Origin of the sequence: Aureimonas sp. D3, assembly GCF_001463805.1 — a bacterium.
Classification (GTDB): Bacteria; Pseudomonadota; Alphaproteobacteria; order Rhizobiales; family Rhizobiaceae; genus Aureimonas; species Aureimonas ureilytica_A.
In genome coordinates this window covers 1-48,859 of the sequence record NZ_BBWM01000022.1, presented here as the reverse complement: position 1 = coordinate 48,859, position 48,859 = coordinate 1, and the positions used below count along the sequence as shown (strand labels likewise).

The following is a 48,859-nucleotide window of genomic DNA, read 5'->3' as shown; positions in this document are numbered from 1 at the left end:
CGCCCGCGCTGATCCTGCTGGACGAGCCCTCCGAGGGCATCCAGCCCAATATCGTGCAGGACATCGCCCGGATCATGGTGGAGCTGAACCGCACGACCGGTGTCACCGTGGTCTTCGTGGAGCAGAATATCGACATGATCCGCGCCATGGCGAGCCGCGCCTATGTGATGGACAAGGGCCGCATCACAAACGAGATCGCGCCGGACGCGCTGGAGGACCGCGACGCGGTTCGCCGCTACCTCGCCGTCTGAGCGCATCACCCCACCCATAGAACACCAAGCAGGAGGAGGCTCTGACATGAGCTGGTTTCAGGATTCCGTCATGGCCCGCCGGGGCGTCGCCAAGGGCGAGGCGCTGAGCGAACACGCCATCACCGAAGAGCGCCAAGGCAAGTATCACTATGTCTACGGCGCCTTCGTGGAGCCGGTGCTGACCGTCGATCCCGGCGCGGTGGTCTCGGCCGAAACGCATGACGCGTTCGAGGGCGCGATCCAGACCGAACGGGACATGCCCAGCGAGAAGCTGAACTTTCCCTATCTCAACCCGCAGAACGGCCCGATCTACGTGAACGGCGCGGAAAAGGGGGATTGCCTCGCGGTTTATATCAAGAGCATCGTGCCCCGCGGGCCGCAGCCGCGCGGCACCACGGTTCTGATGCCCGAGTTCGGCGGCCTCGTGCCGACCGCCGACACCGCGCTCCTCACCGAGCCGCTGCCCGAGCGTGTCAAGAAGCTGCATGTGGACGCCGAGACGGGCGTCAAATGGAACGACCGGATCACGCTGCCCTACGAGCCCTTCATCGGCACGATCGGCACCGCGCCCGAGATCGAGGCCATCTCCTCGCTGGTGCCCGATTACTACGGCGGCAACATGGACCTACCGGACGTCGCGCCGGGCGCGGTGGTCTATCTGCCGGTCAACACCAAGGGCGCCTATCTCTATCTCGGTGATTGCCACGCCGCGCAGGGCGATGGCGAGCTGTGCGGCGTCGCCGTCGAGCACCCGACCGTTACCACCGTCCAGATCGATCTCATCAAGGGCTGGACGATCAAGACGCCGCGCCTCGAAAACGAGAGCTTCTACATGACGGTCGGCTCGTCCCGCCCGATGGAGGACGCCGCGCGCGGGGCCTATCGCGAGCTGATCCGCTGGCTCGCCAAGGATTTCGGCTTCGAGGAACTCGACGCTTATATGCTGCTCACCCAGTGCGGGCGCATCCGCCTCGGCAATATGGTCGATCCCAAATACACGGTCGGCGCGTCCATCCTGAAATCGATCGCCGGCACGCCGCGCTGATCCCGGGCCGGCCGCCCCGCCATGGGCGCGGCCGGCCTTCTCCCGCCTTTTTCGCTTCCTTTCGCCCGGAGCTTCTCGATGCCCGCCCCGTTCAAGGCCGCCGCCGTTCAGTTCGAGCCTCTTATGTTCGAAAAGGAGCGCAATATCGCGGGGCTTCTCGCCCTTGTCGGTGAGGCCGCCGAGGGTGGCGCGCGGCTGATCGTGACGCCCGAAATGGGAACGACCGGCTATTGCTGGCATGAGCGGGCCGAGGTCGCGCCCTTTGTCGAGCCGATCCCCGGCCCGACCACGGAGCGCTTCGCGGCCCTCGCGCGCGAGAAGAAATGCTTCATCGTGGTCGGGATGCCGGAGGTCGATCCCGCGACCGATCTCTACTACAACTCGGCCGTGCTGATCGGCCCCGAAGGCGTCGTCGGTACGCATCGCAAGACGCATCCCTATATTTCCGAGCCCAAATGGGCGGTCTCGGGCGATCTCGGGCATGAGGTGTTCGAGACGGAGATCGGGCGCATCGCGCTTCTGATCTGCATGGACATCCATTTCATCGAGACGGCGCGCCTGGCCGGCCTCAAGGGGGCCGATGTCATCTGCCACGTGTCGAACTGGCTCGCCGAGCGCACGCCCGCGCCCTACTGGATCAACCGCGCCTTCGAGAACGGCTGCTATCTGATCGAGGCAAACCGCTGGGGGCTGGAGCGGGGCGTCCAGTTCTCGGGCGGCTCCTGCATCATCGCGCCGGACGCTTCGATCCTCGCCGTCTTGGATGGCGGCGACGGCATCGCCACCGCTGAAATCGACCCCGCGATCGCCCGCGCGCGCACCGTCTGGGGTGAGCCGATCCTCAGGCAGCGCCGCCCCGAGCTGTACCGGGAGTTGATGACCAACACCTTCGCCTGGAACCCCGGCGACTTCTTCCGCCTCTACGGCCACCAGCCCTTGCCCGAGGGGCGGCAGGCCAAGGTGGCGGCGGCGCAGATGCATCCGGGCGACGACCCCCGCAGCAATCTGCGCGAGATCGGCGAGATCGCGCGCGCGGCGGCGGGGGAGGGGGCCGAACTCGTCGTCTTCCCCGAACTCGCGCTGACCGGCCTCACGCGCCCGAGCGAGACGGCGCTTGAAGCCGGCAGCCCGATCTTCACCGATCTCCAGAGCCTTGCCACTGAACTGAAGCTCCATCTCGTCGTGGGCTTTGCCGAGCGGGACGGGGCGCTCTGCTTCAACAGCGCGATCCTCGTCGGGCCGGAGGGCGCGCTTGGTGCGTATCGCAAGATCCACCTGACCGAGGCCGAGAAGAGCTGGGCCGAGCCGGGCGAGGCTTGGGCCCTGTTCGACCTGCCCTTCGGACGGCTGGGCCTCCTGATCGGGCACGACATGAGCTTTCCGGAAGCCGGCCGCGTTCTGGCGCTGAAGGGCTGCGACCTCATCGCCTGCCCCGCCGCGATCCGCGACCGGTTCCACGCCGGCCACGAGGGCACCAGCGTGGCGCAGCCCGCGCCCATCCCGACCGGGCCGGACCCCCTGCACTGGCACCAGTACCGGGTGCGCGCGGGCGAGAACAATTGCTGGCTGGCCTTCGCCAATGTCCACGCGCCTCTCGACGGTTATCCCGGCCATTCCGGCGTGTTCGGCCCCGACACGTTCCTGTTTCCCCGGCAGGAAACCGTGGTCCAGGGCAACGGGAGCTATGCGCTCATGACCGTGGACACCGGCAGTCTGGGCGGGCCTTATCCCACCCATGTGGTGCGCCGGAAGGATCTGGTGCTGATGCGCCAGCCCCATCACTACCGCGAGCTGATCGCCCCGCGCGCGAACTGATCGCAGAGGCGGGCGTCCCACGATGGTCCGGTATTGCCGATAGCCAAGCTGGCCGAAACGGGATCCGCGGCCGAATGGTCTCCTCGCAGCAGAGCAGGCGCGACAGCTCGCCGCTCGGTGTCCCATGTCCCGATCTCCAATCGGACTGCCCCGCCATCTTGCCGGCGAAGCGATGAGCCCGGCATAGCCGTCCCGTCGTACCCGCAACCGATCGCCGGCCGCGACACCAGAGGCATACGGGAGCCGACCGGCATCGTCCGCACGTTCGCCGCCCTCGCCGGTGGTGGGGACGGGCAGGATTGCCCACGCGGCCATCGTGGCATCGCCGAACGTCAGCCGCGACCAAGGCGCGCCTTTGAACAGATGGCCGCAACGTTGATCACGAGCGGACGTGCGACTCCAGCGAGGAGACCGTGCCGCCGCGCTGATGGCGATGCCTCATCGAGGCGCGGATGGCGAGGCCACCTGGGACATCGACAACCAGGGCTGGCTGTTTTCTCCGCAACCTCGTCGCGGGCAACACCGTGAACAAGGCCGTCTTGTTCAGCCTTCCAGGCCGGCCTATCACCGTGCACGCGCTCGACGATCAGTCGCCACGCCACGGTCCGTCCATGGCGAGCGCGATCCGAACGAGCGTCGATGCAACGCCCGCGAGCCGATCCGCGCCTGCATCGACGCGGCCGAAACCGCCCCCCGCGATCGCGGGCATAGGCAGCGCCGACCGTGGCAACTAGCACTCTCTCTTGGGCGCAGCGGGCGAGCCGATACTTGGCAATCCGTTTCTCGACAGGCGCCCGGTCGGAATGGCGGAACGTCCATCCCGACACACTCCATGTCATCGACCTGCGGGCGCGGGCCTCCTTTCAGCCGAGCCCGGCGATCAAGGCCCATGACAAGGGCGGCTGCCGATCCGTCCGCGCTCTCGCCCCAGCACTCGACGCCTTATGGAGCAAGCCGACAACCCGCCATTCGACCTGAGAGCGTCGAGCCCAGCCGGGTGGCGGGTTTATAAGTGTTCGCCCGTCGCCGTCTCGCCAAGGATGGCTGCGCAGCCTTACTCTTCCGGCGCTTGAAATGCGGGCGAAGCTCTTGAAGCAGGGCCTCGCACCCTGGATGATCCCCCTATGGCGCCGCCGCGTCGGAGTGACGACCATGAGTTCTCTTCCCCCCGATCCTCGCCTCGATCTTGGCCGCTACAGCCACATTGTGGTGGGCGCGGGCTCGGCGGGCTGCACGCTCGCCAACCGCCTGAGCGCCGACCCGAAGAACAGCGTTCTGCTTCTGGAAGCCGGCGGCTCGGATCGCTACCACTGGGTCCATATCCCGGTCGGCTACCTCTATTGCATGGGCAATCCGCGCACGGACTGGGGCTATGCCACCGAGGCGGAGGCGGGGCTGAACGGGCGACGCCTCGCCTATCCGCGTGGCAAGGTCATGGGCGGCTGCTCGTCCATCAACGGCATGATCTATATGCGCGGACAGGCCGCCGATTACGACCGCTGGCGTCAGCTCGGCAATGCGGGCTGGGGTTGGGACGATGTGCTGCCGCTGTTTCTGAAATCCGAGAACCATCATGCGCTCAGCGGCCCGTTTCACAGCCAGTCCGGCGAGCTGCGCGTGGAAAAGCAGCGCCTGTCCTGGCCGATCCTCGACGCGATCCGCGAGGCGGCGGAGGAGATGGGCGTGCCGCCCATCGAGGATTTCAACAGGGGCGATAATTTCGGCTCCTCCTATTTCGAGGTGACGCAGAAAGCCGGATTCCGCTTCAACGCCGTGCGCGCTTTTCTCGCCCCGATCCGGCATCGCAAGAACCTGCGCATCCTGACCAAAGCTCAGGCCGAGCGCATCCGCATCGAGGAAGGCCGCGCCACCGGCCTGGATCTCAGGCTCGATGGGCGACCGGCGAGCGCGCAGGGCGAGGTCTTGCTGGCGGCGGGCGCGATCGGCACCCCGCAGCTTCTCCAGCTATCCGGCATCGGCCCCGCCGAGCTGCTACGCCGTCACGGGATCGCGGTTGTGCTCGACCGCCCCACGGTCGGCGAGAACCTGCAGGACCACCTGCAAATCCGCACGGCCTTTCGCATCGAGGGCGCGCGCACGCTCAACGAATGGCAGGCGACCCTGTTGGGCAAGGCGCAGATCGGGCTGCAATATGCGCTGAGGCGTTCCGGGCCGATGGCCATGGCCCCGAGCCAGCTCGGCATCTTCATGAAGTCCGATCCGCGCTTCGAGACCGCCAATATCGAGTTCCATGTGCAGCCGCTTTCGCTCGACAGGTTCGGGCAGCCGCTCGACGCCTTTCCCGCGATCACCGTGTCGGTCTGCAATCTGCGCCCGGAGTCGCGCGGCAGCGTGCGCATTACTTCGCCCGATCCCTTCGCCCTGCCCGCGATCGCGCCGAACTATCTCTCCACCGATGGCGACCGCGAAGTGGCAAGCGCCTCGATCCGCACCGCGCGCCGTCTCATGGCGACAAGGCGGCTGGAGCGCCACCGCCCGCAGGAGTTCAAGCCCGGCGTGCATCTTCAGAGCGACGAGGATCTGGCGCGCGCCGCCGGTGATATCGCAACCACGATCTTTCATCCGGTCGGCACGGCACGCATGGGGGCGGACCCGGACGCGGTGGTCGATCCGCAGCTTCGCCTGCGCGGCATCGCGGGCCTGCGCGTGGCCGATTGCTCGATCATGCCCACCATCGTCTCCGGCAACACCCACGCTCCGGCGGTGATGATCGCGGAAAAAGCCGCCGAGATGATCTTGGCGGATCGTTGAACGTGGCGTCTCGCTGAGGAACAGGGGGAGGGGGCTGAGCCGCGTTGGCCCTGCCTCGTCCGCCACGCCGTTCGCGCGCGCCCCTCCCTTTCGAGCTACACGGCTGGGAAGGGCCAACAGTAGGCATCAACCCGTCCATCCCTGATCGAGTCTCCACCCGGTGACATGCCGCGCCGTCCATCCCCTTGCGGTCGCGTCGAGAAGGGACGACACGCCACGCCGGATATGGATTGACAACCACAAAGTTATCGGTAACATCACGTCATGATGATTGGGAGGTTGTCATGAGTGAGCTTCGGTTCGAGGGAGTCGCCAAGCGTTTCGGCGGGACGCAGGCGCTGAAGGGCGTCAGCTTTTCCGTGCGGTCCGGCGAGGTCGTGGCGCTGCTCGGCGAGAACGGCGCGGGCAAGTCCACCATCATCAAGATCTTGGGGGGCATCCACAAGGCCGATGCCGGGCGCATCGCCATCGACGGAACGCCCTATGCCCACGAGAGCGAGGGGGCGGCGGGCGCTCGGCGCGCCGTCGCCTTCGTGCATCAGGATCTCGGCCTGATCGAATGGATGACCATCGCCGAGAACGTCGCCATGGCCAATGGCTATCCCAGGCGCGGCGGGGGCAAGCGCGGGCTGGTGGATTGGGCGGGCGTGCGGACGCAAGCCGTCGAGGCGCTGGCGCGGCTCGGCTGCGACTTCGACCCGGACACGCGCGTGTCCTCCCTGTCGCGCACCGAAAAGTCTCTGGTCGCGATTGCGCGCGCGCTCGCCACGGACTGCGAATTTCTCGTCCTCGACGAGCCGACGGCCAGCCTTCCCGCCGACGAGGTGGAGAAGCTGATGGGGGCGGTGCGCCGGCTCTCCGCCGGGGGCGTCGGCGTGATCTATGTCTCGCACCGGCTGGACGAAATCTTCCGCGTGGCCGACCGGGCCGTGGTGCTGCGCGACGGCGCGCTGGCGGGGGAGGGGCGCATCGCCGACCTGACGTCCGCCGATCTCATCGCGCAGATCGTCGGCACCGGCTCGCTCAAGCTCTACGAGAAACTGCCCGCGCTGGCGGAAGCGAAGGCCCGCGTGACGGTGCGGGGCCTCGCGACAGCGGGCGCGGGGCCGGTCAGTTTCGATATCCGCCAAGGCGAAATCCTCGGGTTGGTGGGCCTGCGCGGCGCGGGGCAGGAGGCGGTGGGGCGCGCGCTGTTCGGGGTGCAGGCGCATTCGGGCGCGGTCACGATCGATGGCGCGGCGCCCGACCTCTCCTCCATGCGCGCCGCGCTTGAAAGCGGCATCGGCCTCGTGGCGCGGGACCGTGCGGAAGAATCCGTCGCGGCCGCCCTGTCGGTGCGCGAGAACGCCTTCCTCAATCCCGGCGCGTTCGGCCGCAAGCTCTTCTCCTTCCGTTCGCCGGCGAGCGAGAGCCAGGCCGCGCGCGAGCTGGGCCGCCGCATCGGCCTTCGCCCCAACGACCCGGATCTCGCCATCGAGGGCCTGTCGGGCGGCAACCAGCAGAAGGTCATCGTCGGCCGCTGGCTGGAAACCGGCCGCCGGCTCCTGATCCTCGAAGACCCGACGGCGGGCGTCGATGTCGGGGCCAAGGCCGAAATCTATCGCCTCGTGGAAGCGGCGGTCGCCGCCGGTCTCGCCGTGCTCGTGGTCTCCACCGATTTCGAGGAAGTGGCGACGCTGTGCCACCGCGCGCTCGTCTTCAATCGCGGCGCGATCATCGCGGAGCTGAGTGGCGAGGCGGTGACGACCGAGCGCGTCATCGCCGCCGCGAGCGCTTCGGAAGCCGCCTGACCTTCCGGCCGCCGGCTCGGCTGGCGGCGCTCATCCGGTTCGAGCCCGTTCCGACATGGAAAGGGCGAAGGCCGGACCGACCCGGCCGCCTCCTCCATGCCCGCCGGCGCGCCCGCAGAGCGCGAGCGCATCGTGCGATCTCACATTCCCTCGCCGGCCCCGCCGGCCGCGAGGTCCCAACAGCCTTGGCGCACGCGGGAGACCCGTCATGAATTCCATCAAATCCAACGCGCTCGAGCCGACGCGCGCCGAAATGCGCGGCCTTCCGCCCGGTCAGGCGGCGATGCGCCTTCTGCCGGTCTATGGCCTACCGATCCTGACGCTGGCGCTAATCCTCCTGTTTGCGATCCTCCTGCCGCGCACCTTCCCGACCCTCCTGAACCTGCGCTCCATCGTCTCGGACAAGTCGATCATCGCGCTCCTCGCGCTCGCCGCCATGATCCCGATGACGGCGGGCAAGATCGACCTGACGGTCGGCTACGGCATCGTGCTCTGGCATATCCTGGCGATCTCGCTGCAAACGGCCTTCGGCATTCCCTGGCCGGTCGCGGTGCTGATCGTCCTGGCGCTCGGGGCGCTGGTCGGCCTGCTGAACGGGCTTCTGGTCGAGGTCGCGCAGATCGACAGTTTCATCGCGACGCTCGGCATGGGCACGGTGCTCTACGCATTGGCGCTCTGGTACACGGGCGGTCGGCAGGTCGTGGCTCCGCTTCCCGAAGGCTTCCTGGCGCTGAACGGCACGATGATCTTCGGCCTGCCCATCGGCGGCTTCTATGTGCTGGGCCTTGCCGTCTTCCTTTGGCTGGTTCTCGAATACACGCCGGTCGGCCGCTATCTCTATGCCATCGGCGCCAACCCCAAGGCCGCCGCGCTGAACGGCATTCCCGTGCGCCGCTTCACCATGGCCACCTTCGTCGCCTCCGGCTTCCTGACGGCGCTGACGGGCGTGCTGCTGGCCTCCAAGCTGCGCATCGGGCAGGCGAGCGTCGGGCTCGAATATCTCCTGCCGGCCCTCGTCGGCGCGTTTCTCGGCTCCACCACGATCAAGCCCGGCCGGGTCAATGTCTGGGGCACGGTGGTGGGCGTGATCGTGCTCGCGGTCGGCATTTCAGGCATCCAGCAGTTCGGCGGCTCCTTCTATGTCGAGCCCCTGTTCAACGGCATGACGCTGCTCGTCGCCATCGGCATCGCCGCCTACGCCCAGCGCCGGCGCGGCGCGAAGTAACAAAACCGGCCCGCCGGGAGGAAACGGACGGGCCACGACAAGACATCCTCGGGAGGAAATCAACATGAAGACGCTTCTCTCCGCGCTGCTCCTCGGCGGTGCCCTCATGATCGTGGCCGCGCCCGCCGCCCGCGCCGATGCGATGGCGGACGCCAAGGCGACGGTGGACAAATACGCCTCCAAGGTCACGAAATGGGACGGGCCGACATCAGGCCCGAAGATCGCCAAGGACAAGACCATCGTGGTTCTGGCCGGCGACATGAAGAACGGCGGCATTCTCGGCGTCGTCTCGGGCATCGAGGAAGCGGCCAAGGCCGCCGGCTGGACGGTCCGCACGATCGACGGCGCAGGCTCGATCTCCGGCCGCACGGCGGCGGTGGGACAGGGCATCGCGCTGAACCCGGACGGGATCGTCGTCGCCGGCTTCGACGCGGTGGAGCAGCAGGCGGGGCTGGAGCAGGCCAAGAACGCCAAGATCCCGATCGTCGCCTGGCACACCGCGCCGGAAGTTGGCCCCGTGCCGGCGGCAGGCGTCTTCGCCAATGTGACGACCGACCCGATGCAGGTGGCGAAAGCGGCCGCCGATTGGGCCTATGTCGATGCCAAGGGCAAGCCCGGCGTCGTGATCTTCACCGACTCGACCTATGCCGTCGCCATCGCCAAGGCTGACGCGATGAAGGCCGAGATCCAGAAGCTCGGCGGCACGGTGGTCGAATATGTCGATACGCCCATCGCCGAGACGTCCACCCGGATGCCGCAGCTCACCACCTCGCTGCTCCAGCGCCATGGCGATGCCTGGACGCATTCGCTCGCCATCAACGATCTCTATTTCGACTTCATGGGCCCTTCGCTGGCGGCGGCGGGCATCGCGGGCGACGGCAAGCCGGTGAATGTCGCGGCGGGCGACGGTTCGGAATCGGCCTATCAGCGCATCCGCTCCGGCCAGTATCAAGCCGTCACGGTCGCCGAGCCCCTGAAGCTTCAGGGCTGGCAGCTGGTGGACGAGCTGAACCGCGCCTTCGCGGGCCAGCCCTGGTCCTCCTACGTCTCGCCGCTCCACATCGTCACCAAGGCCAATATCGAGTTCGACGGCGGCCCGAGCAACGCCTTCGACCCCGAGAACGGCTATCGTGACGCCTACAAGACCATCTGGGGCGTGAAGTAAGCGGCATAGTCGCCATGCCCGCCCCGCCGCGCGCCTCCTTCGCGGCGGGGCTCCCTTCCCGATCAATCCGACGAGACCCCAGCCATGTTCATCCGTTGCGCCTTTTTCCGTGGCCGCGCCAAGGCGGGCCACGAGGCCGAATTCACCGCCTATGTGCGCGAGAAGCTCGTGCCGCTCTGGACGCGCTTTCCGGGCGCGGAGGAGGTGCGGGTCCTCCGGCAGGAAGAGGCCGATGTCACCGACCCGCATTTCGAGATGGTGCTCCAGGTCCGCTATCCCTCGCGCGAGGCGATCGAGACGGCGCTCGCCTCCGACGTGCGCTACGAGTCCCGCGAGGTGACCAAGGGCTTGCTGGAACTCTACGAGGGCGACATCTTCCACACCGTCTTCCGCGCCGACGATTACGCCCTGCCGACAGACTGAGCCTGAGATGAGCGAGACCTATATCGTCCACGACGACCGCTTCCGCGCCCTCTTCATCGGCCATGCCAAGCTGGAGAAACTCTGGACGGGCGGGCGCTGGGTGGAAGGGCCGGTGCATGTCCCCTCGGCCAAATCCGTGCTCTGGTCGGACATTCCGAACGACCGGGTGATGCGCTTCGATGAGTGCGACGGTTCGGTCTCGGTCTTCGAAAGTCCCTGCGGCTATCACAATGGCCACACGCTGGACTCGCAAGGCCGCGTCGTCGCCTGCGAGCACGGCGGGCGGCGCGTGTCGCGGCTGGATCATGACGGCGTGTGGCGCAATCTCGTCTCGCATTGGGAGGGCAAGCGCCTCAACTCGCCCAACGATGTGGTGGTGAAGCGCGACGGCACGGTCTGGTTCTCGGACCCGACCTATGGCATCGACTTCCACTACGAGGGCCACCGCGCCCCGTCCGAGATCGGCGCGTCCAACGTCTATCGGCTGGACCCCGCGACGGGCGAACTGACGGCTGTCATCACCGACATGCTGAAGCCCAATGGGCTCTGCTTCTCGCCCGATGAATCGATCCTCTATGTCTCGGACACGGGCAAGACCCACGATCCCGCCTGCGAGCCGGTGATCCGCGCCTATCCCATGGTGGACGGGCGCACGGTGGGGGAGGGGCGTCTGTTCGCGCGCTCGCCGAACGGCTTCTTCGACGGGTTCCGCACTGACACATCAGGCAATATCTGGGCCTCGAATGCCGATGCCGTCTGCGTCTATGCGCCCGATGGCACGCATATCGGCTCGATCCCGGTGGAGGAGATGGTGTCCAATCTCTGCTTCGGCGGGCCGAAAAAGAATCGCCTCTATATCACCGCGCAGACTTCGCTCTATGCGATCTATGTCAACGCGCATGGGGACGGCTGGCGGGATTAAGCCGCCACCCAGGCAAACAACCCTTTCCAAATCCATTCAGTTTTGTTACCGATAACAGTGACGATGCGGCCCGTAACGGTCGCACGGAGGAGACCGAACCCATGCGCGCCGCCGTGATCCACGCCGCCAAGGACCTGCGCCTCGACGAGCGCCCCGAGCCCGATCTCGCGCCGGGCGACGTTCTGGTACGCTTCGGCGCGGGCGGCATCTGCGGGTCGGACCTGTCCTACTGGGGCAAGGGCCGCGTCGGCGACTTCGCGCTGCGCGAGCCCCTGGTGCTCGGCCATGAGGTGGCGGGCGAGATCGAGGCGCTGGGCGAGGGCGTGTCGGGTCTGGCCATCGGCCAGCGCGTCGCGGTCAACCCGAGCCGTCCCTGCCTTCACTGCGACTATTGCCGCGCAGGCCGCTCCAATCTCTGCCGCAACATGCGCTTTTTCGGCTCGGCGGCGATGTTTCCGCATGTGCAGGGTGGCTTTGCCGAGCGCTTCACCTGCCGGGCCGATCAGGCCGTGCCGGTGCCCCCGGACATGCCGCTCGCCAAGGCCGCGCTCGCCGAGCCGCTGTCGGTCGCAATCCACGGCCTCACCCGCGCGGGCGATCTCCTCGGCAAGCGCGTTCTCATCACCGGCGCGGGGCCGATCGGCATGTTGTTGACGCTCGCCGTGCGCCATGCCGGCGCGAGCTTCGTCGCGGTCACCGACCTCGTGGACGAGCCGCTGGCCTTGGCGCGGCAGGCTGGCGCGGACGAGACGATCAATGTCGCGACCTCGCCGGAGCGCCTCGCCGCCTTCGAGGCCAACAAGGGCTTCTTCGATGTCGGCTTCGAGGCGACCGGCGCGCCGCCCGCGCTCGGCTCGCTGGTGCGCGCGATCCGTCCGGGCGGGCGCATCGTCCAGCTCGGCATGATGCCGCCGGGCGAGGTGGGCGTGCCCGTCAACATGCTGATGGCGCAGGAGATCGACCTCGTGGGCGCCTTCCGCTTCTGCGAGGAGTTCCACACCGCCGTCGATTGGCTGGCCAATGACCGGATCGACGTGAAGCCGGTGATGTCGGCCGAGATGCCGATGAGCGACCTGTCCCGAGCCTTCGAGATGGCGGCCGATCGCAAGCGCGCGATCAAGGTCCACCTGCATTTCTGAGATGAGCATCCATACGCGCAGCGCCCTGTTCGAAGGCACGATCCGCCCCGGCTGCGAGGAGGCCTTCTACGACCTCGTCATGGCCGAGCTGATGCCGGTCTGGCAGGCCATGCCCAACGCCTTGGCCGTGCGCGTGTTGCGCACCGAGCGGCGCGAGGACGGCGCGCCCGCGCTCGTGCTGGTGCAGGAGATCGACTATCCGTCGGCTGAGGCCGTGGCGGAGGCGGAAGCCTCGCCCGTGCGGGCACGCGGCGCGCCGGTGATGGAAAAGCTGATGACGCTGTTCGACGGCACGCTGCGTCATGTGGTCTACCGGCGTCTCGCCTGAGAGACCGCAAACCATGCCGAGCCACGCTCGAACGCGCGGATCGACCGAGCGAAAGAAGATGACCATGGCCCGACACAAGAAGGCCGGCCCAGAGGCCGAGGTCCAGACCCCGAACCGATCCCCGCCGCTTGAGACGGAAGCGCGGCGAGGGGCGTCCGATGCCGGCGAGGCCACGGGCGAGGCCAAGGCCGGCCATCGCCGCGCCCCGGCCGCGCCCGGTGCGAAAGCGCGGCGGAGCGACGCGCAAGGGTCCGCCTCCGGCTCCAAGCCGACGATGCGGGATGTCTCCAAGCTCGCGGGCGTTTCCACCATGACGGTGAGCCGGGTGCTGGCCGATCCGTCCATCGTCGCGCCGGAAACCCGCGAGCGCGTCATGCGCGCGGTGGACCAGCTCGGCTATGTGCCCGATCTCGTCGCCGGCTCGCTCTCCTCGCGGCGCACCAATTTCGTCGGCCTGATCCTGCCGACGCTCACCAATTCCAACTTCGCCGACACGGCGCAGGGGCTCGCGGAAGCCTTGGGGCAGAGCTACCAGCTCCTGATCGGCTACACGCTCTATCAGGCGGGCGAAGAGGAGCGGCTGGTGCGCTCGCTTCTGGCGCGCCGCCCGCAGGGGATCGTCGTCGCCGGCACGCTGCACACGGCCTCGACGCGGCGGATGCTGACCAATGCCGGCATTCCCGTGGTGGAAATCTGGGACGCGCCCTCGGCTCCGCTCGACCGCGCGGTCGGCTTCTCCAATTTCGAGGCGGGCCGCGCCGCCGCGCGCCATCTCCTGTCGCTGGGGCTCCGCCATATCGCGGCCATCGGCTCGGAGGCGGAAGGCGATATGCGCGACGCGCGCGGCGAGGCGCGCCTCCAGGGCTTTGCGGCCGTGCTGCGGGAAGAGGGCATCGAGACCGGCCTGATCCTGCGCCACGGCTCCGCCCCGGTCTCCTACGCGCACGGCGCGGCGGCGATGAAGCTCCTGCTGCGCGATAAGCCTGACGTCGAGGGCGTCTTCGCGGTGTCGGACGGTTCGGCCTTTGGCGCGCTGATGGAGTGCCGCCGCCAGGGCATCGACGTGCCCGGCCGCATCAGCCTCATGGGCTTCGGCGATTTCGAGCTGGGGCGCGAATGCGAGCCGGCGATTTCCACGATCCGGGTGGATGCCAAGGGCATCGGCAAGGAGACCGGCCAGCTCCTGCGCGATCTCTTCGAGGGGCGGGGCGCGGACCGGCCGCCCTCCATCGATCTCGGCATCGAGGTCGTGCCGCGCGGCACCACCGCCGCGCCGCGCCAGCGTTCGAACCCCACAATCTGAGAGAGACCATCATGAGCCAAACGCGGATCGGCATCGTCGGAGTGGGCGTGATGGGCAGCGCCATCGCGGGCCGCTTCCTCCAAACGGGGCACAGTGTCACCTTGCGCGACCGCGACGCGGAGAAGACCGCGCCGCTGGCCGCCAAGGGCGCGACTGTCGCTGACAGCGCGGAGGCGCTGATGGGGGCCTGCGATGTCGTGATCCTCAGCCTCAACACGGCCGAGATCGTGGAAGCGGTCGTGTTCGGCGCGGACGGGCTCGCCGCCCATGCGCGGGGCGGCGTGCTCCTGATCGACATGTCCTCCACCGATCCCAAGGCCACCGCCGCGATGGCTCAGCGCCTGCGCGCCGAGACCGGCATGGGCTGGGTGGACGCGCCCCTGTCGGGCGGCGCGCCGGCGGCCATAGAGGGCCGGCTGACGCTGATGATGGGCGGGGAGGCCGAAGAGGTGGAGCGCGCGCAGCAAGTTCTCTCGTCGGTCGCCGCCAACATGACCCATATGGGGCCATCAGGCGCGGGGCAGACGACCAAGCTCATCAATCAGGTGCTCTGCGCCTGCAATTTCATGGCCGTAGCCGAAGCCACGCGCTTGGCCTTGGATGCCGGCGTCGATGCGGAGCGCATCCCCGCGGCGCTCGCGGGCGGGCGTGCCGACAGCCGCATCCTGCAGGAGTTCATGGGCAAGATGGCGCGCTTCGACCTGACGCCGACGGGGCGGATCGACAATATGCTGAAGGATCTCGAAGCCACGCAGCGCTTCTCCATGGGCCTGCGCACGCCGATGCCGCTCACCAACCTCATCGCCGATCTGCACCGCATGATGGTGGCCGCCGGCATCGGCGGTGAGGACAGCGCGGCCTATATGAAACTCTTCGATTTCGGAAAGGCGCCCTGATGGCACAGGTCTCTCAACCGCGCGGCGTCGCGATCGTCACGGGCGCGGGCAGCGGCATCGGGCGCGCCTCCGCGCTGGCCCTCGCGGCGGATGGCTGGCGCGTCGTCCTGGCCGGGCGGCGGCGCGAGGCGCTGGAGGAAACGGCCGCACTGGCGGGCGGGGCGCAGACGCTGGTGGTGCCGACCGACGTGACCGTGGAAGGCGATGTCGCCGCCCTGTTCGACGGGGCGGTCGAGACGTTCGGCCGCGTCGATTTCCTCTTCAACAATGCCGGCACCAACACATCCGCCGTGCCGATGGACGAATTGCCCGTGGCGGAATGGACGCGCGTTGTCTCGGCCAATCTGACCGGCGTGTTTCTGTGCATGCGCGAGGCCTTCCGCGTCATGAAGCGGCAGGAGCCGGGGGGCGGGCGCATCGTCAACAACGGCTCGATTTCCTCGCAGGTACCCCGGCCCCATTCCGCGCCCTACACGGCCACCAAGCATGGCGTGAGCGGCCTCACCAAGTCGGGCTCGCTCGACGGGCGCGCGCATAACATTGCGGTCGGCCAGATCGACATCGGCAATGTCGCCTCCGACATGACGAGCCGCATGGGGGGAGGCGTGCTCCAGGCCCATGGCGGCATCGCGCCCGAGCCGGTCATGGCGATGGACAATGTCGCGCGCAGCATCGTCCTCATGGCCTCGCTGCCGCCGGACGCCAACGTCTTCCAGATGACGGTGATGGCGTCCGACATGCCCTTCGTCGGGCGCGGCTGATGTTTCGAGCGGCTGATGTTTCGAAGCGAAACAGAGGGGAGCTTCGCTCCGAGGGGGCGCACCACCGATCTCTTCGGCGCGCACACGGTCCCCCGGCTCGACCGCGAGGGCGTCTGCCATCACGGCTGGCCGCAGGCCTGAATCACTGCAGAACGATCACGCTCGCGTGAGTCCGCTTGCGGTGTTATCGGTATCATGTACATTGAATCGGCATGGGAAGGGGGAATCATGTCCCTGAAGCTTTTCGATCTCTCCGGCCGCACGGCCCTCGTCACGGGCTCGGGCCAGGGCATCGGCTATTCGCTGGCCGAGGGGCTCGGTCGCGCCGGGGCGCGCGTCGTGCTGAACGGGCGCGACGGCGCGAAGCTCGATGCGGCGGCCGAGCGCCTGCGCGCCGAGGGCATCGCGGTCGACACGAGCGCCTTCGATGTGACCGACCACGCCGCCGTTAAGGCCGGGGTCGATCGCATCGAGACCGAGATCGGGCCGATCGACATTCTCGTCAACAATGCCGGCATCCAGCGCCGCGCCCCGCTGGAAGACTATCCGGCCGAAACCTGGTCCGAGATCATGCGGGCCAATGTGGACTCGGTCTTCTTCGTCGGACAGGCAGTCGCCAAGCACATGATCGCCCGCAGGCGGGGGCGCATCATCAACATCGCCAGCCTTCAGGCGCAGGCCGCGCGCTATTCCATCGCGCCCTACACCGCCACCAAGGGCGCGGTGCTCAACCTCACCAAGGGCATGTGCACCGACTGGGCGCGCCACGGGCTCCAGATCAACGCGATCGGCCCCGGCTATTTCGAAACGCCGCTGAACCAGGCGCTGGTGGACGATCCGAAGTTCACCGAATGGCTCAAGATCCGCACGCCGACGGGCCGCTGGGGCAAGGTGGAGGAGTTGCAGGGCGCCTGCATCTTCCTCGCTTCCGACGCCGCGACCTTCGTCAACGGGCAGATCGTCTATGTCGATGGCGGGGTGCTCGCCACGCTCTAAGAGACTATTCCGAACGTTCGCCGGGTCGGATCGGCGGTGCTTTTCGTCCGTGCTTTCATTGCCAATCCTCGCCGATGCCGCCGGCATCGACTGCGTTTGGCGCCTTGGCACGAACCGAAAATCCCGCGCCGATCCTCCGCCGGGAACTTCCGAAACAGTCTCTGACATCATGCGCCGGGCCGCTGGGAGGCCGCCCGGTCGCATTCGATCCTTTCTCGAAATGCCATGGGAGGCATGGGTATGACCAACACGACACGACGCGCCGTGATGAAGGCCGCTTTCCTCGGATCGCTCGCCGTGGCCACTCTGACGGCGGCGATGCCGGGTTCGGCCGAGGCCGTGACGCTCGCCGACATTCAGGGGCGCGGCACGGTGAAGATCGGCGTTCTGACCGGCGCTCCGCCCATGGGCATGATCGACGAACGCGGCAATCCGAGCGGCTATGATGTCGATGTCGCCAACCAGATCGGCCAATATCTCGGAATGCCGGTGGAGCTGGTGCCGCTGACGCCGCCCGCGCGCATTCCCGCGCTCCAGACGGGGCAGGTGGACTTCCTCGTCGCGACCCTCGCTCCAACAGGCGAGCGTGCGAAATCCGTGATGTTCACCTCGCCCTATTCGGCCTTCAACATGGTGATCGTGTCCGGCCCGAACGAGAAGTTCGAAAGCCTCGACCAGTTGAAGGGCAAGCGCGTCGCGGTCAATCGCGGCTCCTCGCAGGAAACGGCGCTGCGCCGCGCCAATGTGGAAGGGCTGGAGATCGTCGTCTTCGAGGACGATTCCACCTCCGCCCAGGCCCTCGTCGCGGGGCAGGTGGACGCGACGGCGCTGCCCTCCACGGTCGCTCAAGGGCTTCTGCGGCAGGCTCCGCAGGCGGGCTTGCAGATCGGCTTCACCTTCTTCCGCCAAGGCAATTCCATGGCGGTGCAGCCGGGCGATTTCGAGCTGCTGCAATATCTCAACACCTCGATCTACCTGCTGAAGGTCTCGGGCGAACTCGACAAGATCGCCGTGAAATGGACCGGCGACCCGCTGCCGCCCACGCTCCCGGCTTTCTGAGAGATTGTTTTGGAAGTTCCCGGCGGAGGATCGGCGACAAGATTTCCGGTTCGAGCCAAGGCGCTAAACGCAGTCGATGCCGGCGGCATCGGCGAGGATGGCAACGAAGGCACGGACGAAAAGCGCCGGCGAGCCGACCCGGAGAACTTTCGAAACAGTCTCTAGAGCGAGCCCGGCGCCGGCTTGGGTCAAGCCGGCGTCCCCTGTCCTTCGCGCGGGGTTTGTCCCATGAATTACACGTTCCAGTTCGGCGTGCTGGCGCAATATCAGAGCCAGCTTCTGGCGGGCCTGTGGCTCACCGTCCAGATTTCCGCCTTTGCCATTCTCTGCGGCACGGCCTTCGGCATTCTCTTCGCCTCGCTGCGCTCGGTCGCCGGGCGGCCCGTTCGCATCCTCATCGACGCCTATGTCGAACTGATCCGCAACACGCCCTTTCTGGTGCAGCTCTTCATCATCTATTTCGGCCTTCCCGCCGGGGGCGTGCGCGTCAGCGCCATCACGGCGGCGCTGATCGGGGTGACGATCAATCTCGCGGCCTATTCCACCGAGATCATCCGCGCCGGGATCGAGGCCGTCCATAAGAGCCAGATCGAGGCGGGCGAGGCGCTGGGCTTCACGCAATTTCAGATCTTCCGTTATGTCATCCTCATCCCCGCGCTTCAGAAGGTCTATCCGGCCCTCTCGTCGCAATTCGTGCTGATGATGCTGGCGACCTCGATCTGTTCGGCCATCTCGGTGAACGAGCTGACGGCGGCGGCCTCCTTCGTCCAGTCGCAGAGCTATCGCTCCTTCGAAGTCTATCTGGCGGTGACCGCGCTCTATCTCGTGCTCGCCCTCATCCTGCGCGGCATCCTCGCCCTTGTCGGGCTCTGGCTCTTCGGTCGGCGCACGGCGCGGCGCGCGCTCAAGCCCGTGGGGGAGGCATCGGCATGATCTTCCGCTCCTTCGGTCCGTCCGAATTCCTGTTTCTAATCGAATCCCTCCAGTGGACGCTGATCCTGACGGCTCTCGCGCTCGCCGGCGGCGGTCTCGTCGGCTTCTTCCTGGCGCTCGCCAGAGCCTCGACGCTGCGCTGGCTGCGCTTTCTGGCGGGGCTCTATATCCAGGTCATTCAGGGCATTCCCGTTCTGATGATCCTGTTCCTGTCCTTCTACGGGCTGGCGCTGCTCGGCTTCCGCCTGCCGCCACTGATCGCCGCCGGTATTTCGATGACGGTCTATGCCTCGGCCTATCTCGCTGAAATCTGGCGTGGCTCGATCCAGTCCGTCGCCAAGCAGCAATGGGAAGCCTCCGAGTCGCTCGCCATGACGCGGGTCCAGCAATATCGCTACGTGATCCTGCCGCAGGCCGTGCGCCTGTCCCTGCCCTCCACGGTGGGTTTTGCCGTGCAGGTGGTCAAGAACACCTCGATCGCCTCGCTGATCGGCTTTGTGGAACTCGCCCGCGCCGGCCAGCTCGTCAACAACGCGACCTTCCAGCCCTTCCGGGTCTTTCTGGTGGTCGCCGCGCTTTACTTCATCGTCTGTTATCCGCTGTCGCTCCTGTCCCGGCGGCTGGAAAGGAGGTTCCATGCCTGAGGTCGCCATTCGGGACGTGCGCAAGAGCTTCGGCGCGGTGGAGGTGCTCAAAGGCATCAATCTGGAGGTCGGGCGCGGCGAGGTCACGGCGCTGATCGGGCGCTCGGGCTCGGGCAAGTCCACCCTGCTTCGCTGCGTCAACGGGCTGGAAAAGATCAATGCCGGCTCCATCGAGATCGCCGGGCACAAGGTCGGCACCGACAAGGCGGCCTTGCGCGCCCTGCGCCGCGACGTCGGTATCGTCTTCCAGAGCTACAATCTCTTTCCGCACTTGAGCGTCGGCCAGAACATCATGCTGGCTCCGCGCATTGTGAAGGACGTGGCGAAGGGCGAAAGCCGCGCCACCGCCGAGGAGGTGCTGGCGCTTGTCGGCCTGTCCGAGAAGTTCGACGCCTACCCGGACGAGCTTTCGGGCGGTCAGCAGCAGCGCGTCGCCATCGCGCGTTCGCTCGCCATGCGGCCCAAGGTCATGCTCTTCGACGAAGTGACCTCGGCGCTCGACCCCGAGCTGACGGGCGAGGTGCTCGCCGTCATGGAGCAGCTGGCGCGCGGGGGCATGACCATGCTCCTCGTCACGCATGAAATGGGCTTTGCCCGGCGCGTCGCCAACACGACCGTCTTCATGCACCAGGGCCGCATCCACGAGGCCGGCCCCTCGCGCGAGCTTTTCGAGAACCCAAAGACCCCGGAACTGGCGCAGTTCGTGCGCTCCGACGTGAAGTGAGCCCTTCCATGACCGCCAACATCCTGCAACTCTGCCCGCTCATGCCCGCGCTGGAAAAGGCATTGGCCGAGCGCTTCACCGTCCACCGCTTCTTCGAGGCCGGTGATCCCGACGCGTTCTTGGGCGAGCACGCCGAGCGCCTGCGCGGTGTCGTCACGGGCGGGCATATCGGCATTCCGGCCGAGCTTGCCGCTCGGCTCCCGGCGCTCGAAATCGTCGCGATCAACGGCGTCGGCTTCGACAAGGTGGACCTCACCGAGGCTAAGCGGCGCGGGGTGCGCGTGTCCAACACGCCCGATGTTCTGACCGAGGACGTCGCCGACCTCGCCATCGGCATGATCGTCTCGGCGCTCCGCCAGATCCCGCGCGGGCACGAGCATGTGCGCGCGGGGCGCTGGCCCTCGGGCGATCTACCGCTCGGCTCCAAGGTCTCGCGCCGCAGATACGGCATATTCGGCTTCGGTCGGATCGGTCAGGCCATCGCGCGCCGGCTGGAGGGCTTCGACGCCGAGATCGCCTATGCCAGCCGCAGCGCGGTGGACACGCCCTATCCCCGCTTCGGCAGCGTGGCGGACCTCGCAGAGTGGGCCGACGTGCTCGTCGTCGCCGCCTCCGCCTCGCCCGAGACGCGCAATATGATCGACGCGCAGGTGTTGGACGCGCTCGGCCCCAAGGGCGTCCTCGTCAACGTCGCGCGCGGCTCGCTGGTGGACGAGCCCGCGCTCTTGGACGCGCTGGAGCAGGGGCGTATCGCCGGCGCGGCGCTCGATGTCTTCGCCGACGAGCCGCGCGTGCCCGAGCGCTTCTTCACGCTGCCGAACGTTGTGCTCACCCCCCACATGGCAAGCGCCACGCACGAGACCCGCCAGGCCATGGCCGATCTCGTGCTCGCCAATCTCGACGCGCATTTCGCGGGGCGCGAACTGCCGACCGCGCTCGTCTGACGCTGGTAACGCCGGGGGCAGGCGACCGGTCCGCCCTAACGGACCAATTGTCTGTTGCCTCGGCAAACCGGCCCCGAGCCTGTGAGACGCTGAACCAAAAACTCTGGGACGCTCCCCGAACGGGAGATGATACTCTTCGCGCAACGTGCGAGGGAACGACATGATCAATCCTGGAATGGGCTCCCATCATTTCTTCGATGAAAAGTATATCAAGACATCGCAAAGAGCGGGTTTCAAGAAATACCGGGTCGTGACGGTTCCCAAGGGAACGCTTCTCTTCAAAATGACCGCCGGTGTGGCGGCGGCCGGCGACGATGGCGGGGTGACGCCCTGGTGGTCGGCCGTGAAGCCGTTTCTGGACGACAAGGAGGGCGCGCTCGGCCGGTTTCAGCAGGCCAAGAGCCGCAAAATGGATATGTCGGCCATGGTGCGGCTCATGTCCTGCGTCTGCCTCGACTGGAACGATCTCGACAATTACGTGCAGGTCGAACTTCTGGACGACGCGCGCGTCTTCTGGGCACGTTCGCGCCCATGCCGAAATTCAGCCAGACGATCTACACGCCGGGTTGGGGCGACGACAAGAACACATTCACCGGTTCGAACGTGCTCGCGCGCGTCAAGAAGATGAACCAGAAGGAAGCGCTGGCCGGCTTCAAGGTGCCCGATATGCTGGGCGAAGGCGAGGCCTGGCAGATGTTCATTCCGAACCTGCGCGAACAGCACATCAAGCGGTCCTCCGTCCTGTCCGGGCACGACATGGGCGTTCTGGCGCAGGCGCTGGGTCTGGTGGATCGCCCTGCCTGATCCGCGACCGATTGGCGCCTGATCCGCGCGGGCGCGGATCAGTCCTCGCGCTTTCGGCTCGTACTCGCCTGATGACGCCACTCGCGAGCGCTGCATCCGTAGGCGGCGCGGAACGCGCTGCTGAACGTGTCGCTCCGGGTGAAGCCGACACTATAGGCGATCTCGGCGATCAGGCGTCGGTCGTGAGGGTCCTGTAAGGCGGCGGCCGCCTTTCGCAGGCGCAGAGCCATCAAGGCCGCCGCGATCCCGTTCGTGTCCTTGAAGGCGCGATACAAGGTGGCGCGGGAAACGCGCGCCAGCGTCGCGATCCGCTCCACATCGAGATCGGGGTCGCGGTAGCGTTGTTCGAGAATCCAGCGGATCTCCGTCCGGAGTCGCCGCTTGGCGGCATCCTCGGACAGGGTGCAGATCTCCGACTGACCCAGACACGACAGGAACGTTCCGGTCAGCCGCTCACCAATGGCGAGGCCAGCCTCGTCATCCATCGCCCCGAGATGGTCGAGATCGTGGAGCACCTGACGCACCAGCGGTTCGGCGTCGCGGCCCGTCAGCACGAGGCCGTGCAGCGTCTCGACGCGCGGCACCAGACTCTCGATCGTCGCGCGGCGGAAGCTCAAGCTGATGACGCGGGCATTGGTGAAGGACTGGCTGAAGGGAAGGCTCATATCGCCGATCAGGACGCTTCTCGCCGCGCCCCGGAAAGGCGAAACGGCCGTTTCGCCGTGGAAGCGCCCTTCGAGGACGAGCGCCAGGGTCACCACGTCGAACCCATCGCCCTGAATCATCGGGTCGGTGCGCTCGTAGTTCTGGCCCGCCATGCGCGTGTCCGTGAACTCAAGTAGTCCGAGATGGAACGTCCGCGAATGAGAGTAGAAGTCGCCGGCTGGTCGGTCGGTTCGTAGAATATGGGCGTAGCTCGGCCAGGGCCGTTCCCGCCAGGCCTCGTAGCGTTCCTTGGGCCTGACGCTGTTGGTCGTAAAATCGATGGAACGCATCAAGGCCGATCGAGAAACAGGGTTGAAGACTTGCGATCCGCCAGATGGGGGCCGCGAATCGTACATATCAATAGATCTCGATCAATCCGAAGACTGATCTTGGATCAAGCGCCACGCGTCGTTATTTTCACGCGGAGGTAAAAGACCGACGGCTTCCAAATGATCCGGGCTTGTCTGCGTTCCCCAGCGTAGAAAATCTAAAACGGCCGTTTGGGAAGGTGCAGGCTTTCTTGGCTGGCTAACGGTCTTGCCAAACGCATCTGTGCCCGCTCTGAAAACACGTCAAATTGGGGAGGAGCCAGAGGACGACGCACCGGGCCGCCGTGGGGCCCGCCCGTCGTCAGGGTCTCTCTACGTCCCTTGCCGCCGCTGCGACGGCAGCGCCCACCAAGGCACCCAAGGCTGTGTGTGGTGCTCGTGATGGTATCCGAAATGGAAGCAGGAGAAGAGCGAGGCGAGATAGCCGAACTCGTTGGACCGCGCATTGTGCCGGTCCACGAAGCCGCTTTCTTCATGCCGATGCGGGCGAAAGGTGCCGAAGTAGAAAAGCTGGAGCGAGGAGAGAAGCGACGGCATTCCGTAGAACAGCACGACATTCGTGACCGGCGCGCCCAGCACGAGAATGTAGATCGTGACGACGGTGCTGACGAAGAGGATCGAGCGCCGCCCGAAATAGCGCGCGAAGAAGGTTCGGAACCAGGGCCAGAAGCGCTCCGGCTCATCGACGCAGAAATCCGGGTCGTCGGCGGTGCCGGGCGCGTCGTGATGGGCCATATGCGCGCCGCGGATCTTGGACCAGGCAAAGCCCGCATAGATCGTCAGGATGAAGGCGCCGATCGCTGCGTTAAGCCGGGGCCAGCCCGGAACGAGCGAACCATGCATGGCGTCATGCGCGACGATGAAGAGCCCGACCGTCAACCAGCATTGCAGGGCGATGATGAGGGGAACCAGCGGCGCCGTCCGCCAGCCGAGGTCGAAAAAGAACACGGCGGCGATATGAATCGACATCCACGAGACGAAGACGCAGGCCGCAAGGCCAAGGCCGATCACGCCCTGAAACGGGCGCAGCACCGGGCGCGAGGATTCGCTCGGGCGTCGCACCGATCGCTCGGCAGCAGCGGGGATGTGAAGATCGGTCATGAGTTGGAACTTAACAGGATCACGCGCCCGGGAAACCCGTGTGCGTCGTTATGCCAAGGCATGCAGGAACACGCGGTCATCGCCCTTCGGCTGGATGCCGTCGGTCTCGACGATGGCGCCGGGGACATAGCACACGATCTCCTTCACGCTCCGCGCTCTCAGCGCCTTAGTCTGCTGGCGCGCCGCGATAGAAACGGACTGCCGCGTCTCGACCAAGGAAGCGCTTGTCTCGGATGATGGCCAAGGAGAATGTTGCGACGGAGCGGGACCCTCCGCCTCGTTGCTGCCGCTCGCGCCCGTCACGTTGTCGAGGAAGACGGACCCGTCGGGGGCCGAGTGGATCGAGTTGGAGGAACTCGAATTGTGATCGCGTCGCTCTCCAATGCGTTAGACCAGAACCGGTGAAAATGCGCATCAGCGTGCCATGCCGCGTCAGTGGCACACGGCGCGCGCGGCGATGGGCGTTAGCGCACGAGATCGGCCCCCAAGGACAATGCAGGCAGGAGGCCTGCAAAGTGCGCATCAGCGCATCGGACAGGGATCGGGGTGCGTTGCTGGAGCTCGAGCAGCCCGTTTGGGTGATGCTGGCTTGAACGACGAGCCGGCATTGAAGCGCAGGGGCTCGCACGCGGAAATGCCCCGCGCCTGAATGGCTTCCACGATGTGGTCGCTTCCGGCCAGCTTGTGGCGCACGTCGTTCGCGGCTTGAAAGACCAGCATGGGCTTGGTGATCCGGTCCACAGTATGAATTGAGGTGCCCTCGACCATGCGCTTGCCTCCCTCCTGCGTCCTCGGATTTCAATAGCAGCAATACATAAACTCGGCAAAGCCGGCCCAGCAGGGCGGGACCGTTTCAAGCAGCGTCTGGAGGTTGGCGATACCAACCACAGGCACAGCGCAAAAGAAAACATCGGGCGTGACGGTCTCTCCCACGAAAGCCGAATAGCCTCATAGGATTCGCCGAAGATCGCGACGCCTTCTGCCCGACGCGGGCCTCGTTCTGGAATCACAGCTCACTTTGGCTGCTGGAATGGGCTGCACGGGCCGTCTTCACACCCAGCATTCGCTGCGCCGTGTGCCGTCGCCGTTCTTTCTTGGCCACGCGCCGACGCTTTTGAGGGCTCGTAACGTCCGTCCTGATCGTCAAACCATTTGGGAAAACCTTGGTTGTGTCAGCCCGTCAGCGCGGCCGTATCCGAGGTCGAGGTCATGCGCATGCTTCGGAAGGGACGATGGTCGGCAGCCTCGTCGCAGGGTCGAAGGCTCGAGACATCAGACGTCCGTCTCGCGCGTTCATCGCCTGGAAATCGGAACGGAACAGAATCTTCGCCGTCCGATCGGCTATTGGCAACAGGCTCCCGTCACCAACTCGTGCCAGAGGCTTTCCGCGAAGCCGCGCAGGACGATCAGCTCGAAACGCTCCGGCGCGAGGCAGGTGAGGTGGATGCCGATATGGCCGAAGAGCGTCGCGGCCGAGGTGCCCGGCGTGAAGGCCGTCTCGTGGAGATCGACCCCCGTTCCCCGCGCCAGAGCGCTGCGCGCGCGCCGCCCATCCAGCGACAGGCGCACGCGCCCATGGCTCTGGTCGCTCAGCGCCAACGAGGCGCCGGGCTGAGTGGTCAGCCGCGCCCATTCGCCGGGGCGCAGCGGCTCGGAGCCGAGCACGAACCATTGGCCGGGCGCATAAGGGCGCACCGCATGAGGGCTGCCGTCCCCCAGCGCCGTGAGGAGAGGATCGAGCGAGGCCGCGTCCGCGCCGGGACGGGCGAGCGCGTGGATCAGCCGGCCCTGCGGCAGCGCGGCGAGCGTCAGGCTCCCGTCCGGCGCGCGTTGCGGCGGATAGGGAAGGGCGGGCGAGAGGGTCAGCGCCTCAGGCATGGAGCCTCCTGTTTTCGGGATCGACGAAGCACGGGGCGCAGAGGCGGGCGGGCGTGACCTCGCCCGCGAGCCCGTTCCAGACCAGCACTTCCTCGCCATGCCGCTCCGCGCCGCCCGCCACCAGCGCGAGGCCGATCGTGGAGCCGACATGCGGCGAGAAGCAGGAGGAGGTGACGTAGCCCTGATCGTTTTCGAGCGTGGCGTCCGCGCCCTTGTTCAGGATATGCGAGCCCGTCTTGAAGCTCGTGGCGGGGTCGAGCGGCTGAACGCCGACCAGCGCCGGGCGGCCGGGCGCGGTGAGGCCCTCGCGCTCCAGCATGTGCTTGCCGACGAAATCGCTCTTGGTGCGCGAGACCATGCGCCCCATGCCGAGATCGGCTGCTGTCACCGTGCCATTGATCTCCGCATGGGTGACATGGCCCTTTTCGATGCGCAGCACGCCGAGCGCTTCCGCGCCATAGGGGCAGATGCCGTGAGGCGCGCCCGCCGCCATCAGCGCGTCGGCCACCGCCTCGCCATAGCCGGCGGGCACGGCGATCTCATAGGCGAGCTCGCCCGAGAAGGAGATGCGGAAGAGCCGGCCTTCCAACCGCCCGCCGAAGAGCGTGACGGCCCGCGCGGCCATGAAGGGCACGGCCTCATCGGACAGATCGCCATCCACGACCTCCGACAGGATGTCCCGCGCGCGCGGGCCGGCCAGCGCCATCTGCGCCCATTGGTCGGTGGAGGAAGCCAGCCGCACGTCCAGTTCGGGCCAGACGGTCTGGGCGTAGAATTCGAGATGGGCGAGCACGCCGGCGGCGAGCGCCGTGGTGGTGGTCATGACGAAATGATCCTCCGCGAGCCGGCTCGTCGTGCCGTCGTCGTAGATCATCCCGTCCTCGCGCAGCATGACGCCGTAGCGCGCGCGCCCGACGGGCAGCTTGGCGAAGCCGTTGCAATAGATACGGTCGAGGAAGGCGGCGGCGTCCGCGCCGCAGATCTCGATCTTGCCGAGCGTCGAGACGTCGCAGAGCCCCGCCGCCTCGCGCACGGTGCGCGCCTCGCGGTCGACGCTCTCGCGCCAATGCGTCTCGCCCGCGCGGGGGAACCAGGCCGAGCGATACCAGAGCCCGGTTTCCACGAAGCGCGCGCCGTTCCGCTCGGCCCAGCCATGAAGCGGCGAGCGGCGCACGGGCTGGAAGTCGCGCCCCTTGGCCGCGCCCGTCAGCGCGCCGAAGGAGACGGGCGTGTAGAAGGGGCGGAAGGTCGTGGTGCCGACCTCGGCGGGCGAGAGGCCCCGCGCCTCGGCCAGAATGCCGATGACGTTGACATTGGAGAGCTTGCCCTGATCGGTCGCCATGCCGTTGGTCGTGTAGCGCTTGGCGAGTTCCACATGGGCGAAACCCTCGCGCACGGCGAGGCCGAGATCGGCCAGATGCACGTCGTTCTGATAGTCCACGAAGGCCTTGCCCTTCGGCGCGGCGATGCGCCAGACCGGGCGGGCGGGCGCGGCCGACACATCGCCCTCGACCGGGCCGAAATGGGCGGGCGCGGCTGCGATGCCCAGCTCCGCCAAGGCGGCCGATGCGGCGCGCGCGCCCTCCTCCAGGCATTCGGCCAGGGTCGAGCGACCATTCGCGGAGCCGGCGAGCGACAAGGGGCCGAGCGCATCGGGCGCGAGGAAGGCCGAATGCGCCTCGCTCCAGCGCGGCTTGCCGCCCCGGTGGCAGGCGAGGTGAATGCGCGGGCTGAAGCCGCCGGACATGGCGAGCGCGTCGGCCTCGATGGTCCGCTCCTCGCCGCTCGGCAGACGCAGTGTGACGGCGCGCAAGCGCTTGCCGCCCGCCGTGCCCGCCACCGTTGCGCCGGCAAAGAAGGGCGCGGACAGACCAGGATCGGCCGCCTCGGGGCGCGTGTCGATGACCGCCGCGAGGCCTACGCCCGCCGCCTCCAGCGCGCGCGCGGCATGGGCGCCGGCGTCGGACTGGGCAAAAACGGCGACTTTCGCGCCGACTGCGACGCCGTGGCGGCGGGCATAGGCGAGGGCGGCATCGGCCGTCAAGACGCCTGGCACATCGTTGCCGCCGAACACGAGCGGGCGCTCTTCCGCGCCGGTGGCGAGGATCGCTCGCTGGGCTGCGATGCGCCACAGGCGCTCGGGCATGGGCGAGCCGGCGGGGAGCCGCTCTACCGCGCCGAACACCATGTCGTCATACCAGCCGAAGGCCGTGGTGCGCGGGAGAACGCGCACATGCGGCATATCGGCGAGTTCGCGCAGCGCCGCATCCGCGAAGGCGTCGGCCGTCTCGGCGCCGATATGCCGCCCGGTGTCGCCGAGGAGGGAGCCGCCGGCTTGCGGATTCTCGTCCAGAAGGATCGCGCGCGCTCCCGCCCGGCCCGCCGTCAGCGCGGCGGCGAGCCCCGCCGGCCCCGCGCCGACGATCAGGAGGTCGCAATGCGCCCAGAGCTTTTCGTAAGCGTCCGGGTCGGCCTCGTGGCTTGCCCGGCCGAGGCCCGCCGCCCGGCGGATCAGCGGCTCGTAGACCTTCTCCCAGAAGGGCGCGGGCCACATGAAGGTCTTGTAGTAGAAGCCCGCCGAGAGAAAGGGGGAGAGAAGGCCGTTCACCGCGCCGATGTCGAAATCGAGCGAGGGCCAGCGGTTCTGGCTGGTGGCGGCGAGGCCTTCGGTCAGCTCCACCATGGTGGCGCGGGTGTTGGCTTGCCGCCGGCCGCCCGCGCCGATCGTCACCAGGGCGTTGGGCTCGGCCGCGCCCGCCGTGACCGGGCCGCGCGGGCGATGATATTTGAACGAGCGGCCCATCAGCAGCCGATCATTGGCGATCAGCGCCGAGGCCAGCGTGTCGCCGGGATGGCCCTGATAGGCGCGCCCGTCGAAGGTGAAGCCGATCTGGCGCGAGCGGTCGATCCGCCCGCCCTGGGGAAGCCGGCTGGCGCTCATCGCTCGCTCTCCGTGGTGGCGGCCGGGGCCGCGAGACGCAGCGAGGCGGCGTCCTCGACGCTCGATGTCTCGTGGGTCGCCGTGTCGCGCGTCACCACCAGCCAGCGGCGGCAGCCGCTCGCATGGTGCCAATGTTCGCTGTAGGTCCCGCGTGGGTTCTCGCGCAGATAGACATGGGCGTACCACGCCTCTTCGCCGGCCTCCGGCGCGGGACGGGCAAGGGCCGCGCCCCGGACGGTGAACTCTTCCCTCGGCCTTGCCCCGCAATGGGGGCAGCGGATCAGACTGGCCATGATGTCCTCAGTGAAGGTTCGGCTGGGCGCCCTGGCCCTTTTCGTCGATCGCATAGCCACGCCGGAACCGGTCCAGCCGGAAGGCGCGCGCCGTCTCGTGCGGCTCGCCCCTGGCGATCAGATGCGCGAAGCAGAAGCCGGAGGCGGGCGTGGCCTTGAAGCCGCCATAGCACCAGCCGGCATTGAGATAGAGATTGTCGATCGGGGTGCGGTCGATGATGGGCGAGCCATCCATCGACATGTCCATGACGCCGCCCCAGGAGCGCAACATGCGCACCCGCGACAGGGCCGGGATCATCGCGACGCCCGCTTCCGCCACATGCTCGACGGTGGCGAGATTGCCGCGCTGGGCGTAGGAATTGTAGCCGTCGATATCGCCGCCGAAGACCAGCCCGCCCTTGTCGGACTGCGAGACGTAGAAATGGCCCGCGCCGAAGGTGACGACGCCGTCGATGAAAGGTTTGAGCCCTTCCGACACGAAGGCCTGAAGCACATGGCTTTCCAGCGGCAGCACCATGTCCACCATGGCGGCGGTGCGCGAGGAATGGCCGGCGGTGGCGAGCGCCAGCTTGCCCGCCCCGATGAAGCCCTTGCTGGTCTCGACGCCGACAACGCGCCCGCTCTCGCGCCGGATGCCGGTCACTTCGCAGTTCTGGATGACATCGACGCCCAGCGTGTCGGCCCCGCGCGCATAGCCCCAGGCCACCGCATCATGGCGCACCGTGCCGCCGCGCGGCTGGAGGAGGCCGCCCTTGATGGGAAAGCGCGCATTGTCGAAGTCCAGGAACGGCAGCTTGGCGCGCACGGCCTCCGCGTCCAGAAGCTCGGCATCGACGCCGTGCAGGCGCATGGCGTTGCCGCGCCTCGTATAGGCGTCGCGCTGCGCGTCGGAGTGGAAGAGGTTGAGGACGCCGCGCTGCGAGACCATGGCGTTGTAGTTGAAATCCTGCTCCAGCCCTTCCCAGAGCTTCATCGACAATTCGTAGAACGGGTTGTTGCCGGGCAGGAGATAGTTCGAACGGATGATCGTGGTGTTGCGCCCGATATTGCCCGAGCCGAGCCAGCCCTTTTCCAGCACCGCGACATTGCGGATGCCGAAGGTCTTGGCGAGGTAATAGGCCGTGGCGAGCCCATGCCCGCCGCCGCCCACGATCACCACGTCATACCGGGGCTGGGGCGCGGGGTCGCGCCAGGCGGGCGTCCAACGCGTGTTGCCGCGAAGGCCGTTCAGGAAGACGGAAAGGGCGGAATAGCGCATGGGCGGCCCCGGCAATGGCTGACGGGCGTCAGATTGGCAGGCCGGCCCCCGGCTTGGCTTGCCTTTGAGAGACGCTTTCTGATACGGTCGGGACATGACTGCGCTTCCTGGCTCCTCTGCACCCGCCACCGCTTCGGAGCGGATAGGCTTTCTGCTTCTGCCGGGCTTCGCGCTCATGTCCTTCGCCTCAGCGAGCGAGCCGTTTCGCGCCGCCAATATCCTGGCCGGGCGGCCGCTCTATCGCACGGTGGCCTTCGCCGAAGGGGGCGGGCGCGTGCGCTCGTCGGGCGGGACGGAGCTGGAGGCGGCTGCGCTGCCCGCGCGCGACTGGGGGCTGGATATTCTCTTCGTCTGTGCCGGCGGCTCGCCGGAGGATTGGCACCGGCCGCTCGTCCACGCCGCGCTGCGCCAGGCCGCGAGCGAGGGCGTGCGGCTCGGCGGCATTTCGGGCGGCTCCTTCGTGCTCGCGGCGGCAGGCCTCCTGCGGGGCCGGCGCTTCACCCTCCATTGGGAGCACGCGCCGGCGCTGCGCGAGGCCTTTCCCGATCTCGCGCCCGAGCAGGCGCGCTTCGTGATCGACCGGGACCGGCTGACCTGCGGCGGCGGTGTCGCGCCGCTTGACATGACCCATGCGCTGATCGCCGAGCGCATGGGCGCCGATTTCGCGCGGCGTGTGTCGGACTGGTTCCTTCATACCGAGATCGGCGCGGCGGCCGGGCCGCAGCGCGGCTCCCTGCCGGAGCGATACGGCGTCCACCATCCCGCGCTCGTCGCGATCTTGGGTCAAATGGAGGCGAGCGTTGAAGCGCCGCTCACTCGGCAGGCCATGGCGCGGCTGGTGGGTCTCTCCACGCGGCAGGTGGACCGCCTGTTTCGCGAGCATCGCGGCACGACCTTCGCGGCGGACTATAGCCGGCTGCGGCTCGACCATGCCGCGCGCTTGCTTCGCGAAAGCCCGCTGTCGGTGGCCGAGATCGCGTTCGCCACCGGCTTCTCCAGCGCCAGCCATTTCTCGCGCCGCTTCCGCGAGACCTTCGGCCGCAGCCCGGCCGAGGCGCGGGCCGCTCAGCGCCAGACCTGACGCTTTTTCTGGACGCGGCCGTTCATCCCCTCCATGTGGGCAGGGGAACGAGTTGGAAAGGTGGGCGGATGGCGGGGTCGGACAGGCGGGACGAAGGCGGATCTTCGGAGATGGCGCGCGGTGAAGCGACGCCCGTCCTGGCGCAGGACCCCCATGCCGTGCGCGAGCCACGGCAGAACAATCTGGAAATGGCGATCGGGCTGGAGGTGCGCGCGCGGCGCAAGGACCTCGGCATCACCGTGGCGGATCTCGCCAGCGCCACGGGCCTCTCGCCCGGCATGTTGTCCAAGATCGAGAACGGCAATATCTCGCCCTCGCTCACCAGCCTTCAGGCGCTGGCGCGGGCTCTCGGCCTGCCCATCACCGCCTTTTTCCGCCGCTACGAGGAGGTGCGCAACGCCGTGTTCGTGCGCGCGGGCGAGGGGGTGGAGCTGGAACGGCGCGGCACCCGCGCGGGCCACCAGTACAACCTTCTCGGCCATATCCACGAGAACACGAGCGGCGTCACGGTCGAGCCCTATCTCATCACGCTCACCACCGATTCCGACGTGTTCCCGACCTTCCAGCACGCCGGCATGGAGTTTCTCTACATGCTGGAAGGCGAGGTCGTGTACCGCCATGGCGACCAGCTCTTCCACATGCGTCCGGGCGACAGCCTGTTCTTCGATGCCGACGCGCCGCATGGGCCGGAACAGCTCGTCACCCTGCCGAGCCGCTATCTCTCGATCATCGCCTATCCGCAAAGCGCCGCCGCGCCCTGACGCCAGCAGGCTGCCTATGAAGAAGGCAATTGCCCAATATTTCTTCTGAGGAATTTTTTATTCTTCCTAGTTGATTCCCGTCCGCGTCTCGGCATACCTTCCGTCCAACGAAAGACGGAGACCGGCCATGTGCGGCATCGTTGGATTGTTCCTGAAAGACCCGGCCCTGGAGCCCCAGCTCGGCGCTCTCCTGTCGGACATGTTGATCACCATGACCGATCGCGGGCCGGACTCGGCCGGGATCGCCATCTACGGCGGCGAGGCGGAGGGGCAGGCCAAGCTCACCGTGCAGTCGCCCGAGCCCGCGAGCGATTTCGCCGGGCTTGAGGAGAAGCTGGTGGAGGTCTCCGGCGGCTCGGCCCGCGTCACCGTCAAGAGCACCCATGCCGTCATCACGGTGGCGGAGGACAGGCTGAAGGCCGTGCGCGAGGCGCTGGCGGGGATTTCTCCGTCGCTGCGCGTCATGGGCGCGGGCACCAGCGTGGAGATCTACAAGGAAGTCGGCCTGCCCAAGGATGTGGTGGCCCGCTTCGGCGTGTCGGCCATGCACGGAACCCATGGTATCGGCCACACGCGCATGGCGACGGAGTCGGCGGTCACGACCATGGGCGCGCACCCGTTCTCGACCGGGGCCGACCAGTGCCTCGTGCACAATGGCTCGCTCTCCAACCACAACAATCTGCGCCGCGAGCTGGTGAAGAAGGGGATGCGGTTCGAGACCACGAACGATTCCGAGGTCGCCGCCGCCTATCTCACCGCCGAGATGGAGACGGGCAAGGATCTGGGCGAAGCGCTGACCGGCGCGCTCGACGATCTCGACGGCTTCTTCACCTTCGTGGTCGGCACGAAGTCGGGCTTCGGCGTCTTGCGCGACCCGATCGCCTGCAAGCCCGCCGTGATGGCCGAGACCGATCAATATGTCGCCTTCGGCTCGGAATACCGCGCGCTCGTGAACCTGCCGGGCATTGAGACGGCCCGCGTCTGGGAGCCCGAGCCCTCCACCGTCTATTTCTGGGATCACGATAAGGCCGCCGCCTGAGGCGCGCCCGTTCCAGGCTTTTGTTTTTCGCATTGTCCGGGCGCGAAAGCCGACCCGGCTTTCGCTGGAAATGCTCTAGCTCCATCGAAGGATCATTCCATGCCCGTCTTCGACTTGGCTGTCACGCCGCTGCGTGAGCTGAACCAGGCGCTCCATGCCGTTCCGGCCGGCACCAACGACACGGCGTTCGAGGTGGTGAACCCGCGCGGCGCCCATTCCGTGGCGGTCGGCATCGACAGCCCGCTCGCCGTGCAGGTCAAGGGCTCGGTCGGCTATTACTGCGCCGGCATGAACGACGGCGGCACCGTCACCGTCGAGGGCTCGGCCGGGCCGGGCGTCGCGGAAAACATGATGTCGGGCACGGTCGTGATCGAGGGCGATGCCTCGCAATATGCCGGCGCCACGGGCCGGGGCGGCCTCCTCGTCATCAAGGGCAACGCGGCGTCCCGCTGCGGCATCTCGATGAAGGGCATCGACATCGTGGTGCACGGCTCGATCGGCCACATGTCGGCCTTCATGGCGCAATCCGGCAATCTCGTGGTGCTGGGCGATGCCGGCGACGCGCTCGGCGACTCTCTCTACGAGGCGCGCCTTTTCGTGCGCGGCTCGGTGAAGAGCCTGGGCGCGGACTGCATCGAGAAGGACATGCGACCCGAGCATCTGGACGCTCTCGGCGAGCTTCTCGCCAAGGCCGGCGTCGAGGGCGTCTCGCCCTCCGAGTTCAAGCGCTACGGCTCGGCCCGCACGCTCTACACGTTCAACATCGACAACGCCGACGCGTATTGAGGCGGGAAGACGGACCGATGAGCTATCAGAACCCCCCCATGCCGCCGAAGAAGTCGGCGACCTTCGACGACCACACGATGGCCGAAATCCGCCGCGCGGCGGCGACCGGCATCTACGATATTCGCGGCGGCGGCACCAAGCGCAAGGTGCCCCATTTCGACGACCTCCTGTTCCTGGGCGCGTCGATCTCGCGCTATCCGCTGGAGGGATACCGTGAGAAGTGCGACACCTCGGTCACGCTCGGCACGCGCTACGCCAAGAAGCCGATCCACCTGAAAATCCCGATCACCATTGCGGGCATGAGCTTCGGCGCGCTGTCGGGCCCCGCCAAGGAGGCGCTGGGGCGCGGCGCGACCATGGCCGGCACCTCGACCACGACGGGCGACGGCGGCATGACGGACGAGGAGCGCGGCCATAGCCAGACGCTGGTCTACCAGTATCTCCCCTCCCGCTACGGCATGAACCCCAAGGACCTGCGCCGGGCCGATGCGATCGAGGTCGTGGTCGGGCAGGGGGCCAAGCCCGGCGGCGGCGGCATGTTGCTCGGCCAGAAGATCAGCCCCCGTGTCGCCAAGATGCGCAACCTGCCCGAAGGGATCGACCAGCGCTCGGCCTGCCGCCATCCGGACTGGACGGGGCCGGACGATCTGGAGATCAAGATCCTGGAGCTGCGCGAGATCACCGATTGGGAAAAGCCGATCTACGTTAAGGTCGGCGGCTCCAGGCCCTATTACGACACCGCGCTCGCCGTGAAGGCCGGGGCCGATGTGGTGGTGCTGGACGGGATGCAGGGCGGCACGGCGGCAACGCAGGACGTTTTCATCGAGAATGTCGGGATGCCGACGCTCGCCTGCATCCGCCCCGCCGTGCAGGCGCTTCAGGATTTGGGAATGCACCGCAAGGTGCAGCTCATCGTCTCGGGCGGCATCCGCTCGGGCGCCGATGTCGCCAAGGCCCTGGCGCTCGGGGCCGACGCTGTCGCCATCGGCACGGCGGCGCTGGTCGCCATCGGCGACAACGATCCCAAATGGGAAGCCGAGTATCAGGCGCTCGGCACCACGGCGGGCGCTTATGACGACTGGCACGAGGGCAAGGACCCCGCCGGCATCACCACGCAGGACCCCGAGCTGATGAAGCGGGTGGACCCCGCGCTCGCGGGCCGGCGCCTCGCCAATTATCTCAAGGTCATGACGCTGGAGGCGCAGACCATCGCGCGCGCCTGCGGCCACAACCACCTGCACAATCTCGAACCCGAAGACCTCGTGGCGCTGACCATCGAGGCGGCCGCCATGGCGCAGGTGCCCATCGCCGGCACGGGCTGGATTCCCGGCAAGGGCTTCTGAGAGGTTTTGGGAAACAGGGCGGCGGACCAAGCCGACCGGCTCCCTGACAGGCTCTAAGAGCCCCAACCACACGACCGGCGCGTCTGGAGGAGAGCGCGCCGGTCCTTCTCCCCAGCATGGCCCCATCCTTTCGATCCGCAACCGTCCAAGGGTTCCGCGATGACCGTCGATCTCTCCGCCTATGCCGCCGAGCGCGGTATCCGCTATTTCATGATCTCCTATACCGATCTCTTCGGCGGGCAGCGGGCCAAGCTGGTGCCGGCACAGGCCATCGGCGACATGGCGCGCGACGGCGCGGGCTTTGCGGGCTTTGCCACCTGGCTCGACCTGACGCCCGCCCATCCCGATCTCTTCGCCGTGCCGGACGCCTCGGCGGTCATGCAGCTTCCCTGGAAACCCGATGTGGCCTGGGTCGCGGCCGACTGCATGATGGACGAGAAGCCTGTCGATCAGGCCCCGCGCGTTCTTCTCAAGCGCCTGATCGAGGAAGCGGCCTCGGAAGGGTTGCGGGTGAAGACCGGCGTCGAGCCGGAATTTTTCCTCGTGACGCCCGACGGCCAGCAGATTTCGGACGCCTATGACGCGGCCGAGAAGCCCTGCTACGACCAGCAGGCGCTGATGCGCCGCTTCGATGCGATCGCCGAAATCTGCGACGGGATGCTGGAACTAGGCTGGAAGCCGTATCAGAACGACCATGAGGACGCGAACGGCCAGTTCGAGATGAACTGGGAATATGACGACGCGCTCAAGACCGCCGACAAGCATTCCTTCTTCAAGTTCATGACCAAGTCGGTGGCCGAGAAGCACGGGCTGCGCGCGACCTTCATGCCCAAGCCCTTCAAGGGCCTGACCGGCAATGGCTGCCATTGCCATATCTCGGTCTGGAACCTCGAGGGCACGCGGAACGCCTTCGCCGACAAGACCATGCCCTTCTCGCTGTCGGAGGAGGGCCGGCACTTCCTCGGCGGCATCATGAAGCACGCCTCGGCGCTGGCGGCGATCACCAATCCGACCGTCAATTCCTACAAGCGCATCAACGCGCCGCGCACCATCTCGGGCGCGACCTGGGCGCCCAACTCCGTCACATGGACCGGCAACAACCGCACCCATATGGTGCGCGTGCCCGGACCGGGGCGCTTCGAGCTGCGCCTGCCGGATGGGGCGGTGAACCCCTATCTGCTCCAGGCCATCATCATCGCCGCCGGGCTGGACGGCATCCGCACCAAGGCCGACCCCGGCCCGCATCGCGACATCGACATGTATCGCGAGGGCCATACGATCACCGACGCGCCGCGCCTGCCGCTCAACCTTCTCGACGCGCTGCGCGAATACGAGAAGGACGACGGCCTGCAGGAGGCGATGGGCCGCGAATTCTCCTCGGCCTATCTGACCCTCAAGCGCCGCGAATGGGACAGCTATTGCAGCCAGTTCACCCCTTGGGAGCACGAGACGACGCTCGACGTCTAAGTCGTTCCGCTCGCCCTGATGGAGACCCGGCGATGAGCCAATATATGCTGACCGTGACCTGCCGCTCCACGCGCGGCATCGTGGCGGCCATCTCGACGCATCTGGCGGCCAAGGGCTGCAATATCGTGGACTCCGCGCAGTTCGACGATCTCGACACCGGCCGCTTCTTCATGCGCGTCGGCTTCAACTCGGAAGAGGGCGCGGACCTCGCCGGCGTCGAGGCGGGCTTCGCCGAGATCGCGGCACCCTTCGCCATGACCTACGCCTTCCATGACGCCGCGCGGCGCATGAAGGTGCTGCTTATGGTGTCGCGCTTCGGCCATTGCCTCAACGACATTCTCTACCGCTGGCGCATCGGCGCGCTGCCGATCGAGATCGTCGGCGTCGTCTCCAACCATCTCGACTATCAGAAGCTCGTGGTGAACCACGACATTCCCTTCCACCACGTGCCGGTGACCAAGGCCAACAAGCCCGAGGCCGAGGCGCGCATTCTCCAGATCGCGGAGGAGGCGGGGACCGAGCTGATCGTGCTCGCCCGCTATATGCAGGTTCTCTCGGACGCGATGTGCCAGCGCATGTCGGGGCGCATCATCAACATCCACCACTCGTTCCTGCCGAGCTTCAAGGGCGCCAACCCCTACAAACAGGCCTATGAGCGGGGCGTGAAGCTGATCGGCGCGACGGCCCATTACGTGACCGCCGATCTGGACGAAGGTCCGATCATCGAACAGGACGTGGCGCGCATCACCCATGCGCAATCCTCGGCCGATTACGTCACGATCGGCCGGGACGTGGAAGCACAGGTCCTGTCACGCGCCATCCACGCCCATATCCACCACCGCGTCTTCCCCAATGGCGATCGCACGGTGGTCTTCCCGGCGTCTCCAGGCGGGTACGCTTCGGAGCGCATGGGCTGAAGCTCTTACGCGGTTGGGCCGCGATCAGTCGCCCTGCCGCGCCAGAAGCGCCTGGGCGATGCGCGAGGCTTCGGCGACATGGGTGGCGGCGGCATTCGCGGCGCGCTCCTTATCCCGCACGCGAATGGCGGCAATCATGCGCGCCATCTGCTCCGGCCCCTCGACATCGCGGCGCTCGGTCTTGATCGTGAGGGAGCGCAGATGGTTGATGCGCGCCGTCAGAGAGCTGACGATGCTCCAGGCGACATCGCAGCCCGCCTCCTCGAAGAGGATGCGGTAGAATTCGCTGGTCTCGGCGAGAACCTGCCGCCCGTCCCGCGCGCCATAGGCGGCCTTGATGCGCCCGAGAACGACCTCCAGCCGGTCGGCAGCCTCCGGCCCCTTGCGCTCGGCGCAGGTACCAGCCGCCAGCGCTTCCAGCGCGCCGCGAATGTCGTAGATCTGCCGGGCCTCGTCCAGCGTCGTCTCGGCGACGATCGGCCCTTTTTGCGGCAGGATCGACACCAGCCCTTCCGATTCCAGATGGCGCAGCACCTCGCGCACGATGGTGCGGCTGACGCCGAGCTGCTCGCACAGGTCGCGCTCCACCAGCCGCTCGCCGGGCTTGAAATAGCGCTCCAGAATGGATTCGCGCATCTTCTCCAGCGTCAGCTCGCGCAGCGTGCGTTGCGGGCGCTCGACGCGCAGGCGCGTGCGGCGCGGGTCGGGGGCCGTGGAGCTTGCCACTGTCATGCTCGTTCCGTTTCCTGTCGAAGGTTCGACATGGTGTCTATCAGCAGAAGACATGCGTGGCGTGTGGATCGAAGCCAAGCCACACCGTATCGCCTTTCGACAGGCCGCTGATCGCCTCGTGGCCGAAGGGCAGGCGCACCGACACCGTTTCACCCCAGCTCGTGCGCGCCGCGACATGGACGTTCGAGCCGAGAAAGGTCATGTCGTCCACCCGCACGGGGAGCGTGCGCGCGTCCTCCGGCTCGCGGCGATGGAGATGCAGGCGCTCGGGGCGCAGAAGCAGCGAGCCCTTGTTCTGCCGGCCGCCGCCGCCATGGACGGGCACGCCTGGCACCACGAGATCGGGGCCGAGGCGGACATCCGCCACATGCCCGTCGGAGGCAAGCACCGCGCAGGAGAGGAAGTCGCTGTCGCCGATGAACTCGGCGACGAAGCGCGTCGCGGGCTCGGCATAGAGCTGCGAGCCCGTGCCGACCTGATCGATCACGCCTTTGGAGAAGACGGCGATGCGATCGGACATGCGCAGCGCCTCTTCCTGGTCGTGCGTGACATAGAGGATCGTCACTTCCGTTTCCTGGTGGATGCGGCGGATCTCGTGCTGGATTTCCTCGCGCAGCTTCTTGTCGAGCGCCGACAGCGGCTCGTCCATCAGAAGCACCGGCGGGTCGTAGGCGAGCGCGCGGGCCAGCGCCACGCGCTGCTGCTGGCCGCCCGACATCTGCGCGGGCTTGCGATCCTCGAAGCCTTCGAGCCGGACGAGGCGCAGCATCTCGCGCACCTTGGCGTCGATCTCGGCCTTGGAGCGCCGGCGCACCTTCAGGGGGAAGGCGATGTTCTCGCCGACCGTCAGATGGGGAAACAGCGTGTAGCGCTGGAACACCATGCCGATCTGGCGCAGATGCGAGGGCGTGGAGAGAAGCGACTGACCGTTCAGAAGAATGTCGCCCGAGCTGGGCGACTCGAAGCCGGCCAGGATGTAGAGCGTCGTGGACTTGCCCGAGCCGGAGGGGCCGAGAAAGGTCATGAACTCGCCGCGACGGATATCGAGATCGACATTCTGGACGGCGACCAGCTTGCCATATTCCTTGCGGATGCCACGGATTTGCAGGAACGGATCGCTCACGACTTGAATCCTTTTCGCACCAGGGCGGCGAGCACCATGAGGGCGATGGTGAAGAGGACGAGCAGCGTCGAGGCGCTGGCGATGACCGGCGTCAGATCCTGGCGCAGCACGGTCCAGATGCGCACGGGCAGCGTCTGGAGCGTCGGGCTCGCCATGAAGATCGCCAGAACCACCTCGTCCCACGAGGTCAGGAAGGAAAAGATCGCCGCCGAGAAGAGCCCGTGCCCGATCGAGGGCAGCGTGATGCGGATCTTGGCCTCCAGCGGGCTCGCGCCGCAGAGCACGGCCGCATCCTCGATCGACTTGTCGAAACCCTCCAGCGCGTTGGTGATCGCGAGGATCGAGAAGGGCAGGGCGACCACGAGATGGGCGATCACGAAGCCCGTCACCGTGCCGTTCAGCCCGACGCGCAGGAAGAACGCGTAGAGCGCCACCGCCAGCACCACGACGGGCAGGATCATCGGCGTCAGGAACAGGGCTTTGAGCGCCTCGCGCCCCCGGAACCGGCCTCGTACCAACGCGAAGGAGGCGCAGAGCCCGATGCCGACCGAGAAGAGCGTGACGAGACAGGCGATCTGGAAGCTGACCCAGGCCGATTCCAGCCAGCGCGGATCGGCGAAGAACTCGGCGTACCAGCGCAGCGTCCAGGAGGGCGGCGGGAAGATCAGCCATTGCGACGAGCCGAAGGAGAGCGCCGCGATGAAGAGGATGGGCAGGAGCAGGAAGGCCGTCGTCAGAAGCGTGATCGCGATCAGGACATAGCGCCACCAGCCGAGGCGCTCGAAATGCAGCAGCATGTCAGCGCCCTCCCATTTCGGACGTGCCGAAGAGCTTGAGCTGCAGCGCGTAGAGCGCCAGCGTCACGACGAGGAGCACGAAGGCCGCCGCGCTGCCCATGCCCCAGTTGACGAGTGACTGGACGAACTGGGCGACGAGTTCGGCGAGCATCATGTTGGACGTGCCGCCGAGCAGCGCGGGCGTCACGAAGTAACCCAGCGACATAACGAAGACCATGAGCGCGCCCGCCGCCATGCCGGGCGCGGCCAGCGGCACGAGAACGCGCCAGAGGCACTGCCAGCGCGTCGCCCCGCACAGCGCAGCCGCCTGGAGAATGGCCGGATCGATGCGCCGGATGACGCCGTAGAGCGGCAGGATGATGAAGGGCAGCATGATATAGACCATGCCGATCGTGACGCCGACGAGATTGTTCACGAGCGTCAGCGGCTGGCTGATGATACCGAGATTCATCAAGGTCTTGTTGATGATGCCGGTGCGCTGGAGCAGCACCATCCAGGCATAGGTGCGGGCCAGGAGGTTGGTCCACATCGACAGAAGCAGAATGGCGAAGACGATGCGCGACCAGCTCGGCGGCATGATGGCGAGCGACCAGGCCACCGGAAAACCGATCAGGACGGCGAGCGCCGTCACGAGGCCGGACACGGTGAACGTGTTCAGGAAGACGCGCAGATAGGTCTGGGAGCCGAGCAGCGTCTCGTAGTTCTGAAGGCCCGGTTGGGGTTCGAGAACGCTGCGCAGAAGCAGCGACACCACGGGTACGACGAAGAAGACGAAGAGAAGCAGCAGCGCCGGGACCGCCGGGCCGAGCCCGGCAGGCAGCCAGCGCCGCCGCTGCGGGCGCGCGATCAGGGCCGGACTGTTGGTGAGATGGGACATGGTCTCTCGCCCTTCTGGGTCAGGGGCAGGGAAGCGGAAGCGCGGGCGAGGCGGCGCGCGGGGCCGCCTCGATCCGCCGCCCCTTACTGCGCCTGCCAGGCGTACCAGCGGGTGCCGATCTCGTCGCGGTGCTGCGCCCAATAGGCCATGTCGGCATTGACCTGGCTCGCCTTCTGCTGGTCCGGCAGGGTCTTGGCGACGGCGGGGTCCATCAGCGCGGGCGAGGCCGTGTTGGTCGGGGCGTATCCCGTCAGCGCCGCCATCTGGGCCTGCGCCTCGGGCGAGGTCGCGAAGGCGATGAACTTCATCGCGTTCTCCTTGTTCTTCGTGCCCTTGGGCACGACGAGGGCGTCGGCGGCGGTGATATTGCCGTCCCAGGAGGTCTCGACGGGCACGCCGTCATGGGCGAGCGCGGTCAGGCGTCCGTTCCAGAAGGAGCCGTAGGGCGCTTCGGCGGAGGCCAGAAGCTGCTGCGACTGCGCGCCGCCCGACCACCAGATGATATCCGACTTGATCGTGTCGAGCTTCTTGAAGGCGCGGTCGAGATCGAGCGGATAGAGCTTGTCGGCGGGTACGCCATCGGCCAGAAGCGCCGCCTCGATCACGCCGGGGGCGGACCACTTGTAGAAGGTCCGCTTGCCCGGAAACTTGGTGGTGTCGAAGAGGTCGGCCCAGGTCTTGGGGCAGGCGGCGACCGCGCCCGAATTGCAGCCGATCACGAAGGAATAATAGAAGGAGCCGACCGAATGGTCGGTGACGAAGCGCGGGTCGAGCTTGGTCTTGTCGATCACGCCGAAGTCCAGCGGCTCCAGAAGCCCCTGTTGGCCCGCTTGCACGGCGTAGTCGCCCTCGACATCCACCACATCCCAGGTGACGCCCTTGGCCTCCACCATGGCCTTCAGCTTGCCGTAGTCGGTCGGCCCGTCCATCAGGACGTTGACGCCGGCCTTGGCCGCGAAAGGATCGGCCCAAGCCGCCTTCTGCGCGTCCTGCGTCGTGCCGCCCCAACTGGTGAAGACCATGTCGGCGGCAGACGCCGGCAGGGCGACGACGATCGGCGCTGCGGCGGCGAGAAGCGCCGAGAGAAGGAATGCGCGTTTCATGAGATCTGTGCTCCGAGGGTTCGAGGGGCTGTCACGGCCTGCATTCCATCGGCGCGCCTTCGCGGCGCGCCGGTCCTCCCTGGCCCCGGTCCGGGGCCGATCCGTTGGAGCCCGTTCGACGACCCGTTCGGGTCGGCCCAGCAGGTCCTTTTCGCCCCCCGTTTCGTTGCCAATGTCAGTCGATGCTGACCTAGCGTCGACTGCGTTTGGCTGATCACGGGGACAAAAATTCCCTCGCCGGCCCTCCGCCGACGGGTTGTCGAACGGGCTCTCAGCGCATCACGAACGGGTCCGGGATCGGATCGTCCGAGGTGCGCAGCCAGACGGTTTTCGTCCTTGTGTAGTCGAGCGCGGCGGCAAGCCCGCCTTCGCGCCCGTGGCCGGACCGCTTGAAGCCGCCGAAGGGGGCGATGGGCGAGACGGCGCGGTACGTGTTGATCCAGACGACGCCCGAGCGGATGGCGCGGGAGACCCGATGCGCCCGCGTCAGGCTCGTGGTGAAGATGCCGGCCGCGAGGCCGAAGGCCGTGTCGTTGGCGAGCCGGATCGCCTCCGCCTCGCTCTCAAAAGAGACGACCGACAGGACGGGGCCGAAGAACTCCTCCGCCAGCGAGGGCGAGGCAGCGCCGTCGCAGTCGAGAATGGTCGGCGGGTAGAACCAGCCTTCGCCTTCCGGCACACGCCCGCCCGTGACGAGCGTCGCGCCGGCCTGGAGCGAGCGATCCACCAGCCCCTGAATATGCTCGCGCTGGCGCCGCGTGCAGAGCGGGCCGACTTCCGTCGCGCGGTCGAGCGGCGCGCCGATGGCGACGCGCTCTGCCTTCTGCGTCAAGAGCGCCAGCATCCACTCCTTGGCGGCGCGCTCCACCAGAAGGCGCGAGCCCGCGACGCAGCTCTGGCCCGTGGCGGCGAAGATGGCGGCGACCTGCGCATTGGCCGCGCTTTCGAGATCGGCGTCGGCAAAGACGAGGAAAGGCGACTTGCCGCCGAGTTCCAGCGAGGTCGAGGCGAGGTTCTCGGCCGAGCCCCGCACGATATGGCGCGCCGTTTCCGGCCCCCCGGTGAAGGCGACATGGGCGACGAGCGGATGGCGCGTCAGCGCCGAGCCGCAGGCCGGCCCGAAGCCGGTGAGGATATTGACGACGCCGGGCGGAAAGCCGGCCTCGTGGACGAGACGGGCAAATTCCAGAAGCGGGGCCGGCCCGTCCTCGGAGGCCTTGACGACGAGCGTGCAGCCCGCCGCCAGCGCCGGGCCGAGCTTGACGGCGGCCAGGAAGAGCTGGCTGTTCCACGGCACGATGGCGGCGACGACGCCGACCGGCTCGCGCCGCGTCCAGACCTCCATATCGGGCTTGTCGATCGGCAGGACCGCGCCTTCGATCTTGTCGGCCAGCCCCGCATAATAGCGGTAATAGTCCGCGACATAGGCGATCTGCGCCGATGTCTCGCGGATGATCTTGCCCGTGTCGCGCGTTTCCAGCTCCGCCAGAACCTGCGCATTCTCTGCCACGAGATCGGCGAGGCGGTAGAGGAGCTTGCCGCGCGCGCTCGGCGTGAGGCGCGGCCATTCGCCGTCCCACAGAGCGCGGTCGGCGGCCCGCACGGCGCGGTCCACATCGCCCTCGCGCGCTTCGGGCATCTCGGCCCAGGGCGCGCCGGTGGCGGGGTCGAGGCTTTCGAACCGCGCCTCGCCATCGGTGAAGGCGCCGTCGATATAGGACTGGAAGCTTCGCATCGGATCAGGCTCCGAAGGCCGGCATGACCTCGGCGATGAAGCGTTCGAGCGAGGCCTTCTTGCGCTCGAAGCTCATGCCGGTGTCGATCCAGAAGGAATATTCGTCATATCCCATGGCCTCGTAGGCCTTGATGCGATCGATCACCTCGCCGGGTTCGCCCACCACATTGTTGCGCCGCATGGCGTCCGCCGAGATCATCGGATTGGCGGCGAGTTCCTCGGGCGACAGGCGCTCGATCAGGCCCTGATGGACGGGCCGCTCGTTTTTGAACCAGGCGAAGAAGTAGTTGTAATAGACCGACAGCTCGCGCGCGGCCTCGGCGACATCGGCCTCGTCCGAGCCGACATAGGTGTGGCGCAGGAGCATGATCTTCGGACGCGCCTTCTGCGGGTGCGCCGCGCAGGCCGCCTCGAACCGCTCCATCAGCGTCTGCGTTTCGCCATCGTCCTGCCAGAGCGGCGTCACCTGCACGTTGCAATCGTTGGCGACGGCGAATTCATGGCTGTTGGGATCGCGTGCCGCCACCCAGATGGGCGGCCCGCCGGCCTGCACGGGCTTGGGCGCGGAGGTCGTGGACGGGAAGGTCCAGAACTCGCCCTCGTGGGCATAGTCGCCAGCCCAGATGTTCTTCACCGCCGGGATCAGCTCGCGCATCCGTTGACCCGCGCCCCAGGCGTCGAGGCCGGGGTGCAGCCGCTCGTATTCGTAGGAATAGGCCCCGCGCGCGATGCCGAGGTCGAGCCGTCCGCGCGTGATGAGATCGGTCATCGCCGCTTCGCCCGCCAGCTTGATCGGGTGCCAGAAGGGCGCGATCACCGTGCCCGTGCCGAGCCGGGCCTGTTTCACGCGCGAGGCGAGATCGGCGATGGTCACGAACGGGTTGGGCGCGATGGTGAAGTCCATGCCATGATGCTCGCCGGTCCAGATGGCGTGCATCCCGCCCCGGTCGGCGATCTCGCAGAGCTGGAGAAACTCCTCGTAGAGGTTTTCCTGCCGCTGGCCCGCGTCGAGGCGCTCCATATGGGCGAAAAGGGAGAACTTCATGGGTCAGGCCTTTCGTGCCAGCGGGTGAACCTGGCCGGCGGTCTCGTTGCCGACATAGACGCCGAAATTGCCGAGCGCCCGCTCGGAGACGAAGCGCCTGAGAATGTCGGCGGCGTGAGTCGTGGCGAGCCGGTCCATGGGCAGCGCGTCCAGCGGGAAGAAGCGGCCCGTCTTCGGCTCGCCCGCTTCCGCGACGGAGCGATAGACGATGTTCTGACGCCGCCCCGCCCGGTCCTCGAACACCGAGAAGAGATAACCGGCCGCGATCTCCAGCCCGAGCCGTTCGGAGAGATCGGCCTCGATCGCCGCCACCGGATCGCGCTCGCCGAGCATCGTGCCGGGAAGGGCGAAACGCCCGTCCGCTTCGGACACCAGCAGGATCTCGCCGGCGCGCTCCACCACGGCCGAGACGATCGTCTCCTCGTTCGTGGCGGCTCTTGCGGCCTTGGCTTCGAGCGAGGGCGTGAAATAGCCGCCACGGACATAGCCGAGCCCGTTGCGACCGGAATTCTCGAAGCCGCCGACGCGCCCGATCAGGATGGCGTGGTCGCCCGCGTCCACGATCCGGTCCGTTGTGCAGTCGAACCACGCCGCCGCCGCCGGGAAGACCGGGGAGCCCACCGGCCCGTCGTGCCATTCCACCGCCAAGAACCGATCCTCGACCGGCCGCGCGAAGGTGTTGGAGACGTCCTTCTGGTCTTCGGCGAGGATATTGACCGCGAAGCCCGACGCGCCCGTGACATGGGCATAGTTGCGTGAGGTCTTGGCGAGGCACACCAGAAGCAGAGGCGGATCGAGCGAGACGGAGGCGAAGGAATTGGCGGTGAAGCCGATCGGGCCGCCCTCAGCGGTTCGGGTGGTGACGACGGTGACGCCGGTGGCGAAGGCGCCGAAGGCGTCGCGCAGGGCGCGGGGGTCGAAAGAGGTCATGCCGTTTCCTCCGGGGAGTTCGTCAGCGTCGCAACCAGTCCGATAGAAGCCGGTTCACCTCGTCCGGCGCGGTGAGGTTCACCATATGACGGTGGCCCTCGATGATAGCGGCCTCGCCCTTGGGCGCGGCCTCGGCCATGGCCCGGCTCATGGCGGGCGTGGAATTGGGGTCGCCGTCGCCCGTCACGAAGAGGGCGGGGCATTCGATCTCGGGCCAGGTATCGGAATAGGTCGCGTCGCCGCCGGCAAAGGCGGCATAGGCCGTGGCGTAGCCGGCCGGGTCCACGCGGCTGAGCCAGCCGCGCGTCAGGCGGTAGGCGGGTTCATGCTCCGCGCCTTCGCCGAACCAGCGCCGGAGCGGCCCGTCGAAATCCACCGCGCCGCCTCCGGCGATCTCGGCCGCGCGGGCGAGCACGGCGGCGCGCGCTTCCGGCGAGCGGCGATACACGCCGTTAAGCAGCGCGACGCGGGCGATGCGCGGGCCGAAGCGCGCAGCCGAGCCGCCGGCGATCAGCGCGCCCATGGAATGGCCGGCGAGATTGACCCGGTCCAGCGCCAGTTCGTCGAGCGTCCGGCCGAGCCAGTCCACGAAGGCTTGGAGCGGCGCGCTCGCCGGCAGGGGCGCGCTCTCGCCGTGCCCCGGCATGTCCAGCGCGATGACGCGGTGCGTGCGCGACAGGGCCTCGATCTGCGGGCCCCAGGCGTCCAGCCGCATCCCCACGCCATGCACGAGGACGAGCGGCTCGCCCGAGCCGGCCTCGTGGAAAGCGGTGCCGCCCGCCGTCCTAGACCGCTGCGGGGTTGGCGACATCGTGGCCCAGATCCTTGAGGTCCTGATAGCGGTCGCCGATGCGGTGGTGCGGACGCCCGCCCACGGACGCGCCGAGCGCGACCAGAATTTCGTTCGCGGCCGGCGCGTCTGGCACCGATGTCTGGATCGTCAGGTAATGGGAACGGCGGCCTTCGTCGTTCTTGTCCATGAGCGGGATCATGACGGGCGCGTTGGCGGGCCCTCGGGTGTTGCAGAAGGCGAGGTAGGATTTCGCGCCGACCGCCTGCCGGTAATGATTGCCGAAACGCAGCGTGTGGATCAGCGCCGAAGCGTGCTCGATCTCACCGTCAAGCCCGACCACGGCCGACTTGCCATAGGCCTCCACCGCCTCGCCCGAGCCGACCGCGTCGAGGATCATGCGGGTCAGAAGCTCGCCCAGGATCGGCGCGCCGGCATGGATCTCGGGCTTCAGATCTTCCACGAAGCCGCGCCCGGCCCAAGGGTTCCGCACCACTGCGATGGCGGTGAAGAGCTTGAGCGGAACCGGTGCCGCCTTGCCGCCCTCGACCAAGGTCGTCTCGACCTGCAGCAGCGTTTTGCGAATGTCCATCTCAGGAAGCCCTCTCGACCTTCAAAACGTACCGTATCATGGTATACCAAAATACGATCTGTCAATCGCCCGTTGCAACGTGGTTCGTCGCGATCCGAAGGAAGGTTGCCGGACGTCTTCATTCGACCTCTTGAAGGGCATCGTCGCAAACGTGGTCAGCGCGTTGCGAGCCTATGTGCCCTGGGCGGAAGCAGCAGAGGATCCAAGGGGGCGTTTGCGGTTCAAAGACTGGCCTTTCGCGCCCGACGACACGCTGTTTGGGATGCGGTGACATGCGCTTCGTGCCGGATGTGCGCGAGCGGCTGGCGGGCCGCCTGACCGCAGTCCTCAATTAACGCCTCGCCTTGGCTGGAGGGGGGGCTTGGTTCACAGGGAGGCGACGCCACATGGCACGAGGGAGGCCGACACGGATCATTGACGAGCCCTCGACGTCATCCACGCGGAGGCGCCATCCTGCTGACAGCCCTGGTACGAGTCGCGCAGCCTCGTAACCGATATCGCAAGCGGAACCAGAGAGAGCGACGCGAGGACCGTCGCCGACGAGGACCGCCAGCGTCTGCTCGTCATTCCCGGTGTAGGACCGCTCGACGTCACGGCGCTCGTCGCGGCCGTGGTTGTTGGCGTTGAGTTCAAGCGGGCGGTGATGTCGCTGCCTGGCATTTCCAGGCGCGGCAACAGCCATCTGCGTCGTCTGTCTGTTCACGGAGGGAGGTCTGCGAGAGCGACAAAAGGGAGGCTCCGTCCGTGGCTCGATCCGCTCCAGACGCGCGCACGAGACCGTCGCCGCCGAGACACTCGCCGTCCAGCAGCCCTTGGATGCAACCGACCCCTCCTCGGCGTCCTCCATGACGAACGCAGTCTGCACCTTCCGTGAAAATCGCCGTCTTCACCGACTTTTCCGCGTCCCTCCGCCGGGATCACAAGTGGAAGAGTCCGGTTCGAAGTGGTTCGATCTTCTGAAGACCCGTCGATCGCGAGCCCCACCTTTGTCGGCGGGGCTCACGCATGGCTCCCCGATCAGCCGAACACGGCCGTCAGCGCGCCGTCGATGGCGGTGGTGATGGCGTCGATCTCGGCGGCGTTGGCCACCAGCGCCGGGGCAAGGCAGAGCGTGTTGTTGAGGCCGGGGATCGAGCGGTTCGACGCGCCGATCATCACGCCCCGCGCGCCCGCTTCCGCGATGACGCGCGCCACGCTCTTCTCGTCCACCGGCTCCTTGGTCGCGCGATCCTTCACCAACTCCGCCCCCTGGAACAGGCCGAGCCCGCGCACATCGCCGATGACGGCGTGCTTCTCT

General features: G+C 67.3%; 45 protein-coding genes and 2 pseudogenes. 28 read left to right on the top strand and 19 right to left on the bottom strand.

What is annotated here, in order from left to right; genetic code table 11:
• From AUL36_RS24175 to AUL36_RS05945, 21 genes and pseudogenes are all read left to right on the top strand, one after another.
• Window positions 1-251: pseudogene (locus AUL36_RS24175) on the top strand (ABC transporter ATP-binding protein); the annotation flags it as partial.
• Between the two features lie 46 nt (window positions 252-297).
• Window positions 298-1,296 (top strand): acetamidase/formamidase family protein, encoded by a 999-nt coding sequence (locus AUL36_RS06045; RefSeq protein ID WP_062218951.1) that lies wholly within the window; start codon window positions 298-300, stop codon window positions 1,294-1,296.
• Window positions 1,297-1,374: 78 nt separating this feature from the next.
• A complete protein-coding gene (locus AUL36_RS06040) occupies window positions 1,375-3,111 on the top strand; it encodes a nitrilase-related carbon-nitrogen hydrolase (protein ID WP_062218965.1) in 1,737 nt (578 codons plus the stop codon).
• A gap of 1,152 nt (window positions 3,112-4,263) precedes the next feature.
• Complete coding sequence (locus AUL36_RS06035) at window positions 4,264-5,883, top strand: GMC family oxidoreductase (RefSeq protein WP_062218963.1); 1,620 nt, start codon at window positions 4,264-4,266, stop codon at window positions 5,881-5,883.
• A gap of 284 nt (window positions 5,884-6,167) precedes the next feature.
• Window positions 6,168-7,673 (top strand): sugar ABC transporter ATP-binding protein, encoded by a 1,506-nt coding sequence (locus AUL36_RS06030; protein ID WP_062218949.1) that lies wholly within the window; start codon window positions 6,168-6,170, stop codon window positions 7,671-7,673.
• Between the two features lie 208 nt (window positions 7,674-7,881).
• Entirely contained in the window at window positions 7,882-8,898 is a 1,017-nt protein-coding gene (locus tag AUL36_RS06025; protein ID WP_058634775.1) for an ABC transporter permease, read from the top strand.
• 58 nt (window positions 8,899-8,956) lie between these two features.
• Window positions 8,957-10,063: an ABC transporter substrate-binding protein gene (locus AUL36_RS06020; RefSeq protein ID WP_156418281.1), complete on the top strand. Its 1,107-nt coding sequence runs from the start codon at window positions 8,957-8,959 to the stop codon at window positions 10,061-10,063.
• 84 nt (window positions 10,064-10,147) lie between these two features.
• Window positions 10,148-10,486 (top strand): hypothetical protein, encoded by a 339-nt coding sequence (locus tag AUL36_RS06015; RefSeq protein ID WP_062218945.1) that lies wholly within the window; start codon window positions 10,148-10,150, stop codon window positions 10,484-10,486.
• Between the two features lie 7 nt (window positions 10,487-10,493).
• Window positions 10,494-11,408: an SMP-30/gluconolactonase/LRE family protein gene (locus tag AUL36_RS06010; protein WP_062218943.1), complete on the top strand. Its 915-nt coding sequence runs from the start codon at window positions 10,494-10,496 to the stop codon at window positions 11,406-11,408.
• Window positions 11,409-11,509: 101 nt separating this feature from the next.
• Complete coding sequence (locus tag AUL36_RS06005; RefSeq protein ID WP_062218941.1) at window positions 11,510-12,547, top strand: L-idonate 5-dehydrogenase; 1,038 nt, start codon at window positions 11,510-11,512, stop codon at window positions 12,545-12,547.
• Between the two features lies 1 nt (window position 12,548).
• Window positions 12,549-12,875 carry a hypothetical protein gene (locus AUL36_RS06000; RefSeq protein ID WP_156418280.1) on the top strand — a complete coding sequence of 109 codons (327 nt, stop codon included), beginning with the start codon at window positions 12,549-12,551 and terminating at the stop codon, window positions 12,873-12,875.
• Window positions 12,876-13,149: 274 nt separating this feature from the next.
• A complete protein-coding gene (locus AUL36_RS05995; RefSeq protein WP_062218959.1) occupies window positions 13,150-14,178 on the top strand; it encodes a LacI family DNA-binding transcriptional regulator in 1,029 nt (342 codons plus the stop codon).
• Entirely contained in the window at window positions 14,175-15,074 is a 900-nt protein-coding gene (locus AUL36_RS05990) for an NAD(P)-dependent oxidoreductase (protein ID WP_244497049.1), read from the top strand. Before AUL36_RS05995 ends, AUL36_RS05990 begins: the two co-directional genes overlap by 4 nt.
• Window positions 15,074-15,835: an SDR family oxidoreductase gene (locus tag AUL36_RS05985; protein ID WP_192843793.1), complete on the top strand. Its 762-nt coding sequence runs from the start codon at window positions 15,074-15,076 to the stop codon at window positions 15,833-15,835. Before AUL36_RS05990 ends, AUL36_RS05985 begins: the two co-directional genes overlap by 1 nt.
• A gap of 228 nt (window positions 15,836-16,063) precedes the next feature.
• Complete coding sequence (locus AUL36_RS05980; protein ID WP_062218937.1) at window positions 16,064-16,831, top strand: SDR family oxidoreductase; 768 nt, start codon at window positions 16,064-16,066, stop codon at window positions 16,829-16,831.
• Between the two features lie 267 nt (window positions 16,832-17,098).
• Window positions 17,099-17,890 (top strand): transporter substrate-binding domain-containing protein, encoded by a 792-nt coding sequence (locus AUL36_RS05975; protein ID WP_244497048.1) that lies wholly within the window; start codon window positions 17,099-17,101, stop codon window positions 17,888-17,890.
• A 228-nt stretch (window positions 17,891-18,118) separates the two neighbouring features.
• Window positions 18,119-18,823, top strand: coding sequence for an amino acid ABC transporter permease (locus AUL36_RS05970; RefSeq protein ID WP_062218933.1), 705 nt, complete (start codon window positions 18,119-18,121; stop codon window positions 18,821-18,823).
• Window positions 18,820-19,467 (top strand): amino acid ABC transporter permease, encoded by a 648-nt coding sequence (locus AUL36_RS05965; RefSeq protein WP_062218931.1) that lies wholly within the window; start codon window positions 18,820-18,822, stop codon window positions 19,465-19,467. Before AUL36_RS05970 ends, AUL36_RS05965 begins: the two co-directional genes overlap by 4 nt.
• A complete protein-coding gene (locus AUL36_RS05960) occupies window positions 19,460-20,191 on the top strand; it encodes an amino acid ABC transporter ATP-binding protein (RefSeq protein WP_019997525.1) in 732 nt (243 codons plus the stop codon). Before AUL36_RS05965 ends, AUL36_RS05960 begins: the two co-directional genes overlap by 8 nt.
• An 8-nt stretch (window positions 20,192-20,199) precedes the next feature.
• The gene (locus AUL36_RS05955; RefSeq protein WP_062218929.1) at window positions 20,200-21,135 is read left to right on the top strand and encodes a 2-hydroxyacid dehydrogenase; all 936 of its coding nucleotides are present in this window, start codon (window positions 20,200-20,202) and stop codon (window positions 21,133-21,135) included.
• Between the two features lie 531 nt (window positions 21,136-21,666).
• Window positions 21,667-21,939, top strand: a complete 273-nt coding sequence (locus AUL36_RS05945; protein ID WP_156418278.1) for a hypothetical protein — start codon at window positions 21,667-21,669, stop codon at window positions 21,937-21,939.
• 38 nt (window positions 21,940-21,977) lie between these two features.
• Here AUL36_RS05945 and AUL36_RS05940 read toward each other — a convergent pair whose 3' ends face one another.
• From AUL36_RS05940 to AUL36_RS05910, 8 genes are all read right to left on the bottom strand, one after another.
• The gene (locus tag AUL36_RS05940) at window positions 21,978-22,934 is read right to left on the bottom strand and encodes a helix-turn-helix domain-containing protein (RefSeq protein ID WP_062218923.1); all 957 of its coding nucleotides are present in this window, start codon (window positions 22,932-22,934) and stop codon (window positions 21,978-21,980) included.
• A gap of 351 nt (window positions 22,935-23,285) precedes the next feature.
• Window positions 23,286-24,074, bottom strand: a complete 789-nt coding sequence (locus AUL36_RS05935) for a fatty acid desaturase (protein WP_082655638.1) — start codon at window positions 24,072-24,074, stop codon at window positions 23,286-23,288.
• Window positions 24,075-24,122: 48 nt separating this feature from the next.
• Window positions 24,123-24,290 carry a hypothetical protein gene (locus tag AUL36_RS23670; RefSeq protein ID WP_156418277.1) on the bottom strand — a complete coding sequence of 56 codons (168 nt, stop codon included), beginning with the start codon at window positions 24,288-24,290 and terminating at the stop codon, window positions 24,123-24,125.
• A gap of 306 nt (window positions 24,291-24,596) precedes the next feature.
• Window positions 24,597-24,842, bottom strand: coding sequence for a hypothetical protein (locus AUL36_RS05930; RefSeq protein WP_062218921.1), 246 nt, complete (start codon window positions 24,840-24,842; stop codon window positions 24,597-24,599).
• A 573-nt stretch (window positions 24,843-25,415) separates the two neighbouring features.
• A complete protein-coding gene (locus AUL36_RS05925) occupies window positions 25,416-25,952 on the bottom strand; it encodes a sarcosine oxidase subunit gamma (protein WP_062218919.1) in 537 nt (178 codons plus the stop codon).
• Window positions 25,945-28,893: a sarcosine oxidase subunit alpha family protein gene (locus tag AUL36_RS05920; protein WP_062218917.1), complete on the bottom strand. Its 2,949-nt coding sequence runs from the start codon at window positions 28,891-28,893 to the stop codon at window positions 25,945-25,947. Before AUL36_RS05920 ends, AUL36_RS05925 begins: the two co-directional genes overlap by 8 nt.
• Window positions 28,890-29,186, bottom strand: a complete 297-nt coding sequence (locus AUL36_RS05915) for a sarcosine oxidase subunit delta (RefSeq protein ID WP_062218915.1) — start codon at window positions 29,184-29,186, stop codon at window positions 28,890-28,892. The genes AUL36_RS05920 and AUL36_RS05915 overlap by 4 nt, the downstream gene beginning before the upstream one ends.
• A 7-nt stretch (window positions 29,187-29,193) precedes the next feature.
• Window positions 29,194-30,444 carry a sarcosine oxidase subunit beta family protein gene (locus tag AUL36_RS05910; RefSeq protein WP_062218913.1) on the bottom strand — a complete coding sequence of 417 codons (1,251 nt, stop codon included), beginning with the start codon at window positions 30,442-30,444 and terminating at the stop codon, window positions 29,194-29,196.
• Between the two features lie 94 nt (window positions 30,445-30,538).
• Between AUL36_RS05910 and AUL36_RS05905 the strand changes: the two genes are divergently transcribed.
• The 7 genes from AUL36_RS05905 (at window position 30,539) to purU (ending at window position 37,838) form a co-directional block, all read left to right on the top strand.
• Window positions 30,539-31,525 carry a GlxA family transcriptional regulator gene (locus AUL36_RS05905; RefSeq protein ID WP_062218911.1) on the top strand — a complete coding sequence of 329 codons (987 nt, stop codon included), beginning with the start codon at window positions 30,539-30,541 and terminating at the stop codon, window positions 31,523-31,525.
• Window positions 31,526-31,635: 110 nt separating this feature from the next.
• On the top strand, window positions 31,636-32,286 hold the full coding sequence (locus AUL36_RS05900) for a helix-turn-helix domain-containing protein (RefSeq protein ID WP_062218953.1): 651 nt from the start codon (window positions 31,636-31,638) through the stop codon (window positions 32,284-32,286).
• 127 nt (window positions 32,287-32,413) lie between these two features.
• Complete coding sequence (locus AUL36_RS05895; protein WP_062218910.1) at window positions 32,414-33,325, top strand: class II glutamine amidotransferase; 912 nt, start codon at window positions 32,414-32,416, stop codon at window positions 33,323-33,325.
• 99 nt (window positions 33,326-33,424) lie between these two features.
• Window positions 33,425-34,111 carry a GXGXG domain-containing protein gene (locus tag AUL36_RS05890; protein WP_062218908.1) on the top strand — a complete coding sequence of 229 codons (687 nt, stop codon included), beginning with the start codon at window positions 33,425-33,427 and terminating at the stop codon, window positions 34,109-34,111.
• A 17-nt stretch (window positions 34,112-34,128) separates the two neighbouring features.
• The gene (locus AUL36_RS05885) at window positions 34,129-35,454 is read left to right on the top strand and encodes an FMN-binding glutamate synthase family protein (RefSeq protein ID WP_058599751.1); all 1,326 of its coding nucleotides are present in this window, start codon (window positions 34,129-34,131) and stop codon (window positions 35,452-35,454) included.
• Window positions 35,455-35,613: 159 nt separating this feature from the next.
• Entirely contained in the window at window positions 35,614-36,921 is a 1,308-nt protein-coding gene (glnT, locus tag AUL36_RS05880; RefSeq protein ID WP_062218907.1) for a type III glutamate--ammonia ligase, read from the top strand.
• 32 nt (window positions 36,922-36,953) lie between these two features.
• Window positions 36,954-37,838: a formyltetrahydrofolate deformylase gene (gene purU / locus AUL36_RS05875; RefSeq protein ID WP_062218905.1), complete on the top strand. Its 885-nt coding sequence runs from the start codon at window positions 36,954-36,956 to the stop codon at window positions 37,836-37,838.
• A 24-nt stretch (window positions 37,839-37,862) separates the two neighbouring features.
• Here the strand turns inward: purU and AUL36_RS05870 are convergent, their stop codons facing one another.
• From AUL36_RS05870 to AUL36_RS05820, 11 genes and pseudogenes are all read right to left on the bottom strand, one after another.
• Complete coding sequence (locus AUL36_RS05870) at window positions 37,863-38,570, bottom strand: GntR family transcriptional regulator (RefSeq protein ID WP_062218903.1); 708 nt, start codon at window positions 38,568-38,570, stop codon at window positions 37,863-37,865.
• Window positions 38,571-38,610: 40 nt separating this feature from the next.
• Window positions 38,611-39,693: an ABC transporter ATP-binding protein gene (locus AUL36_RS05865; protein ID WP_062218901.1), complete on the bottom strand. Its 1,083-nt coding sequence runs from the start codon at window positions 39,691-39,693 to the stop codon at window positions 38,611-38,613.
• Window positions 39,690-40,490, bottom strand: a complete 801-nt coding sequence (locus AUL36_RS05860; protein ID WP_062218899.1) for an ABC transporter permease — start codon at window positions 40,488-40,490, stop codon at window positions 39,690-39,692. Before AUL36_RS05860 ends, AUL36_RS05865 begins: the two co-directional genes overlap by 4 nt.
• Before the next feature lies 1 nt (window position 40,491).
• Window positions 40,492-41,367: an ABC transporter permease gene (locus AUL36_RS05855; RefSeq protein WP_058599745.1), complete on the bottom strand. Its 876-nt coding sequence runs from the start codon at window positions 41,365-41,367 to the stop codon at window positions 40,492-40,494.
• Window positions 41,368-41,450: 83 nt separating this feature from the next.
• Window positions 41,451-42,470, bottom strand: a complete 1,020-nt coding sequence (locus AUL36_RS05850) for an ABC transporter substrate-binding protein (protein WP_062218897.1) — start codon at window positions 42,468-42,470, stop codon at window positions 41,451-41,453.
• 271 nt (window positions 42,471-42,741) lie between these two features.
• The gene (locus AUL36_RS05845; RefSeq protein WP_062218896.1) at window positions 42,742-44,205 is read right to left on the bottom strand and encodes an aldehyde dehydrogenase; all 1,464 of its coding nucleotides are present in this window, start codon (window positions 44,203-44,205) and stop codon (window positions 42,742-42,744) included.
• 4 nt (window positions 44,206-44,209) lie between these two features.
• A complete protein-coding gene (locus tag AUL36_RS05840) occupies window positions 44,210-45,250 on the bottom strand; it encodes an LLM class flavin-dependent oxidoreductase (RefSeq protein WP_062218893.1) in 1,041 nt (346 codons plus the stop codon).
• 3 nt (window positions 45,251-45,253) lie between these two features.
• A complete protein-coding gene (locus tag AUL36_RS05835; protein WP_062218891.1) occupies window positions 45,254-46,180 on the bottom strand; it encodes a flavin reductase in 927 nt (308 codons plus the stop codon).
• Between the two features lie 22 nt (window positions 46,181-46,202).
• The gene (locus AUL36_RS05830; protein WP_062218889.1) at window positions 46,203-46,991 is read right to left on the bottom strand and encodes an alpha/beta fold hydrolase; all 789 of its coding nucleotides are present in this window, start codon (window positions 46,989-46,991) and stop codon (window positions 46,203-46,205) included.
• Complete coding sequence (locus tag AUL36_RS05825) at window positions 46,966-47,562, bottom strand: amino acid synthesis family protein (protein WP_058599739.1); 597 nt, start codon at window positions 47,560-47,562, stop codon at window positions 46,966-46,968. Before AUL36_RS05825 ends, AUL36_RS05830 begins: the two co-directional genes overlap by 26 nt.
• Window positions 47,563-48,579: 1,017 nt before the next feature.
• Window positions 48,580-48,859: pseudogene (locus AUL36_RS05820) on the bottom strand (aminotransferase class III-fold pyridoxal phosphate-dependent enzyme); the annotation flags it as partial.

Bases quoted from the DNA above. Each gene is read 5' to 3' on its own strand.
- AUL36_RS06000 (WP_156418280.1), top strand. From the start codon at position 12,549: ATGAGCATCCATACGCGCAGCGCCCTGTTCGAAGGCACGATCCGCCCC.
- AUL36_RS05975 (WP_244497048.1), top strand. From the start codon at position 17,099: ATGAAGGCCGCTTTCCTCGGATCGCTCGCCGTGGCCACTCTGACGGCG.
- AUL36_RS05900 (WP_062218953.1), top strand. From the start codon at position 31,636: ATGGCGCGCGGTGAAGCGACGCCCGTCCTGGCGCAGGACCCCCATGCC.
- AUL36_RS05855 (WP_058599745.1), bottom strand. From the start codon at position 41,367: ATGTCCCATCTCACCAACAGTCCGGCCCTGATCGCGCGCCCGCAGCGG.
- AUL36_RS05925 (WP_062218919.1), bottom strand. From the start codon at position 25,952: ATGCCTGAGGCGCTGACCCTCTCGCCCGCCCTTCCCTATCCGCCGCAA.
- glnT (WP_062218907.1), top strand. From the start codon at position 35,614: ATGACCGTCGATCTCTCCGCCTATGCCGCCGAGCGCGGTATCCGCTAT.
- AUL36_RS05980 (WP_062218937.1), top strand. From the start codon at position 16,064: ATGTCCCTGAAGCTTTTCGATCTCTCCGGCCGCACGGCCCTCGTCACG.
- AUL36_RS05985 (WP_192843793.1), top strand. From the start codon at position 15,074: ATGGCACAGGTCTCTCAACCGCGCGGCGTCGCGATCGTCACGGGCGCG.
- AUL36_RS05835 (WP_062218891.1), bottom strand. From the start codon at position 46,180: ATGACCTCTTTCGACCCCCGCGCCCTGCGCGACGCCTTCGGCGCCTTC.
- AUL36_RS05845 (WP_062218896.1), bottom strand. From the start codon at position 44,205: ATGCGAAGCTTCCAGTCCTATATCGACGGCGCCTTCACCGATGGCGAG.
- AUL36_RS05850 (WP_062218897.1), bottom strand. From the start codon at position 42,470: ATGAAACGCGCATTCCTTCTCTCGGCGCTTCTCGCCGCCGCAGCGCCG.
- AUL36_RS06040 (WP_062218965.1), top strand. From the start codon at position 1,375: ATGCCCGCCCCGTTCAAGGCCGCCGCCGTTCAGTTCGAGCCTCTTATG.
- AUL36_RS05840 (WP_062218893.1), bottom strand. From the start codon at position 45,250: ATGAAGTTCTCCCTTTTCGCCCATATGGAGCGCCTCGACGCGGGCCAG.
- AUL36_RS05965 (WP_062218931.1), top strand. From the start codon at position 18,820: ATGATCTTCCGCTCCTTCGGTCCGTCCGAATTCCTGTTTCTAATCGAA.
- AUL36_RS05825 (WP_058599739.1), bottom strand. From the start codon at position 47,562: ATGGACATTCGCAAAACGCTGCTGCAGGTCGAGACGACCTTGGTCGAG.
- AUL36_RS05915 (WP_062218915.1), bottom strand. From the start codon at position 29,186: ATGGCCAGTCTGATCCGCTGCCCCCATTGCGGGGCAAGGCCGAGGGAA.
- AUL36_RS06030 (WP_062218949.1), top strand. From the start codon at position 6,168: ATGAGTGAGCTTCGGTTCGAGGGAGTCGCCAAGCGTTTCGGCGGGACG.
- AUL36_RS05955 (WP_062218929.1), top strand. From the start codon at position 20,200: ATGACCGCCAACATCCTGCAACTCTGCCCGCTCATGCCCGCGCTGGAA.
- AUL36_RS05940 (WP_062218923.1), bottom strand. From the start codon at position 22,934: ATGCGTTCCATCGATTTTACGACCAACAGCGTCAGGCCCAAGGAACGC.
- AUL36_RS06010 (WP_062218943.1), top strand. From the start codon at position 10,494: ATGAGCGAGACCTATATCGTCCACGACGACCGCTTCCGCGCCCTCTTC.
- AUL36_RS06015 (WP_062218945.1), top strand. From the start codon at position 10,148: ATGTTCATCCGTTGCGCCTTTTTCCGTGGCCGCGCCAAGGCGGGCCAC.
- AUL36_RS05935 (WP_082655638.1), bottom strand. From the start codon at position 24,074: ATGACCGATCTTCACATCCCCGCTGCTGCCGAGCGATCGGTGCGACGC.
- AUL36_RS06045 (WP_062218951.1), top strand. From the start codon at position 298: ATGAGCTGGTTTCAGGATTCCGTCATGGCCCGCCGGGGCGTCGCCAAG.
- AUL36_RS05890 (WP_062218908.1), top strand. From the start codon at position 33,425: ATGCCCGTCTTCGACTTGGCTGTCACGCCGCTGCGTGAGCTGAACCAG.
- AUL36_RS05870 (WP_062218903.1), bottom strand. From the start codon at position 38,570: ATGACAGTGGCAAGCTCCACGGCCCCCGACCCGCGCCGCACGCGCCTG.
- AUL36_RS05910 (WP_062218913.1), bottom strand. From the start codon at position 30,444: ATGCGCTATTCCGCCCTTTCCGTCTTCCTGAACGGCCTTCGCGGCAAC.
- AUL36_RS05930 (WP_062218921.1), bottom strand. From the start codon at position 24,842: ATGGTCGAGGGCACCTCAATTCATACTGTGGACCGGATCACCAAGCCC.
- purU (WP_062218905.1), top strand. From the start codon at position 36,954: ATGAGCCAATATATGCTGACCGTGACCTGCCGCTCCACGCGCGGCATC.
- AUL36_RS05860 (WP_062218899.1), bottom strand. From the start codon at position 40,490: ATGCTGCTGCATTTCGAGCGCCTCGGCTGGTGGCGCTATGTCCTGATC.
- AUL36_RS05830 (WP_062218889.1), bottom strand. From the start codon at position 46,991: ATGTCGCCAACCCCGCAGCGGTCTAGGACGGCGGGCGGCACCGCTTTC.
- AUL36_RS05960 (WP_019997525.1), top strand. From the start codon at position 19,460: ATGCCTGAGGTCGCCATTCGGGACGTGCGCAAGAGCTTCGGCGCGGTG.
- AUL36_RS05970 (WP_062218933.1), top strand. From the start codon at position 18,119: ATGAATTACACGTTCCAGTTCGGCGTGCTGGCGCAATATCAGAGCCAG.
- AUL36_RS06005 (WP_062218941.1), top strand. From the start codon at position 11,510: ATGCGCGCCGCCGTGATCCACGCCGCCAAGGACCTGCGCCTCGACGAG.
- AUL36_RS06035 (WP_062218963.1), top strand. From the start codon at position 4,264: ATGAGTTCTCTTCCCCCCGATCCTCGCCTCGATCTTGGCCGCTACAGC.
- AUL36_RS05920 (WP_062218917.1), bottom strand. From the start codon at position 28,893: ATGAGCGCCAGCCGGCTTCCCCAGGGCGGGCGGATCGACCGCTCGCGC.
- AUL36_RS05885 (WP_058599751.1), top strand. From the start codon at position 34,129: ATGAGCTATCAGAACCCCCCCATGCCGCCGAAGAAGTCGGCGACCTTC.
- AUL36_RS05905 (WP_062218911.1), top strand. From the start codon at position 30,539: ATGACTGCGCTTCCTGGCTCCTCTGCACCCGCCACCGCTTCGGAGCGG.
- AUL36_RS05995 (WP_062218959.1), top strand. From the start codon at position 13,150: ATGCGGGATGTCTCCAAGCTCGCGGGCGTTTCCACCATGACGGTGAGC.
- AUL36_RS06025 (WP_058634775.1), top strand. From the start codon at position 7,882: ATGAATTCCATCAAATCCAACGCGCTCGAGCCGACGCGCGCCGAAATG.
- AUL36_RS05895 (WP_062218910.1), top strand. From the start codon at position 32,414: ATGTGCGGCATCGTTGGATTGTTCCTGAAAGACCCGGCCCTGGAGCCC.
- AUL36_RS05945 (WP_156418278.1), top strand. From the start codon at position 21,667: ATGCCGAAATTCAGCCAGACGATCTACACGCCGGGTTGGGGCGACGAC.